Raw genomic sequence first — 55,129 nt, forward strand, 5'->3', positions numbered from 1 at the left:
CGGCAGCATTGAAGACCTCTGGGCCTTCAACGAAGAACCGGTCGCGCGCGCGGTGGCTGCATCGCAAATTCCCATCGTAGCGGGCGTCGGGCACGAGACGGATGTGACCATCGTCGACTTTGTTGCCGACGTGCGCGCGCCCACGCCCACCGCCGCGGCTGAACTGGTCAGCCCGGACCGTGCACGCATGCTGCGCGATGTGGGGCGTGACTGGGATGCGCTGTCTGCCCAGTTCCGCCGGCAGCTCGATCGCCGCGCGCAGACCGTCGATTGGCTCGCGCGCCGCCTGCGCAGCCCGCAGGCGCAGATGCGCGAACGCCGCACCCAACTCGCCCATCTGGAGGGCCGTCTGCGCTTTGCCCTGACCGGCCGCGTGCAGCGCGCGGAACATCTCCAGCGTCTGCTGACGATGCGCCTGTCCGCGGCGCGCCCCGACGCCACGCGAGAGCGCACGCGCCTTAAGCAAGCCGAAGCGACGCTGGCACGCGTCATGCGAGACACGCTGTCTCGCGCCCACGAACGCCTGGCGCGTCAGCACACCGGCCTGGAACTGCTGGCGCCGCAGCGCACCCTGGAGCGCGGTTATGCGGTGCTGCTTGATGCCAAGGGCCATGCCATCCGCGATCCGAACGCATTGCATGCCCGGGCGCGCATCGAGGCGCGGCTGGCGCAAGGCACGGCCGACATCGAAATCGCCCGCGTGCAACCGAAGCTCGAACTGTGACCAGCGCATGACCTTATAGCGGCAATGATCGCGATTCCGCACGCGTTTAGCGGGTATTCCGACTATTTAGCCTGCGGTTTGCGCCGGTTTTGCAAGTCTCCTACAATCGTCGCTCCCAACCTGTACAACCCACAGAAGGCAAGAACAATGGAACACACGCTCCCCCCGCTGCCGTACGCCCAAGACGCTCTGGCGCCGCACATCTCCAAGGAAACGCTGGAGTTCCACTACGGCAAGCACCACCAGACCTACGTCACGAACCTGAACAACCTGATCAAGGGCACCGAGTTCGAGAACCTGAGCCTGGAAGACATCGTCAAGAAGTCCTCGGGCGGTGTGTTCAACAACGCCGCACAGGTCTGGAACCACACGTTCTACTGGAACGGCCTGAAGCCGCAAGGCGGCGGCGCTCCGACCGGCGCGCTGGCTGACGCCATCAACGCCAAGTGGGGCAGCTTCGACAAGTTCAAGGAAGAGTTCACCAAGACGGCCATCGGCACGTTCGGTTCGGGCTGGGCCTGGCTGGTGAAGAAGGCCGACGGCTCGCTGGATCTGGTGTCGACCTCCAATGCCGCCACGCCGCTGACGACCGACGCCAAGCCGCTGCTGACCTGCGACGTGTGGGAACACGCTTACTACATCGACTACCGCAACGCCCGTCCGAAGTACGTCGAGGCGTTCTGGAACCTGGTCAACTGGGACTTCGTTGCCAAGAACTTCGCCTAAGGCGACTCGCTCCGGCGATTCAGAAAAAACCTCCGCACCAGCGGAGGTTTTTTTATGCCCGCACGCTGCCCAGCATGTCGTGCAGCTCGTGGCTCATCATCGCCAGAAAGACGACCAGGCCGATGTAATACACGGTGTAGGTCAGGCGAGATTCGTTCGAGATGCTGTAGTACGCGCGGTTTTCCGGCGCATGTGGGTCGTAGCGCCACGCCTTCATCAACTGCGGCACGGCCAGCACCGCAATCACGATCAGGATCGGACTCGGCCGCCAGACGAACAGCGCCACCAGCACCGGCACGCCCAGAAACCAGATGCGCGGCGACAGCACCGCCGTAATCCGTCCGCCGTCAAACGGTGAGAGCGGGATCAGGTTGAACAGGTTGAGGAAGCAGCCCGCGTACGCCAGCGCCAGCAGCAGCTGGCTGTCGGTGTAGCGCGCGAGCCCGTAGCAGAGCATCGCGCCGACCGTGCCGGCGACGGGGCCGGCCAGGCCGATATGGGCCTCGGTTTCCACATCCATCGGCTGCTCTTTCAGGTCGATCCACGCGCCCACGAAGGGGATGAAGGTGGGCGCTCCCACGGCAAGCCCGCGTTGGCGTGCCGCCATGAAATGGCCCATCTCGTGGATGAACAGCAGCACCACGAAACCTACCGCATAGCGCCAGCCGAACACGAAGGCATAGGCCGCCACCGACAGCAGCATCGTGCCGCCGGTGGTCAGCAGCTTGCCGAACTTCAGCCCTGAAAACAGCAGGATCAGCAGCTTGGCCACGGCTTATGCGCTCGGCTTGCGCTTGAAGAACTTGGCGATGGCGGCGCCAAAGCCTGCCACCGCCAGGATCGCCACCTTGGCGAACTTCGCCAGGAACGCGGCGACCACCGCGAACAGGCCCAGCTTTTTGGCGGCGATGCCACCGACCAGCGCGGCCAGGCCGTACTCGGCCACCTTGTCGGTCTTCGCGTTGAAATCGGTGTAGCGCTTGCCGTCTTTGAAATCGAGATCGGCGAGCAGCTTTTGCACGGCGGGTTTGTCGGCGTCGACGTGGTTGCGGCCGGTGATCAGGTTCAGGCTGATGTAGCCGTCGCGGCCCAGTGCATAGGTGTTGTAGTTGACCGCGCCGGGGTCATCAGCGGGCTGGCCCTTGGAGCGTGCAGCCATCGACCAGATCAGGCGGTGCGTGGCGGCGTCATAGTGCGGACGCTCGACCCAGCCCTGGATTTCCAGTGCGGGGATGCCGCGCTTCTCACGCTCTTCGTTGGCGGCAGCGGTGCCTTCCTTGAGCGATTTGTACAGGTCGTCGACGTTCCAGTCGCGGGCGTCGTCGTCCTTGATGTAGCCCGATGCCTCGTACTTGGCGACGACCATCCATTCGTCATCATCGCTGGTGGGCATGACGAGGCCGAGCATGTCGGGGTTGTTGCTGTTGCCCATGGCGTGCATGAGCTGCCCCGCGGCCGGCTGTGGAATGAAGACCTCGTCCTTGCCGATCTTGAGCGTGGCCTGGTCACGCAGTTCGATCGACGTGGGGCCGACCTTCGCAGCGGCCTTGGCGGCGGCCCAGGCTTGCTTCATTTCCTGTTGCCGATCGCTGGCCTGCTGTGCGTGGGCAGCCGTAGCGCCCGCCAAGCTGGTTGCGCCCAGCACCGCTGCGCAGGCGAGCGCGCCCGCGCAGGCGCGCAATGCGCCCTGAAACCCCTTTCCCATGGACTTCTCCCGAAGATGTTCTTGTGTGTTGATTGGCTCGATTCTTCTGACGCTTGGGCAGCCGCATCAGCGGTTCGCAAGCTGGGCCGAAGCATAGCGGGCGCAGGGAGCAGGGCTGTTAATGGGCGTTAATGAAGCCGTGTGGATTACGGTTGAAGGCCCATCTGCCGCAGCAGCGTCTGGTTGTCTTCCAGGTGCCAGTTTTCGGCGATCTTGCCGTCGGCGATGCGGTACAGGTCGAAAGCCTGGAAGTCGATCGGCTGGTTCTGCCCGTGCGTGCGGCCGAACTCGCCGGTGAAGTGTCCGCGAAAGCGCAGGTGAACCGAGACGCGGTCGCCGGCGACGACCATGTCTTCGATCTCCACGCGCATGTCCGGCACGGCCGTGCGGAACGCCTTGGACGCATCGAGTGGGCCTTGCGTGCCCTGCACGCGCCCGGCGGGCAGTGTGCGGTCGACAAACGCAGGCGACAGCGCTTCCGTGGCATAGCGCGCATCGCCGGTATGCCAGAAGGTGGCGTAGCGGCGCGCAGCGAGCACGGCAGCCGCGGCCTGCGGCGTGTCCGCTGCGGCGACGTGGTCCGGGCGGATGAGGTCTGCATCGGACGTTGGCGCAGCTGCAGCCGGGGCGATGGCGAGCGCCATCGGCAGCGCGAGCGCGGCGGCGGCAAGCAGGGCGGGGCGGATGAACATGGTGAAACTCCGTTGGGGTGGCAATGCGCTGCACTGTAGATTTCCAATCGCAGACGATAAAGGGCCTGTGAGTCGATCTGGTTTCAATCCGGATTTGATGATCGATCGCCACGCCGCTCCTCGCCGCGAACGCAATCCGGCGCACGTGATAGTCGGTATCGCGCGCCCAGCTGCGTTCAAATGGTCCGCGCCGCGCCAGGTTTTTCTAGACTGGCCTCTCATTGAACAGACACATAAAAACAAGGGAGGGGACGGTGGATCTGAGCCATATCCTGTCGCGCACGGAGCGCGGCACGCAGGAGCTGCAAACGCGCAGCGGGCACGTCACGCATCGGCAGCGGGCGATCCTGCTGCTGGTCAATGGCGAGCGCTGCGCGGCGGACATCCTGGCGCAGTTGAGCAGCGCCGGCCCCGATATCGAAGACCGCGCCGAAGACCTCGCGCGCCTGATTGCCGACGGCCATGTCGCAAGCCGCGCGCCCATCAAGACCGCGCCCCAGCCGCCCAAGCCGGTGCCGGCTGCGCCGCGCCACGTGCGGCAGGCCTCGATTGCGGACTGGCGCCTGAGCCAGGCCGGCGCCTTCTCGGCTTTGCAGCGCTATCTCGCCGAAGGTCCGGACGCGCCCATCGACTTTCTCAACGGCCTGGCCGCACCGCTGTACGCCGCGCTGACGACCTGCCGCAGCGAGGCATCGGCCCACGCCGTCGTCGCGTTTCTGGAAGCGCGATTGGACGAAGGCGCCGGAAATGTGACCGATGCGTCCTAGGTGTAAATACCGAATTCGCAATGTATTCCCGTCCAATGGGAATGTTGAATTGATGAATTGAGAAAATCGTCGCATTCTCCGTCGCAACATCACTCGACGGAGTTTCGCGATGACCGAGCCGGGCTTGGCCCCTTCGCCAGCACAATCCGCTGCCGCCACGAGCGGATCGGACCGCGTGCTGATGGTGCTCGCCACCATCGCGCGCCACGGTCGCCCGGTTGCCGCGCGCGAGCTGGTCGAACTGACCGGCCTGCCGCAGAGCACGTTGTACCGCCAGGTGGCGATGCTCAAGCGCTGGGGCTTTGTGCTGGAATCGGCCGGCACCTATGCCCCGGGCCCGATCAGCCTGCAGCTCGCACTCGGTTTCGACCACGCCTCGCACCTCGTGCAGGAAGCGCGCATCGGCATGGCCAAGCTGGTGGCCGAGTCGGGCGAATCCGTGGGATTGGTCGTGGCCGTCAAGGATCAGGCCGTCTGCCTGGAAATGGTCGAGAGCCAGCAGTCGCTGCGCTGCTCGTTCGAAAAAGGGCGTGGCGTGCCGCTGCTGGCCGGCGCCTCTGCCAAGTCGTTGCTCGCCTTCATGCCGCCCGCAGCGGCGCGCGCCATCCTCGCCGATCTGCTGGCTATCGATGCCGACACTCAGGCGCAACTGCAAGCTGAACTCTCCGACATTCGCGCCGCGGGCTACGCGCTGTCCGAAGGCGAGGTCGACCCCGGCGTCTGGGGCGTGAGCGTGCCGGTGTTCCGGCTGCCCGGCCACGCGCTCGGCTCCATTACGTTGATGGCGCCCGCAACGCGCGTGCGCGGCAAGGAGCACCGCCTGATTGATATGACCGTTGCAGCGGCTGCGTCCATTTCTGCGCGATTGCAGGACCTCTGAATTTTCGATTTTTCCGGTTCTTTTTTTCTCACCCCACATGCATCACACAAGGAGACCACTCATGGGGAATCGTCGTCACTTCATGCATTCGATGCTGGCTTGTGCCGTGGCGTTGTCCGCTGCGGCGTCTTTCGCAACCGCTGCGCACGCTGCTGGGGAGCCGCTGCGCGTCGCCACCGACGCGACGTTCGCGCCGATGGAGTTTGTCGAAAACGGCAAGCGCACCGGCTTTGATGTGGACCTGATCGACGCGCTGGCCCGCACCATGGGCCGTCCGGTCGAGTGGACCGACATCGACTTCAAGGGACTCGTGCCGGGTCTGATCTCGCGCCGCTTCGACGTGGCCATCTCGGGCATCTACATCACGGAAGAGCGCAAGAAGGTGGTCGACTTCACCGTGCCGTACTACCACGGCGGCCTGGTCGCGCTGGTCAAGCAAGGCAACACGGCCATCAAGACGCCGGCTGACCTGAATGGTAAGAAGGTGAGCGTGCAGGTGGGTACCAAGTCGGTCAACTACCTGCGCGAGAACTACCCGAAGGTCGAGCGCGTGGAAGTCGAGAAGAACAACGAGATGTTCAACCTCGTTGAGATCGGCCGCGCCGATGCCGCAGTTACGGGCCGCCCCGCTGCCGCGTACTACGTGAAGGCACGCCCTGGTCTGCGTCTGGTTGAGCCGGCGCTCACCACCGAGGAATACGGCATCGCCGTGCGCCGTGATCAGCCTGAACTGACCAAGGCGCTGAACGCCGCGCTGGAGAAGATCAAGGCCGACGGCACGTACGACCAGATCGTCAAGAAGTGGTTTGGCGCCGCCGCCAAGTAACGACAGACGGACACGCTGATGGAACTGGATTTTTCCCCCGTCTGGGCCGGCTGGCACGACATCCTGCGCGGTGCGCTCGTCACCGTTGAGGTGACGGCCGCGGCGCTGGTGCTCGGCTGCGTGCTGGGCCTCCTGATCGGCATCGGGCGGTTGAACCCGCGCCGCCGATTCATCTACGGCATCTGCACGGTGTACGTGACGTTCATCCGCGGCACGCCGCTGCTGGTGCAGCTCTTCCTGCTGTTCTTCGGGCTGCCGCAGTTCGACATTCTGCTGCCGGCGTTTGTGTGCGGCGTGCTGGGGCTGGGCGTGTATTCGGGCGCGTATGTGTCGGAAATCGTGCGCGGCGCGATCCAGTCGGTGGATCGCGGGCAGATGGAGGCGGCACGCTCGATCGGCATGTCGTCGGCGCAGTCGATGCGCGCAATCATCCTGCCGCAGGCCGTGGTGCGGATGATTCCGCCGCTGGGCAACGAGTTCATCGCACTGATCAAGAACTCGGCGCTGGTGTCGCTGCTGACGATCCATGACCTGATGCACGAAGGGCAGAAGATCATCAGCGTGTCGTATCGCTCGCTGGAGGTGTACCTGGCGATTGCGCTGGTGTATCTGGTGCTGACGAGTGCCGCCAGCTATCTGCTGCACCGTCTTGAGCGCAACATCCGTGCGGGAGGCATGGTGCAATGAACATGACGAATGCGAACCTGCAAACGCTCAAATCGGCGCTGGATGTTCCCATGATCCAGATCCGCGGGCTCACCAAATCGTATGGCGATCACACCGTGCTCAAGGGCATCGACTTTGATGTCGACGCCTCGCAGGTGGTGGTCGTCATCGGCCCCAGCGGCTCGGGCAAGAGCACGTTCCTGCGCTGCTGCAACGGGCTCGAAACAGCCGAAGGCGGCACCATCGACATCTGCGGCAATCGCCTGATCGACAACGGCAAGCTGCTGCCCGACGGCGAGTTGAATCAGCTGCGCCAGCAGGTCGGCATGGTGTTCCAGTCGTTCAACCTGTTCCCGCATCTTTCAGTGCTGCACAACGTCACCGTTGGCCCGCGCATGCTGAGCGGCAAGTCGAAGCACGAAGCAGAGACGGAAGCGCGCGAGCTGCTGCAGAAAGTGGGCCTGGCGCACAAGGCCGACGCGATGCCAGCAAGTCTGTCGGGCGGACAGAAGCAGCGCGTGGCCATTGCCCGTGCGCTGGCGATGCGGCCCAAGGTGATGCTGTTCGACGAGCCGACCTCCGCGCTTGATCCGGAACTCGTTGGCGAAGTACTGCAAGTGATGAAGCTGCTCGCCAAGGAAGGCATGACGATGCTGGTCGTCACGCACGAGATGGGTTTCGCGCGCGAAGTGGCCGATGTGGTCGTGGTGATGGACGGCGGCGGCATCGTCGAAGCCGGGCCGCCGTCGGTCATCTTCGGCGAGCCCAAGGAAGCGCGCACGCGTTCGTTCCTGCAAGCGGTGCTGACACGCGCATGACGATGACTGAAGCTGCAACGTTCGATGCTTCCATCTGGCAGGGGCGTGACGACACCGGTGAACGCGGTGACGTGACGCGCCTGTTCCAGGTCGTGCAATCGGCTGATGCGACGACATTGTCCGGCACGCCCGCGTTGCTGGGTTTTGCGTGCGATGCCGGCGTGGTGCGCAACCACGGCCGCGCCGGTGCTGCGCAGGGCCCGCGCGAAATCCGCCGTGCCTTGGCCAACGTGCCCGCGCATGGCCTCTCGGTGCTTGCCGACGCGGGTGATGTCACGTGTGACGATGGCGATCTGGAACGCGCGCAAGCTGCGCTTGGCAATAGCGTGTGCGCGCTGCTGGATGCCGGTGCGCGGCCGGTGGTGCTCGGCGGCGGCCACGAGGTGGCGTTCGGCACGTACCAGGGCCTGCGCCAGCATTGGCAGAAGCAAGGCTGGCGCGGGCGTCTTGCGGTCGTCAATTTCGATGCGCATTTCGACCTGCGCACGAGCCGGCCCGGCAACTCCGGCACGCCGTTCGACCAGATCGCCGAAGACTGTGCTGCGCACGGTATCGACCTGACGTATTGCTGCCTCGGTGTCAGCCGTCTGTCGAACACGCCCGCGCTGTTCGACCGCGCCGACGCACTGCACGCGCACTACGTTGAAGACACCGACGTGCAGGAGCGGCACCTCGATGCGCGCATGGCGGATCTCGATGCATGGCTGGCTGATGCCGATCACGTCTACCTGACCATCGACATGGATGTGCTGGCCGCCGCCGTGGCGCCCGGCGTGTCCGCGCCTGCGGCCTACGGCATCACGCTGCCGGTGCTCGAAGCCCTGGTGCAGCATGTTTGCGTCACCGGCAAGGTGCGCGTGGCCGACATCGCCGAAACCAACCCCGAATACGACCAGGATCGCCGCACCGTGCGTGTGGCGGCGCGTCTGGCGTATCACTTGTTGCGCCGTTCATGAAACTGATTCCTGCAGATGCAATGCGCCGCATGCCGTGGAAGAACGGCGGCGGTGTGACGACCGAAATCGCCATCGCGCCGGCTGGCGCCACGCTCGACAATTTCGACTGGCGCGTCAGCACGGCGCAGGTGGATGCGGCCGGGCCGTTCTCGCGTTTTGCCGGCATGGACCGTTCGCTGGCGGTGATTGCGGGCGGCCGGCTGACGATGCATCGCGCCGATGCCGAGGCGGTGACGCTGGCGCCCGGCGAAGCGCCCGCACGCTTTCCCGGTGAGGCCGATGTGCATGCCACGCTGGATGCGCCGCTGTCGGATTTCAACGTGATGACGCGGCGCGACGCCTGGGCGCATCACGCCGAGGCCATCGCGCTGGCGGCCGGTGAGCGTCGTTCACTGCCGCGCTTGCATGCGGGCATGCAATGGCTGGTGTATTGCGTGCACGGCGTGTTGTCGATCGGCGCTGAGGATATCCCGCAGGGCGCCGCGGCCTGGCTCGATGCAGAGGGCGATGCCGACACGGTTGTCGCGCGTGTCGGCTCGGTCGGTTACTTGGTGGCCCTGTGGCCGGTCGGCTGATGTTGCGCCAGATCAAACACGCCAAAAGAAAAGGGACCCCGTAGGGTCCCTTGCAAGTCTCCCGGCCAGGCACGCATGCCGGGCTCGGCAGAAGACTCTTACTTCTTCTTGTTCACGGCGTCCTTGAAACCCTTGCCAGCCGTGAACTTCACGGTCTTGGTTGCCGGGATCTTGATGGCTTCGCCGGTGCGCGGGTTGCGGCCGGTGCGTGCTGCACGCTTGCCCGACGAGAACGAACCGAAGCCAACCAGCGTGATGGTGCCGCCCTTGGCGACGGTCTTCTTGATGTTTTCCAGCGCGGAGTTCAGCGCGCGCTCGGCGGCGGCGTTGCTCAGTTCAGCGTCTTTCGCAATGGCGGCTACGAGTTCGGATTTGGTCGTCATGTCAGTTCCCCACTTCAGGTTTGTTGGACAGCGTTGTACTGCGACCCGTTTTATATCACCGTTGCGAAGGGTTGCACATCCCCTAACTGCAAGGGTTTGCGGGCCGTTGCTTGCAGCCGACACTTGCCCCGTATGGGTTTGCGGGCGGGCATCCGGGAAACACCTGATATCGACACGGTTTGTTTGCATTTCCGCCAGCGTTCTTCACGTGACGAACGCACCGAAAGCGCGCAGGCGGCACGGCAAAGAACCGGTTCGCCGGACGCCGTACACTGTGTTCCAGCGCCTGTGCCAACTTCATGGAGAACATCATGTCGAGTGCGCAAATGCCTGTCGGACAAGGCTTCGCGGCCAGCGGCGAAGCGCCGGAGCAACCGCGCGGGCCGTCCGTTCTGGTGGCCGGCGCCAACGGGCTGGTGGGCCGTGCGGTGGTGCGTCGGCTCGTCGCGCAGCCTTGGGCTGGCAGCGTGACGGCCCTTGTGCGCCGGCGCGGGGCCTTGACAGCAGGGCACGCGGCGCCCGGTCGATTGCGCGAATGCGTGGTCGACTTCGACCACCTCGATGCCCCAGAAACGCAGCCTGCGTTTGCCGCCGATATCGTCATCTGCGCGCTCGGCACGACCATCCGGCAGGCCGGTTCCCAGGCGGCATTCCGGCGCGTTGATGTCGAGTATCCGGTGGAATTGGCGCGGCGCGCGTTTGCCGCCGGCGCGCATCATTTTCTGCTGGTGAGCGCGCTGGGCGCCGATGCGCGCTCGCGCGTTTTCTACAACCGCTGCAAGGGCGAGGTGGAGGCAGAAATCCTGTCGATCGGCTTTCCGTCGGTGACGGTGGTGCGGCCTTCGCTGCTGCTCGGCACGCGCGCAGAATTCCGGCCCGGTGAACGCGTTGCGCAAGGCGTGTCGCGCGCAATCGGATGGATGGTGCCCCGGACGTGGCGGCCGGTGTCGGCGGAATCGGTAGCGGCTGCGCTCGTCACGGCAGCGCGGGTGGATGCGCCGGGTGTTCGGGTGCTGGAGAACGCGGCATTGCTGGCCGCAGAAGACGAACGGCCGGTGGGGTGATCCACCGGCCGTTGTTCGAGCGTATTTCGCCTGACTCTATTTCAGACGATTATTTTTCGATCGGCTTGCCCGTGCGGTCATGCATCAGCGACAGCGCAAACACGCTGATGATGGCAGCGGCCATCACGTAGTACGACGGTGCGAGCTTGCTGCCGGAACTCGCAATCAACCACGTGACGATCAGCGGGGCAAAACCACCGAAGATGGTGACCGCCAGGTTGTACGAGATCGACAGGCCGGTGGAGCGCACCGCCGTCGGAAACTGCTCGGCCAGCACGGCGGGAGCCGGGCCCGTGAACGCCGCCAGCAACACACCCAGGATCACCTGCACCTGCAGCAGCGTCTGCACCGTCGGGTGGACGTTGAGCCAGTGGAAGAGCGGATACGCTGCCGCCGCGATGATGAGCGCCACCGTGCCGAGCATGCGTTTGCGGCCGATGCGATCGGACAGCGTGCCCATGAGCGGGCACAGCACGAAGATGATCGCGCCGCACAGCGCCGTCGACTGGAACGTCGCGCCCAGCGGCAGACCGAGCTGTTGCTTCGCATACGTCGGCATGTAGAACACCAGCGTGTAGGTGCAGACCGTCCAGAGAATCGTCACGCCCAGGCCGCCGAGCACTTCGCGCGGATGATCGCGCAGCACTTGCGACAGCGGTGCCAGGCGCGATTCCTTCGCGGCCTTCGCCTTCTGCGCTTCAAAGGCGGGCGGTTCATGCAGGTGCGAGCGGATGTACATGCCGACCGGCCCGATCAGCAGACCGAACAGGAACGGAATGCGCCAGCCCCATGCATCGATCTGTTCCGGCGACAAACCGTTCGTGACGATCGCGCCCATGGCGGCACCGAGGATGAACGAGATGCCCTGGCTCGCTTGCTGCCAGCTGGCGAAATAGCCGCGCCGTTCGTCCGGTGAATACTCGATCAGGAACGCCGTGGCGCCCCCGACTTCACCGCCGGCCGAGAAGCCCTGGATGAGTCGTGCGATCACGATCAGGATGGGCGCGCCGATACCGATTTGCGCGTACGTCGGTGCAAGGCCGATGATGGCCGTGCCGATCGCCATCAGCATGATGGTGAGCGTGAGTGCAGCCTTGCGGCCGACGCGGTCGGCGTAGATGCCCAGCACGACGGCGCCAACCGGGCGCATGAAGAATCCCACGCCAAACGTGGCGACCGTCAACATGAACGAGGTGAAGTCATTGCCGGTGGGGAAGAACAGCTTGGCGATGATGACGGCGAAAAAGCTGTAGACCGTAAAGTCGAACCATTCGAGGCCGTTGCCGATCGTGGCGGCGATGATGGCCTTGCGTCGGGTGGCCGCAGAGATGGCCGGTGCCGGTGCCCGATCGCCTTGAGTAGGCGCTGCCGTGGCTTGCATGGATGTGTCCTCCAGTGTTTATGGGCATCGCCTGCCTCGATCTCTCCCCAGCGCGGGCGGCGAAGCGGTCATGGTAAGTGATCCGGCAGCGATTCGCTGCTGCGGTAGGCGAAGTCCTTGGAATTGAACCGGCCAAACACTGTCGAACGCATATCCACATGCATCCAACGGAGCACATCATGGACCGCGCATCGCAACCTGGCCGCCGTGCCGCCATCCTGCCGGGCGCGCTGGCCGCGTGCGCGGTCGTCCTGCTGGGCGGCTGCGTGGTCGCGCCGTATTACGACGCCTACGGCAATCCGATCGCCCCGACAGCCGTGGCGCCCGCGCCGGTGGCAGCCTATCCGTCCTATCCGTACGATCCTTATTACTACTACGGGCCGGCCTACTACCCAGCACCGGTTTACCCGGCGCCGGTGTTCGGCAGCGTGTGGATCGGCGGCGGCGGGTGCTGGGGCTGCCATCGCGGATGGGGCGGCCGCGGGTGGGGCGGGCGCGGCTGGGGACATGGCGGAGGATGGGGGCACCGTCATTGAATCGTCATCGTCGACGTGACGAAGACGCCCATCTGGAGCCGATGAACGCCAGTTCCGCCGGCAGTTCAATACGCGTGATTGCGTAACGGAATCTGTTGCATCGCGACATACAATCCTTCGCTCTTAAAAGAAAAGCATACGAGGAGATTGTCGATGTCCGTCATCATCGTGCTGGCTGCGCTGGCATTTCTGATGTTCGCCGCGTATCGCGGCTACAGCGTCATCCTGTTTGCACCACTGGCCGCCCTCGGCGCGGTGCTGCTGACCGATCCATCGGCCGTGGCGCCGGTGTTCTCCGGCATCTTCATGGAGAAGATGGTCGGCTTCGTCAAACTGTATTTCCCCGTGTTCCTGCTGGGCGCCGTGTTCGGCAAGGTGATCGAGCTGTCGGGCTTTTCGCGCTCGATCGTCGCGTCGGTCATCCGTGTGGTGGGGGCAAAGCGGGCGATGCTTTCCATCGTGCTGGTGTGTGCGCTGCTGACGTACGGCGGCGTGTCGCTGTTCGTGGTGGTGTTTGCCGTGTATCCGTTTGCGGCGGAGATGTTCCGCCAGGGCAACATCCCCAAGCGCCTCATCCCGGGCACCATCGCGCTGGGCGCGTTTTCGTTCACGATGGATTCGCTGCCGGGCACGCCGCAGATCCAGAACATCATCCCGACCACGTTCTTCCACACCACGTCTTGGGCGGCGCCGTGGCTGGGTACCATCGGCGCGCTGTTCATCATCGTGGTGGGCATGGCGTACCTGGAATGGCGCCGCCGCGTCGCGCTGCGCAATGGCCACGGTTATGACCACGGCCTCACCAAGCTGGTGAACGAGCCCGAGACGGCCGAGACCGGCGTGCTGGCGCATCCGCTCGTCGCGCTGTCGCCGCTGGTGCTCGTGGGCGTGATGAACCTGCTGTTCACGCGCTGGATTCCGACCTGGTACGGCAAGGTCGTGACCGTTGCATTGCCGGGCCTGCCCAAGCCGCTCACCGTTGAAGCCGACAAGCTGACCGCGATCTGGGCCGTGGAGGCCGCGCTGTTGATCGGCATCATCGTGGTGCTTGTGTTTGGTTTCCGCGCTGTGAAGGACCGTTTTGCCGAAGGCAGCAAGGCTGCAGTGTCTGGCGCGCTGCTGGCCGCGATGAACACCGCGTCGGAATACGGTTTCGGTGGCGTGATTGCCGCGTTGCCGGGTTTCCTGGTGCTGGCCGATGGCCTGCGCGCGATTCCGAATCCACTGGTCAATGAGGCGGTCACGGTGAGCACGCTTGCAGGCATCACCGGTTCCGCGTCGGGCGGCATGAGCATTGCACTGGCGGCAATGGCCGATCAGTTCGTGCAGGCAGCGCAGGCGACCGGCATTCCGATGGAGGTGCTGCACCGTGTGGCGGCGATGGCCTCGGGCGGCATGGACACGCTGCCGCACAATGGCGCCGTGATCACGCTGCTGGCCGTGACGGGCCTGACGCACCGCGAGGCGTATCGCGATGTGTTCTGCGTGACGATCATCAAGACGCTGGCCGTGTTCTTCGTGATCGCCGTGTTCTATGCCACCGGCATCGTCTGACGCAGGCATTGCCGCAATGAAAAAAGCCGACGCGCAAACGTCGGCTTTTTTCATGGGCAGGTTGCGGTTATTGGCCGCTGCCCGCGGCGTCGGAGCGACGCTCGCGGCAGACGCGCTGGGCTTCACCCACCAGCGAGTCGCACTGGTTGGCGCGACGCGACCAGAATGCGCGGTCCGACGACGACTCCGCCGTCGCCGTGCCTTTCCCCTTGCCGTGGCGGTGCGTGACGTGCTTGTCGACCCACTTGTCGGTCTTCACGTGCGCGCGGTGGACTTTCTGCTTGAGCGTGCCGGGCGTGGCTTCCGGCTGCGCGCCGGTCGCGTTGTTGTGATAGCCGGGGTTGGCAGCCGCATCGGCATTGCGCTGAACCTGGGTGCGCGGGCCTTCCATCTGGCTGTCGACACCCGTCACTGCGCTGTGATCCTTCTGCTGGGCCTGCGCGGGCGCCGCGCCGATCCACGCACAGGCGGCCACGGCGATCGCTGCGGCCAGACTCGACATCTTGCGTGCTTGCATGCTCGTTCTCCTTGTTGTGAAACAGGGTCGACTTCATGGCACGCATGCCGCGTGCCACGGGGTGCATCCCGAACGTCACAATAGGAAAGGGTCAACCCGGCAGACAGTAGGCGCAGACTGAACCGCCTGTCGGACAAACGCTGTCAAGCCGCCCTTGGATGCCGCATTCAGGCACGCATGAACAGCCACACCGTCAGGATGATCCCGACGATGACGACGAAGCCGCGCAGTACTTTTTCCGGCAGCCGGTGCAGCAGCCATGCGCCGGCAAATCCGCCCGCGATGCCGCCAATGCCCAGCGCCACCACGGCCGCCCAGTTCACCTGCGGCGAGAACGCAAACACCGCCACGGCCGATGCATTCATCGTCATGGCGAGCACGTTCTTGGTCGCGCCCGCCATGCGCACCTGCTGGCCGGCCACCGTCAGCGCGGCGAGCATCAGGAAGCCGATGCCGCCACCGAAGTAGCCGCCGTAAATCGCAATCGCAAATTGGATGGTCGCCAGCGTGGCGGTCGACATGCCCGATGCCGCATGCAGCGGTTTGCGGCGGAAGCTGCCCCACGCAAACACGCTCGTCGCAAACAGCACGAGATACGGCACCAGCTTGGCGAAGAACGACGGCGGTGTCGCCAGCAGTAGTAGCGCGCCCAGCACGCCGCCCACCAGGCTGATGACGATGAGCTGCTTGAGCGAGAGGTGATGCTCGCCGGCATCGACGCCGCCGGCCAGTTTGCGCCCGGCAATCGACGAGGTGATCTGGCTGGGGAACAGCGCGATCGTCGAGGTCATGTTGGCGCCCAGCGGGTTGAGCCCCGCCAGCAGCAAGGCCGGAAACGTGATGAACGATCCGCCGCCCGCGAGGGCATTCTGGGCGCCGGCATAAACGCCGGCCGCCGCGACGAGCAGGGCGGTGGAAAACGGGAGCGTGGTCATAGGCGAGGCGTGCTGCGCGGCTGGAATGACCGCGATGTTAATGGAACTGGAACGCCCGCGCGCGTGCTCGCTAGTGCTGTGCGTTGCTGCTGCCGTGTCGGCGCAGCCACCATTCGGCCACCTCGAACGCGGCCTGCACCAGCAGCGCCAGCACCGCTGCGGGGACGGCGCCTGCAAGCAGCGTTGCGCTGTCGTTGAGCGCGAGCCCCGTGGCGATGCGCTCTCCATAGCCGCCGGCGCCGATGAACGCGGCAATGGTCGCCGTACCGACGCTGATGACTGCAGCGGTTTTGACGCCGGCCAGGATGACCGGCAGCGCCAGCGGCAGATCGACCACCCGCGTGCGTTGCGACGGCGTGAACCCCAGCGCCAACGCCGCATCGCGCAGGCCGTCCGGCACCTGCTCCAGCCCGACGATCGTGTTGCGCACGATGGGCAGCAGCGCATAGACCGCCAGCGCAATCAGCGCCGGCACCACGCCAATCGACCCGACGATGGGGATAAGCATCGCCAGCAGCGCGAGGGACGGAATCGTCTGCAACACGCCCACCACCGCGAGAATCGGCTGCTTGACCCGGCGGCGCGCGGCCATCAGGCCCAGCGGTACGCCCAGCAGCACGGCAACGCCGGTGGAGATACCGACCAGCATGAGATGCCGCTGCGTAAGCCGTCCCAGGCCGTCCGTGAGCCGGCTGAAGAACGCGCGCGCCGGGGTGGATGCCGGCACATCGCCATACCCGGCGAGAAACTGCCGCGCTGCTTGCGAGAACGACTGGCCTTCGAGTTCGACCGCGGCATTCATCGCCACCATGTCGTCGCGCTGGATGCGTCCGGCGAGTGTGTTGATCGCCTGCCATTGCGCCGGATACCGCTGCGCAACGTCGGCGCGATACAGCAGCACGGCGTCGTAGCGCGGGAAGACGTGCGCCGGGTCGTCGAGCACCCGCAGGTGTTCGCGGCCGATCTTCGCGTCGGTGGAGTAGATGTCGATCACGTCGACCTGATTGGCGCGCAGGGCGTCGTAGGCAACGCCGTGGTCGAGGCCAGTGGGGCGCTGCGGCAGTTTGTAGTGCTGCGCAATCGCCGGCCAGCCATCGGCACGGCCGAGAAATTCGTGCGATAGGCCAAGCCGCAGCGTCGGATGCGTGGCAAGGTCGGCTAGCGTGCGGATGTGTTCGCGCTCGGCATCGGCGTCGCGCATGGCCAGCGCGTAGGTGTCTTCAAAGCCGAGCGGCACGCCGGCCGCCAGGCCCATCGGCGCAAGGCCGCGGTTGACGTCGACCAGCAGCGCGGCTTGATCGGGATTGGCCGCTTGCTCGGCGGGCAGGTGCAGGATTTCAGCGGCGATGGTGCCGAGGTAATCCGGGTAGACGTCGATGCTGCCGTTTTTGAGCGCGGCAAAGACGATGGCGGTGTTGCCCAGGCCCGGTACGTGTTCGGCCGGGCCGCGCGGGTTTGCGGTCTGGGTGAGGATTTCTCCCAGCACGTACGACTCGGTGAAGCGTTTGGAGCCGATCCGCAAGGGTTGTTCGGCGAAGGCCGATGCGCTGCACGCCAGCCAGCCCAGCGCAAGCCATGCCAGCAGGCGCCGCAGAAAGGGATGACGGATCAGTCGCCGTGTATCCAAAGTTCGTTGAGGTCGGTCAGGCCCCAGTCGCGGGGTTCTTCTCGCGAGACGATCTGGTCGCCGGTATGCGCCAGATCGATGAGTTCGGGCGCAATCCGCGTGCCCGACGATATCGAGAAGAATACCTTGACCGTGGGCGTGAGCAACGCGCCCGGCGCATGCTGCATGACCACCGCCAGCCTGCCCGAGCGCAGCCGCACCAGCGAGCCCACCGGATAGATGCCTACGCTCTTGACGAAGGCGTTGAACACCATCGGGTCGAAATGGTTGCCGCGCCATTCGACCATGCGCTGCACGGCGTAGGCGGCTTCCCACGCTTTCTTGTATGGACGGTCGGACGTGACCGCGTCGTATACGTCGCAGATGGCGCCCATGCGCGCAAACAGCGAGATGCCTTCGCCGGCGAGCTTGTGCGGATAGCCGGTGCCGTCCATGCGTTCGTGATGATGCAGGCAAACGTCGAGCGCGATGTCGCGCATGCCGCTGTCGCCGGCCAGGATGTCGTGCCCTGCCTGCGGGTGGACGATCACGTGGCGGAATTCCGCATCGGTCAGCGCGCCGGGCTTGTTCAACACCTCGGGCGGAATCGCGATCTTGCCGATGTCGTGCAGCAGCCCGGCAAGACCGGCGTCGCGCACTTCGTCATCGGACAGCCCCAGCTGACGGCCCAGCGACACCATCAGCGCGCATACCGCCACGGAATGCAGGAACGTATAGCGGTCTTTCGCTTTCAGGCGCACCAGGCTTGTCAGCGCGCTCGGGTGGCGGTCGACCGAGCCTGAAATGGCTTCCACCAAGGGCAATGCGTCGCGCGCTTCGATCGTGCGGCCCATGCGCGCATCGGCAAACATGGCCTGCACGGCCACCTCGGCTTTGCAGATGAGGCGGGCGGCATGGCGCATTTCTTCCGCATGCGTGATGGCACGGGGGGTAATGCTGGCGTCGGCCGAGCAGGCGGGCGGCGCCGGCATTTCCGGGGCCGGGGGTGCCGCGTTGGCGGCAGCCACGTCGGTGCCGCGCGTGGTGTCGATCCACACCTCGCGCACGCCGCTGGCACGCAGGCGTTGCAATTGGGCAGCATCTTCCACGCGAAAGCGGGCCCGCCAGAACGGGTGTTCCAGCCAGGAGCCGACGAATTCGTCGAGGTACATGCCCACCCGCAGGTGTTCGATAGCGATGCGCTTGCGCATGTTGATGTTCAGAGATCGGCCGTGGCGGGGCGCGTTATGGCGCAACGGGTCCAGGGGAAGGCTACCCGCCAACGAATGCATTCTCTTCTATCGGACGTGTGGCGGCGGCCTTGAGGGGGAAAAGTCCCGGCTCGCCATGTGAACGCTGCGGGTGTAGGCGAAAAAAAAGCGGCCACAAAGGCCGCTTCAGTAAGCCGGTACCGGCGCCAACGCGGGCTCCGGCATCGGGGAGGGAGAGTGATACAGGGTGATACGGACAGCCGATCGACGACTTATTGGCCGTCGCTGAACGGGTCAGCCTTGCCGACCAGGGCGCCATCGGTGTACGGATCAGCCTTACGCAGGGCGCCATCCGTGTACGGGTCAGCCTTGCGCACAGCGCCGTCGGTGTAGACGTCTGCCTTGCGGGCGCCATCGGTGTACGGATCAGCCTTGGTCACGGCTTGGCCGTTGGTGTACGGGTCTTTGTTTTGCACGCCGGCAGCGAAGGCGGGAACAGCGGCAACAGCGATCAGCGAGGCGAGAATCAGGTTCTTGGTCTTCATGATGGACTCCACAACAGGGGGGTGAGCATTGCCGCGGGGCAGTTTCGCTGCGGTGCGGTAACGCGATGGCATAAGCTTAGTCGTTGCTCGAACAGTAAAAAAGCAGTTCTATTAAACTCTTTGTTCAAAAAATAAGAACAATTGTGGCCCTTCGAGCACCGCAATCCGCACATAAGTCATTGAATTGACATGGAAATGTGAGATACGGGATAACCCTTAATGCGAAGGTCTGACGACGCACGAAGCAAAAAATTCCTGCCTTCTCGCGGAGAGATTGTTGCGACGCATTACAGCCATGGGGATTCCCCTCCCCTCAGGGGGGCCGTGCGACGGCTAAACATTCGGCGTGGATGGTCGTTGATGCAGGTACGGGCGGCGTTTTCCGCCCCTTGCAGCAGGAAGGTCACCATGTCCATCACCACCGCTTCCATCGCCCGTTTCGAAATTGACGGCGTCGCTTATCAGGCGAGGCTGTTTGCCATGCCGTTTCACGTGCCGGAAAACGGCCGCGTGCGCGCGCATGCGATTGGGCGTCCGGACATGCCGTTCAGCGGTGTGCACGTGCTGGCCGGGTGGCTGAAAGAGCGCGTGTTGCCCGAGGGCGTGGGCCTGGTGATGGCCGATCGCCTGTTCTCGCACGGCGCGGTGGAGCAGTGGTCGGGCGCCGACGGCGCGCGTGCGGCCAAGGTGCTCTCGCAGGTGGCACTTGGCAGCAAGAGCAGCCATCGCCTGTGGCGCAATACCGTGGCGGGTGGTTTCCGCGACGAGACCGCGTTCTTCCTCGGCGCCGCCTTTGTGCAGACCGACGCCGCCGTCGACGACATCCGCCTGCTGGGCGACCTGATTCCGGCGGCCGAATGGTCCAGCGTGGCCGATGCCGCCTCGACGATGATGGGGCTGCACCTGTATCGCCCCGACGAGCCCGAAACGCTGGTCAACTGCGCGCTGCTGGCGCCGTCCTGGACGGAAGCCGCCGTGGAGCGCGCCGACGGCTATCGGGCACTGACGCTGCTGCATTCCTTTACCGAAGACGACGAGGTCATCCACGTCGACATCGAACTGCTGCCGCCGGGCCAAGTGGTGCTGCAGGTGGAGTCGTGCTCGACGCGTTTTTCTGCGCGCTTCGACCCGGCGCTCCTGGGCCGCGACATGACCGACGCATTGCTGCGCGACGCGCTGGCCCTGCAACACGGCGATCGGAGCAGCCTCCACTAAGCTTGCCGGCGGCTTTCGCCGGAGCGCTGTACGACGCTACAAGCCGCTGCAAGGCGCGTACTTCCACGGCATCATCTCGTCTTTCGATTTTCGAAGCGCTGCTGCCCCGACGGGCGCGCGGCGCATTCGCATGCCTGCTTTTGCCGTCATCCTCTTTACGCTGACGCTCGATGCCATGGGCGTCGGGCTGATCCTGCCCATCCTGCCGAGCCTGCTGCGCGAGCTGGATCACACGGGCGACATCGCATTCGAATTCGGCCTGCTGATCGCGGCGTACGCGGCGATGCAGTTTGTCTTTGCGCCGATCCTGGGCGCGCTGGCGGACCGTTACGGGCGCCGGCCGGTGCTGCTGGTGTCCCTGGCGGGCGCGGCGGTCGACTACCTCGTCATGGCGCTGTCGCCGCACGCGTGGGTGCTGTACGTCGGCCGCGTGGTGGCAGGCATCACCGGTGCCAACTATGCGGTGGCGACGGCATACATCGCCGACATCACCGCGCCGGCCGATCGCGCGCGCCGTTACGGGCTGATGAACGCATGCTTCGGCCTCGGGTTCATCGCCGGGCCGGCCTTGGGCGGGCTGCTCGGCGACTGGTGGCTGCGTGCGCCGTTCCTGCTGGCCGCGGCGCTCAATGGCGTCAATTTTTTGGTGGCCTGCTTCGCGTTGCCGGAATCGCGCCGCGCTGAACGTGCCCCGTTTGCGTGGCGTGCGCTGCTGCCGGTGCAATCGCTGCGTCGCGTGGCGCGTGTACCGACGCTGTTGCCGTTGCTGGCCGTGCTGGCCATCATCGAAATCGTCGGGCAGATTCCGCAAACGCTGTGGGTCATTCACGGCGAAGCGCACTTCGGTTGGGACACCCGCGCCGCCGGCTTGTCACTGGCGGCTTACGGGCTGATGCATGCGCTGGCGCAGGCATTCCTGACCGGGCCGATTGCCCGTGCGCTGGGTGAGCGCCGCGCCGTCGTGGCGAGCGTGATGATGGATGTGGCCGGCTTTGCGGCGATGGCGTGGATCAGCGCCGGCTGGATGGTCTATCCGACCATGGTGCTGCTGTGCATGGCCGAGATCGGCATGCCTGCGCTGCAGGCGATGCTCTCGCGCCAGGTGGGCGAGCATGAGCAGGGCGAATTGCAGGGCGCGCTGGCCAGCCTCGCCAGCGTGGCCGCCATGATCGGGCCGCTGGCGGCCACAGCGTTTTATGCGCTGACGGCGCCGGTGTGGTCCGGCGCGGTCTGGTTGATGGGCGCGCTGCTGAACGGCGTATGCCTAATGTTGCTGATGGGCGGCGCAGCCAGGCGCGCCGCACGGACATAGCACCGCTTACTTGGCCGCAGCATTCCACGGATACGCCAGCCACGCATCGAAGCGCTTGGCGAACTCACCGCTCTCTGCGGTCTGCCGCAGCCACTGGTCGACGAAGTTCTTGAACACGACGTCGCGCGGCAGCAAGTAGGCCTTTTCGGAGAAATCGAACGGCGCTTCCGGGTGCACGGCGCACAGTTCCGGGTGCAGCTTCTGCTGCAGCTTCGTTTCCACCGCGTCGGTCATCATGAGGTCTGCGCGGCCGGCGACGATCTCATTGAAGATCGTCACGTTGTCCGGATACACACGAATCTGCGCTTGCTTCAGATGCTCGCGCGCGAATTTCTCGTTGGTGCCGCCCGGGTTGACCACGGCACGCACATTCGGCTGGTCGATCTGCGCCAGCGTCTGATATTTCGACTGGTTCTCGCAGCGCGTGATCGGCGTCTTGCCGTCGCGCTGATACGGGATCGAATAGAACGCCTTCTTCTGCCGCTCCAGCGTGACCGACACCCCGCTCATGGCGATGTCGTAGCGGTCGGCCGCAAAGTCCTGCATCAACGTCGACCACGTGGTCGGCACGATTTCCAGCTTCACGCCGAGTGCTTTCGCCAGGCGTTCGCCCATCTCGACGTCCAGGCCGATGAAGCGGCCATCGGAGGGGTTCTTGTAGGTAAAGGGCTTGTAGTCTCCGGTGGTGCCGACGCGCAGCGTGCCGCGCGCGATGATTTCGTCGAGACGGTTGGCGGCCTGGATGGTGGCCGGGTTGGTCGGCGCGGTTTGCGCCAGGGCGGGTGCCGCGGCGCACGCGCACAGCAGCAGGGCGCTGGCGCGGATGAAACGGTTGAACATGGAATCCCCTCCTGAAAAATCAAAAGCGCGGCCGCCCAGTCACCCGGGCCGGTCGCGCCCATCTCAACGCCGGCTTACTGGCCCGACGCCTTGTTCCATTGCAGCGCGTTGAGCACCGCCAGCGACATCGCCGTCACGCCCGTCTTGATGGACGGCTCCGGCACAGGCGCGAACAGCGGCGAATGATTGGTCGGCAGCGGCTTGGCGCCCGGCTTGAGCGAGGCGAAGAACGTCTGCGGATCGTTCACGCCGATGAAGAAGAACATCGACGGGATGCCCGCGTCAACAAACGCCGAGAAATCTTCGCTGGCCGTGATAGGCGGCACGCGCAGTACGCGGTCGTTGCCGAAGGCGGTCTTGAACATCGCCTCGGTGCGCGCGACCACGGCCGGGTCGTTGTTGACCGCCTTGCCGCCCTCGGTGATCTTGATCTCGGCGTCCGGCGCGCCCGACATTTCGGTAACGGCCTTGGCCGTGCGGCGGATACCGTCGAGCATCTTCTGGCGCACAGCCGGCTTGTACGAGCGGATCGTGCCACGCAGCAGCACGCTGTCAGGAATGATGTTTTCAGCGCTGCCGCCCTGGATGGCGCCGATGCTCACCACGCCGAATTCCTGCGGATCCTTCTCGCGGCTGATCACGCTTTGCAGGTCGACCACGAAGCGCGCCGCCATCATCACGGGGTCGATGGTCTTGTCAGGTGCGGAGCCGTGCCCGCCGCGGCCTTTGAACGTAATTTCCAACCCGTCGGAGTTGGAGGTGACGGGGCCGCTGTTGAAGACGATCGAACCGTACGGCCCCGGGCCCGTGTGCAGCGCAAACGCATAGTCGGGCTTGGGGAAGCGCTTGAAGAAGCCGTCGTCGATCATGCTCTGCGCGCCCGATACGGTTTCTTCGGCCGGCTGTGCGACGAACACCAGCGTCCCGTGCCAGCGGTCCTTGAGCGACACCAGCGTCTTCGCCGTGCCAACCCACGACGCCATGTGCAGGTCGTGCCCGCAGCTATGCGCGACGCCCACGTCTTCGCCGCGCCATTTCGTGTGGACGTGGCTGGCGTAGGGCAGGCCGGTTTTCTCCTCCATCGGCAGCGCATCGAGTTCGGTGCGCACGAGGATCGTCGGGCCGGCCCCGTTGCGATAGACCGCCACCACGCCGGTCTTGCCGACATGCTCCGTCACGTCAAAGCCGATCTTGCGCATCTGCTCCGCCAGCTTGGCCGCCGTGCGCGTTTCCTGAAACGCCAGTTCCGGGTGCGCGTGGATGTCTTTGTAGAGCAGGTCGAGCTGACCGTATTCGGCATTGACCGCAGCATCCACCGCCGGTTTGATCTGCGCCACGTCGATCCCGCCGGCCGTGGCGGCCGCCTGTGCGGGCGCAGAAGACGCGCCGCCCGTGCTGAATGGAATCTGTGCGAATGCCGGCAAGGCAGCACCGGCCAGCATCCAAGCCAGCGCAGTACGTTTCAAACGGATGGGTGGCGTGATCATGTTGTCTCCTGTCGTTGTGGTGGCGCCAACAAAGTCGTTGCTTCGTCAATCGAATCGATTATGCAACGTGATTCAGAGCATGTGCACCGGGGGCATCCCCAAGTCGATCTTCGTGGGCCCGGCGGCACACGGAAACGCGCGCTCAGGAATGAGCGTCACGCTTGGCACTCGATAGGCGCTTTCCTAGACTGGGTCAGGTGTGCTGTTCCAGTGAATCGAACATCGAAACGCGGATGAATCCGACGACGTCCTGTCTACAGCTAGCGTTTCGCGATGCCCCGCCCGGGGAGACGGCGATTCGTGCGGCGCTGGAAGCCGCGCAGCGGGTGCTTGAGCGCAGCGGGGTGTCCCCGCGCGAGGCGTTTGCGGCCTACCAGGCTTTCGCGAGCGGAGCGGGGAGCCCCGACACGCTTGCGCTGACGTTCGCCCGGGCGGAAGCCGAGGCCATGGACACATTGGCCGCGCACGGCTACGCCCGCTACGGCTCGGTCAGCCTGGCGGCGCTCTAAGCGCCCGCGGTGGCCGCGCGTTTCAGCTTCAGACTTCCGCTGTCTTGCCGCCCAGCCGCCGTGCCGTCTCGGACACGTGGCGATGGATACGCGCGAGGAAATCGATCTCCGCTGCGCGCGTCGGCGAATGCCCCAGCGCCTGCGAGAGATGTGTCGCCACGAATGACGACTGCGGCGCCAGCATGCTGATCAGCCGCAGCAACTCGCGGCGCGCCTGGCTGGCGTCGTAACCGAGGTGATCGGCCAGGGCGAGCAGCGCGTCTTGGTCGATGGCGTCGTAGCGCGCGTGCGCGTCCGGCGAGAGTTCATCGGCATTCCATTCGTTGGCGTAGACCGCCGCACAGAACAGGTGATCGTGCGCGGCGAGGCGGATGCCGTCCGCACCGATGTGGAAATGCAGTGTGCCGGCCGAGGCATTGCGTCCGCCGATCAACAGGCAGAACACCATCCAGCGGAACAGCGCGGCGGTTGCAGACGCCGGATCCGCGCACAGGCGTGCGCATTCTGCGACCTGCTCGACGGTGATCGGCAGGAAGCGGTGCTTGGGCGAGAGCCCCAGCAATTGCACCGCCGAGACGACATAGCGCGCCTGCACCAGCGCAGTGTCGTCGCTCTTGCAGCGCAGCGTGCGATCAAGGCGCTGCACTACGGCGGCAGTTTCCGGAAATTGGCGCAGCCCGATGAACGGCGTGTCCAACCCGATGCTGCGGCCCAGCAGCGTGGCCCAGCAGTGATTGATGGTGGCGTAAGGAAGTTGCGCGCCCTCGCCGAGATCCAGCCGGACGAAGTGGCTCGATTGCGCGGCATTGGCCGGCGCGGAAAACCGGCCCAGCCACATCGATACAGGCAAGCCATTCGAAGCCAGGAAGGGTAGGCTGATTTCTTCGGGTGCTTCAGCAGCATCGGCGCCATAGCGGGCGCGAGGTTCGGCCACGCGCAGCGGCGTGCTGCGGGGCGGGCGCCCGACGGTTTGCTGGAACTGCAGCACGAGATCGCGTTCGGACAGCCCGTCGGCGCGGCCGCTGCACGGCTTGAGGCCGCTGGGCACCAGCGTCAGCGGGCCGTCCAGATGCGGCGCCGCTTGTGCAAGATGCTCCAGCGCCGGGGCCGCCGCCTTGGGCGTGTTGCGCGCCGCTTCCGGCAGCAGGTATTCAAAGAAGTGGCGCACCGGCTGGGCTTTTGCCGTGTCGGCGATATTGCCGGCGGTACGTGGCAGGTGCGGGCTTAGATCAAAGCCCTGCGACGAAGCCTGCCAGCGGGAATCGTATTCGAACGCCCAACCGCTGCGGCCGCACGATAGCTGACCGATCAGATGCTTATTCAGGTAGACGTCCAGCATGCGCGTATCCAACGTATTTGATGGAGCGTGCGTAGTCGGCTGTGCAGCGGAGAACCCGCCGGCAATTGGGAATTTGGCTGTTTTGCAGTCAATACGCCATTCCCTTGCACGCCCCTCATCGACCGAGGGCGAGCATAACAAAGAAAATCCGCTCAACAAGCCGAGATATCCGATTTCGATGATGCAATTTTCTCAAATCGGATTATCGGATCGTTAAGATCGAGTGCGCGTTGGTCGATGTTTCAGGCGTCTACTTCAGCTTTGCAGATTTTTTAAATCGTGCCGCGGAGCCAATGCCGACGCCATTGAATAAATTGCACGAGGGTTGCGGCGGCATGGCATTCATTACAAATTCTGGATTTAACGCCGTCGCAATGTGGAGGCAGCGATGACATCGCCGCATTGGTGGGGAATTCAACCGCGGTTTTAAGCGTCGGCTTCAAGCGGATTTGCGCAAGCCACGGCGCCCCGAACCGCCGGGGCGATCACTCGGCAATTCAGCGGCCGGAACGCAAAAGCGAATCTTTTTCGCTTGCGGCTGGGGTCGCATTTGCATCGGCTTTTTTTCCTGGCGCGAATACGCCGGTCGACAGCGACGTCCCGAGCAGGATCACGGCGCAGCCGATCACCATGTTCAGCGTCAGCTGCTCGCCCAAGAACAGGATGCCCCACAGGACGCCAAACACCGGGATCAGGAAGGTGACCGACACCGCGCGCGTCGGCCCCACATGCGCGACCAGGCGGAAGAACAGGATGTAGGCCACGCCCGTGCAGGCGATGCCCAATGCGATGACGTGCAGCCACACGCTGCCGGTGGGCGTCTGCGCGGGCCACAGCCAGTAGGCCAGCGGTGCGAGCACGATGGTGGCAGCCACTTGGCTGCCGGTCGCCACGGCCAGCGGCGGTACGCCGGTCAGGAAACGCTTGGTGTAGCTGCTCGCCACGCCGTACAGCACGGTGGCCGACAGCGCTGCAGCCACCGCCACGCCGCCCTGCTTTGCATCGATGACAGACGACCCGCCCACCAGCACGATCACGCCGATGAAGCCGATCGCCAATCCCAGCACGCGCAGCGACGACATCCGCTCGCCCAGCCATGTAAAGGCAACGATGGCCGCAAACAACGGCGCGGCCGCATTGAGCACCGAGGTAAAGCCCGCCGTGAGCGTAAGTTCGGCATAGGCGAAGAGGCAGAACGGGATGGCCGAATTCAGCACGCCCACGGCCAGCAGATGCGGCCAGTGCGTGCGCAGCGCCCCCATGCCGCCGCGCACAGCAAGCGTCGGGACGAGGAAGCACGAGGCAATCGCCACGCGCAGCGCGATGAGTGCTACGGGCCCGAAGGGCGGTGCGGCCACGCGCATGAACAAAAAGGAGCCGCCCCAAAGGGCAGCCAGGGTGAGGAGTTCAAGCACATCGGAGCGGCGCATTGGGGGTCTCGTTATCGTTGTTGGATGATGTGCGCGCATTGTCCGCGCGATTTGGTTTTTATGCAGGCAGTAACGCCAGCAAGCCTTGGCGACCGTCGCCGGGCATGGGCAGGCGTTCGCCAACCTGCGCGGGGTGTCCTTCGATCCGCAGCAGCGCGGCCTTGCGTGGCAACCCCCCGGCGTAGCCCGTGAGCGCACCATCGGCGCCCACCACGCGGTGGCACGGGATGGCAATCGAGATCGGGTTGCGGCCCACGGCGGTGCCCACCGCGCGCGCATGTTCGCGCGTGAGCCCCAGGCGAGCCGTGATCTGGCCATAGGTGCTGCGACTGCCGAACGCGATGTCGCACAGCAGACGCCAGACGTCTTGCTGGAACGGCGTGCCGTCAGGTGCCATCGGCAGATCGAAGTCCTGCAACTTGCCGGCAAAGTACGCCGTGAACTGTGCCTGCGCCTCGCGGATGACTGCGACCTCCGCACCCGCCGCCATGCGCGCGGCGTTCACGGGAATCGTCTTCTGGCCGGGAAAGAACGCGCCGGTCAGGTGGGTGTCGGTGGCGGTCAGCAGCAGATCGCCGAGGGGGCAGGCAAAGGTGTGGCGGTACATGGCGGTCGAATCGTCAGTGCGACGCAGGTTGGGCGAGGGCATCCTCGCGATGCCAGAGATGCATGGCGGCATACGCGCGCCACGGCGCCCAAGGTTCTGCACGCTCGACCATGGCGCGGCGCGTGGGCAGCGTGCCGTCGCCGTCTGCAAGGCGTTTGCGCAAGACGTAGTCGCCCAGCGGAAATGCGTTCGGCCAGCCCAAGGCGCGCATGGCCACATATTGCGCTGTCCATTCGCCGATGCCGGGCAACGCCTGCAACGCGGCCAGCGTGGGAACGAGCGGCACCAGCGGTTCGAGCCGCAGGCTTCCGCTGTCGACGGCGCGGGCGAGTTCAACGACGGCGGCAGCGCGGCTGGCCTGCAAACCGGTCTGCGCCGACAGCGCCTGCGCATCGATGTTTGCCAGTGCTGCAGCGCTCGGAAATGCGGTGGACAACCCCTCGCGCGGTTGCTGCAACGGCACGCCATACACGGCAGTCATGCGCCCGAGAATGCGTCGCGCCTGCGCGAGCGAAATCACCTGCCCGGCGATGGCGCGCACCGCAATTTCGAAGCCGTCCACGGCGCCCGGCACGCGCAGGCCGGGCGTCTCGGCAGCAAGCGTGCCGAGGTGCGCATCGACCAGATCCGGCCGGCAATCGAGATCGAACAGCCGCCGCGCGCGGGCCAGCACCGGCGGCATGGCGTGCAGCAGGCTGGGCGACAGCGTCAGTGCCACCGCGTGGCGTTGCGGCACATTGCGCGCGTGCAGCCAGCCGATGTGCCCCGCGCCGCCGTAGTCGACGGTGATCGTGCGCGCGTAGCTGTCGGCGTCGACGACCTCCACGCCATCCACGGCACGGGCGCGCAGAAACTCGAGCAATGCCTGCCACGCAAACGGCGGCCGGTAGCCGAGCATGAGCGTGGGGCCGTCTTCGGTGCGGGGCGCTGTCGTGCGCGAACGCAGGCGCGTCGGTGCAAAGCCGTAATGCTCGTTAAAGCCGCTGTTCAGCCGTCGGACGCTTCCGAAGCCGGCCGCAAAGGCGACATCGCCGACTGGCATGGCGGTGTCGGTCAGCAGCTGCTTGGCGAGCAGCAGGCGCTGCGTTTGCGCGTATTCGATGGGCGAGACGTCGAACTCCGCGCGGAAGATGCGGCGCAGGTGACGGTCGGTCACGCCCACGGCTGCGGCCAGCGCGGCTAGGTCGTGCTCTTGCAGAAAGCCCTCGTCGATCATGCGGGCGGCGGCACGGGCAAGGTTGGACGACATCTCCGCCAGGCTGTGGCCCGGTGCCAGTTCCGGCCGGCAGCGCAGGCACGGCCGAAAGCCCGCGCGCTCGGCCGCGGCGGCGGTGGCGAAGAACCGGCAGTTCTTCTCGATCGGTGTGCGGACCGCGCAAACCGGGCGGCAATATACGCCGGTGGATGTCACACCGACGAAGAACCAGCCGTCGAAGCGACGATCGCGCGACTGCACGGCGTGGTAGCAGGCGTTGTGGTCGAGATGCATGGTGGTGATCGGGGAAGCTGGCAGCTAGTCTAGCCCTGTCGAGTCGGAGGAGTTCGCCGGATTCGGACACATCCCTCGATGCCAAAACATCGGTATCTCGGCACAATTGCGAACACAACAACACATCGGGAGACCGGCATGTCCAAGACCATCGTCATTACCGGCGGGAGCCGGGGTATCGGTCGCGCCACGGCGGTGCTGTGTGCGCAACGCGGCTGGTCTATCGCGCTGCAATATCGCGGCAACAGGCAGGCGGCGGAAGAGACGGTGGGCCTGATCGAGCAGGCCGGCGGCCATGCGCTGGCCGTGCAGGGCGATGTATCGAGCGACGAAGACGTGATTGCCCTGTTCGAAGCGGCGGCCGGACGCTTTGGCGCGCTGCACGGCGTGGTGAACAACGCCGGCATCGTGGCCGAGGCGCAGGACGTGGCCGACATGACCACGCACCGGCTGCGCACGATGTTCGAGACCAATGTCCTCGGCGCCTTTCTGGTGGCGCGCGAGGCGGCGCGGCGCCTGTCAACGTCGCGCGGCGGCGTGGGCGGTTCAGTGGTGAACGTGTCGTCGGCAGCGTCGCGGCTGGGGTCGCCGCATGAATACGTCGACTACGCTGCCTCCAAGGGTGCCGTCGATACGATGACGCTGGGATTGGCCCGTGAACTCGGGCGCGATGGCGTGCGCGTGAATGCCGTGCGCCCCGGCTTGATCGAGACCGATATTCACGCCTCGGGCGGCCAGCCCGACCGCGCTCAGCGCCTGGGCAGCGCCACGCCGATCGGCCGCCCCGGCACGCCGCAGGAAGTGGCCGAGACCATCGTCTGGCTGCTCTCCGACGCGGCGTCGTACGTAACCGGGGCGCTGCTGGACTGCGCGGGCGGGCGCTGACTGCGGATCAGGCGTCGGCCCCGGCGCGGAAGGTGTCGCACTGGCGAAGATCGCCGCCGTCGAAGCCCTGGCGGAACCAGTACATGCGCTGCTCCGACGTGCCGTGCGTGAAGGCATCGGGCGTGACGCTGCGGCCGGCGTTGCGCTGCAAGGTGTCGTCGCCGATGGCGTGTGCGGCGGTGAGCGCCTGTTCCAGGTCGCCGCGCTCCAGCAGGCCGCGCTGCTGCGCAAAGTGGCCCCACACGCCGGCCAGGCAATCGGCCTGCAGCTCCAGCTTGACCGACAGCGCATTCGCCCCGGCCTGCGATTTGCCGGCCTGCGCGCGGCTGACCTTTTCCGACACGCCCAGCAGATTCTGCACATGGTGGCCGACCTCGTGCGCGACGACGTACGCGGCGGCAAAGTCGCCGGGCGCGCCAAACTTGCGGCGCAGTTCGTCAAAGAAGCCGAGGTCGAGATAGACCTTCGTGTCAGCGGGGCAATAGAACGGGCCGACGGCCGAGGTGGCGTCGCCGCAACCTGAGCGGATGCCCTGGCGGAACAGCACGAGCTTGGGCGGCTGATACGCGCGGCCGGCTTGCTTGAACAGTTGGCTCCACGTGTCTTCGGTGTCGCCCAGCACGTGCGAAACCAATTGCTTGCTGCGGTCATTGTCGGTTTCCCCGGTCGGCCGGCTTGGGTTGTGCGGCGCAGATTGCGTCGGTGCATTCTGCGAGACCTGCATCACCATGCTGAGGATTTCCAGCGGGTTCTTGCCCATCAGCAAGCCGACCACGGCCACGATCGCGATGCCGCCGACGCCCAGCCGCATGCCGCCGCCGCCAAAGCCGCCGCCCGAGGATGCGCGCTCATCCTCCACGTTGTTGCTTTCGCGCATGTCATCCCAACGCACGATGTTCTCCTTAAGGCCGGTGAGGCGAGTAGGGCAAGGTAAGGCCGGATGTCACACCCGGTAAACTTTGCAAAGTCTACCTGCTGTGCGTACGTACGGACATGCCACCGCGCTGCCGAATCGTCTGCGCGCAGCGCCGATGCGAGGATTGGCAAGGGTTTGCGGGCGTTTGCGGCGCTGCACCAAAGCCGGCAAGAAACTTGCTAACCAAGGCTGCTCATCCTCCGTCCGGCTGTCACACACATGACATGCGGCGGTTCCCGAATAACGATCGGCAGAAGTTGACGCTGCCGCTCCATGATGTCGAGTTCTCACCATGCGTTTGCCCGCTTCGATCACCGCTCAACCTCCCGTTGCCACAGAGCCGTCGCATCTGGCTGCGACCCATGTTGATCCGACCGAGGTGTCGGACGTGGAGCAGACCGCTGCCGAGCGCAAGTCGTGGTGGGAACGCGTGTCGGGTGTCGTGTTAGGCGGCGCATTCAGCAGTGTGGCCGCTGCGTTGATTGCCGTGACGGGCGCGATCTACGTGGGGATGTACCACGCGCCCTGGGTGAAGAGTCTTGCCAGCCACACACCGACGGCCGAGCAGGCCGGCGACGCGATGAGCGTTGCCATGGCCGCCGGCCCGGCCAACGCTGCTGCCCCCGCGTCGACCGCTGCCCCTGCGCCGGCGGAAGCTGCCACGCAGCCCGCATCGCCCGACCGGGTTGCGGCCGCGCGCGACCGGATGGAGCAACGCGTCTATTCGCAAGTGCAGCAGCCCCGCGCCCGCACCGTGGCCGAACGCGAGACGATGCAGGACAACGACGATGCGCCGGCACCTGCCAGCCCGCGCCGTCATCATCGCGGCACGCGCTATATGCGCCATAGCGCGCCGTTCAACGCAGCCTGGTACAAGGGCGCCTGAGCTGTCCTCACAGCCTCTAGGCCAGTCGTAACGGGCAATCCGCTTCGACGTTTTCCAACGCGTGCATTGCTGCCACCAGGCGGCGGTGCAGCGATTCGGACACCGGCAGAATCGGCGCGCGCGTGTCTGCGCCAATGCGTCCCTCCGCTGACAACAACGCCTTGACTGGCGCCGGATTCGGCTCTGCAAACAGCAGCGCAGCCAACGGCGCCAACGCGTCGGCCAGGCGTCTGGCCTCGTCGATGCGGCCAGCGCGATGATGCGCGACCAGCGCCACGAACAACTCCGGCCGCAGATGCGCGCCAGCCAGGATGCCTCCCGCGCCGCCGTGTGCGAGGCAATCGAACAGGGCGCTGTCGTCGCCGCTCAGCACGTCGAGCGGCCCGCCTCGCAACGCGCTGAAATGCTCGGCCACACATTCCTTGATGGCGATGATGTTGGGCTGATCGGCCAGCGCCAACGCGGTATGCGGGGCGATCGAGACGCCTGTGCGTTTGGGCACGTTGTAGAGCACCACCGGGCGGGCCGTGCTGGCGGCCACCTGCGCGTAATGCCAACGCAATCCCGCTTGCGACGGGCAGACGTAATAAGGCGGCGGCACGAGGTAGCCCGCGCTGTTCCAGCGCTCGTAATGACGGATCTGCGCGCACACTTCGCGCGTGTCCGCCGCGCCTACGCCGATCAGAAAAGGGGTGTGGTTGCCGCAAGCGTCCGCAATGGCCTCCAGCACGGTGTAGCGCTCGATCTGAGAGAGCAGCGCGGCTTCACCGGTCGTGCCCAGCGCAACGAAGCCCGACACGCCCGCGCCCTGATAATGGCGCACCAGTCGCCGGAGGGCAGCGGTGTCGACCTGGCCATGGTGGAACGGCGTGACCAGCGGAATCCAGATTCCCGAAAACATGGCGCGCCTCAGTGCAGCAGCGCATGCGCGCATTTGCGGGACGTGCTCAGCGGCGTGATGCGGCCCAGCGTGGCGCGGGGCAGGCCACGCAGCAACGCGCCCACCACCGCATCGACATCCGCATGCGGCAGTTCGAGGTCAACTGTGACTGCCTTGCGGCGAGCGTCATGCCGGACGATGTACAGCCCCAGCGTGTCGCCAAGCAGCGCATGCAGCTGCCGCCGAACCGCATGCGGTGCATCGCCGGGCACCGTCACGCGCAGGCACACATATTGGCGTGCCGGCAGCGCTACCGGGCGAGGCACCGTCGCCGGCGAGGGCGGCAGCAATTGCGGAATCAGCGAAGACAGGAGCATCGATCGCGCCATGATGAGTTGGCGACGGCCCGCGTCGCCATGTCGTTGAACATGACGACACCGTATCGATTCGCTCGTAAAAAGCGTGAAAAAGGGGCGTGACGCTGCGTAAAGAAAGCGTAAATGCTCAGGCAGCGCGCACAGCCTTGCGACGACGCAGCGCGATGATCGTCAGCGAGATGCCGCTCACCGCGGCGGCCGTCAGCACGTAGTAGCTCGGTGCCAGCGTATCGCCCGTCGTGTGGATCAGCCACGTGACGATGAACGGTGCGAACCCGCCAAACAGCGTCACGCCGAGGCTGTAGCCGAGCGACAGCCCGGTCGAGCGCACGCGCGTGGGGAAGATCTCCGACATCAGCGCCGGCATCGGGCCCGAATACGCTGCCTTGAAGATGCCCGACACGGCTTGCAGCGCCAGCAGCGCACCGATGGTCGGATACGCGCGCAACAGCGCAAACATCGGGTAGATCAGCAGGATCATCAGCACCGACGTGGTAAGCATGATGCGGATGCGGCCGATGCGATCCGACAGTGCGCCCATCACGGGCGAGAGCAGAAACTGCAGCCCGCCATTGAGCACCACCACCGCGAACGACTGTGCGGCCGGCAGATGCAGTTGCTTGACGGCATACGTCGGCATGTAGAGCTGGAGCACGTACACCGACACGGTGGACTGCGCCACCACGCCCACCGCCAGCAGCAGGTTCGTCCACTGCGCTTTGAACGACGCTTGCGGATCGACGGTCGTCTTCTTCTGCTCGGCGACGAACTCGGGCGTCTCATCCAGATGTCGGCGGATGTAGAAACCCACCGGGCCGACCAGCAAGCCGAAGACGAACGGCAACCGCCAGCCCCAGCCTTCCAGATCGGTCGGCGTGAGTGAAGCGGTGAGCAGCGCCCCGAGCCCGGCCGCCAGAATGGTGGCAATACCTTGGCTGGCGAATTGCCAGCTGGCGTAGTAGCCGCGCCCGCGCGTGCTGTGCTCGACCATGAAGGCGGTCGCGCTGCCGAATTCACCGCCCACCGCAAAGCCCTGCACCAAACGTGCGAGCAGGATCGTGATGGGCGCGACGATACCGATCTGCTGATAGCTCGGCATCACGGCAATCGCCAGCGTGCCGACGATCATCAGCAGGATCGACAGCGTCAGCGCCGCCTTGCGCCCCTTCCTGTCGGCATACATGCCCAGCACGATCGCGCCCACCGGCCGCGTGATGAACGACACGCCAAAGCTGCCCACCGCAAACAGCAGCGACACCCATTCGTCATCGGCCGGAAAGAACAGCTTGCCAATCACGGATGCAAAGAAGCCGTAGACGAGAAAGTCGTACCACTCCAGCGCATTGCCGATCGACGACGAAATGACGATGCGGCGTGCATGCGCTGCACTCGTTGTTGCGGGCCGAGCAGGCGCAGCAGTGCCTGCCGCAGAGGGGGCGGTCATGATGAGGGTTCCTTTGGTGCCGGCCGGGATCGTTTTTATGGGAACTACAGCGCGTTGCCCGCCCGGTCCGACGGGTCAGCGCGCTGGTGCGGCGGGGGCTTTCTTAGAAGCCCACCGCGTGGCCGTCGCGGCGGCTGTCGCTCGCGGCCACATAGCCGTGATCGGCGTCGTCCGACAGGCGCCAGATGAACTGGCCGGAGCCGAAATCCATGTACGGATCGGCCACCGATTCGAGCTTGTGCCCGCGTGCTTCCAGCGCAGCGACGGTCTTGGCGTTCATCGTGCCTTCCACGTCGAGCGTGAAATCGCGGTTGACCTTCCAGCGCGGCGCGTCGCACGCGGCCTGCGGCTGCTGCTTGTAATCGAGCATGCGCACGAGCGTCTGCAGGTGGCCTTGCGGCTGCATGTCGCCGCCCATCACGCCAAAGCTCATTTGCGGCTGGCCGTCCTTGGTCAGGAACGCGGGGATGATCGTGTGGAACGGCCGCTTGCCACCTTCCACCACGTTGGCCGAGCGCGCATCCATCGAGAATCCGAAGCCACGGTTCTGCAGGCTGATGCCGGTGCCGGGCACCACCACGCCGGAACCGAAGCCCATGTAGTTCGACTGGATGAACGAGACCATCATGCCGTTCTCGTCAGCGGCCGTCAGGTACACCGTGCCGCCGGCGCGCGGCATGCCGAAGGTCGGCATCTGCGCGCGGCCCATGTCGATGAGCTTGGCGCGTGCATCGAGGTACGCGTCGTCGAGCATCTGCTCTGGCGTGACTTCCATCGAGCGCGGGTCGGCCACGTATTTGTAGAGATCGGCAAACGCCAGCTTCATCGCTTCAATCTGCAGATGCTGCGAATCGGCGGAGTCGACCGGCAGGGCGCCAAGATCGAAGCGATCGAGAATGCCCAGCGCGATCAGCGCGGCGATGCCCTGGCCATTCGGCGGGATCTCGTGCAGGTCGTAGCCGCGGTAGCGCTTGGTGATCGGTTTGACCCAGTCGGGGCGATAGTCGCGCAGGTCTTGTGCGGTCATGCCGCCGCCGCATTCGCGCGAATAGGCGGCGATGCGCTCGGCGAGTTCACCTTCGTAGAAATCGCGGCCGTTGGTCTGGCCGAGGCGGCGCAGCGTGGCGGCTGCGTCGGGCAATTTGAATTTTTCGCCCACTTCCGGCGCGCGGCCGTGCGGCATGAAGGCCTGTGCGTAGCCGGGCTGGTTGTGCAGCTCGGGAATGGCCGCCGCCCATTTGTGCGCGACGATCGGCGCGATGGTGTGGCCACGCTCGGCAATCTCGGCGGCGGGTTCCAGCACATCGGCAAACGGCAGCTTGCCGAAACGTTCGTGCAACGCAGCCCATGCGGAGATGGCGCCGGGCACGGTCACAGCGTCCCAGCCGCGCGTGGGGCGCTTGGGGTTGCCGTTGGCGTCTTCGCCGTATTTCTTGCGGAAGTAATCGAGGTTCCAGGCCTGCGGCGCGGTGCCGGAAGCGTTCAGGCCGTGCAGTTCCTTGCCGTCCCAGAGGATTGCGAATGCATCGCTGCCGAGGCCGCACGAGACGGGTTCGACCACGGTCAGCATGGCTGCTGCGGCGATGGCCGCATCCACGGCGGTGCCGCCCGCGAGCAGCATGCGCAGCCCAGCCTGCGCGGCCAGCGGATGCGACGTGGACACAACGTTGCGCGCAAACAGCGGAATGCGCACGGTCGGATAGGGGTTTTGCCAGTCGAAGCGATGGGACATGGGGCTCAAGCGGTGATCAGCGGGAAGGGTTGACGAACGATTATTTGCGGTGCGCTGGATTTAATAAAGTTAAAATTCATTGGATATTGCTTAAGAAAAACTTGAGAGTCCGCTGCGCATTGCCGTGAGTACCGTCCGCTTTCTCCGCACCTTTGTCGCCGTGGCCCGTCACGGCTCGTTTGCCGCCGCCGCGGAGCGCGTGGCGCTGACGCAGGCCGCGGTGAGCCTGCAGATGCGCGCGCTGGAAAACGAACTGCGCCGGGACCTGTTCGACCGGTCCGGCCGCACTGTCACGCTGAATGCGCACGGCCGCGCGCTGTTGCCGCAAGCCGAGCACCTGCTGGGCCTGTACGACGCCATGCGCATCGGCGATGAACCGCAGACGGAACTGTCCGGCGCGGTCGCGATCGGCGCGGTGGTGTCGGTGATGGGGTCGCTCGCGCATGCGGTGGCGGGGCTCAAGCAGGTGCACAAGGGGTTGGACGTCAAGCTCATCACCGGCAAATCGGGCGAGCTGGCGGAGCAAGTCGAGGCGGGCGAGCTGGATGGGGCGCTGGTGGTCGAGCACCTTGAGCGCCTGCCCGCCAACCTCGCGTGGCACCCGCTCTATACCGAGCCGCTGGTGGTGGTGGCGGGCCGGCATACGCGCGGCCGTGCGGAAGAAGTGTTGCGCACCCATCCGTTTCTGCGCTTCGACCGCGCAGTGCGCACCGGCGCGCTCATCGACCGGGCCCTGCGCAAGACGCACATGGCGGTCAACGAGTTCATCGAAGTCAATTCAATCGAGGCGATTGTCGAGCTGGTGCGTCAGCAGGTCGGGGTCACGCTGGTGCCGCGCCTGCGCCGTGCAAGCTGGGAGAGCGATCCAGCCCTGCGCGTGCTGCCCATGCCGCCGCACACGCCGGTACGCACGGTCGGCATGATCGAGCGAAAAGAGCATGTGCGGCACGGTGTGATTCAGGCGGTACTCGATGCGCTCGAAACCACACTTGGCAATTCCAGCGCCTAGACTGATTGCACCAAGGCTCGCTCTGGAGGCCGCGATGGACGCTTTCATTCAACGCTGGCGGGACGAACTGATCCTGCTTGCCCGGATTCTGATGATGGTGTTGTTTGTGATGTCGGGCTGGGGCAAGCTGACGGGCTTTCAGGGCACGGTCGGCTACATGACCAGTACAGGTGCGCCCATGCCGATGGTGGCCGCGGCGGTTGCCGTTGTCATGGAGTTTGGTGTGGGCATCGCCTTGCTGATCGGCCTGTGGACGCGGCCGCTGGCGCTGCTGATGGCGCTGTTCGTGCTCGGCACGTCGTTCATCGCCCATTCCTACTGGGATATGGAAGGCGCCATGGAGGCCGCCAACAAGATCCAGTTCTACAAGAACCTGAGCATCATGGGCGGGCTGTTCCTGCTGGCGGCTGCGGGGCCGGGCAGATACGCGGTACAGAAGTCATAACGCGCCGGTTCAGCGCAACGACCGCTGCACCAGTACCAGCACGGCAAACAGGCCGCACGCCACGGCAAACCAGCTGAAGAGCTGCGTGCCGGCCAGCAGCGTGGCTTGGCGATCGATTTCCGCGGACAGGCTCGCCAGGCGCTCGGGCGTCATCGGGTTCATGGTCTGCAGGTCAGAGGTGAACCGCGTGACATGCGCCACGATCAGCGAGCGCGATTCCGCCTGTTGCGTTTGCAGCGACACGGCGGCCAGCCCTGTGCCCACCGCCGTCGCAAACTGGCGCGCGATGTTCTTCATCTGGTAGCCGTGCGCAAAATCTTCCCGGTCCAGATCGAGGTACGTCATCATCGCCACCTGGATCATCACCGCGCCCGGCGTGATGCCTTCCAGCATCGACACGGGGAAGAACGCGTAGTCCGGTGCGCCCGGCATCAAGCTTGTTCCCAGCACCAAGGCCGCGGCCGCATACACGGCAAAGCCCATGGCGATGAAGCGGCGCTTGCGGAAGAAGAACGGCAGCCAAATCGTCATGACCACGGCCACCACGGTCGAGACCGCCCCGCTGATCATCAGGAACAGCGTGGTCGTGCGGAATGTAAAACCCAGGCCGCCTTGTGACACCGCCGGAAACAGGTACGACCAGTACCCGCTCATCAGGTAATAGACGCCGTAAAAGCCGATGCCCCACAGATAGCGGCGACCGTTCAGGCGGGACAGATCGAGCCAAGGGTCGGGGTGCGTGCGCAGGCGGTGGATGGCCAGCAGCAGCGAAGCCGTACCGCCCAGCAGCAACAGCGGAATCACCGGCGAGGCGGTCAGCCGGCTGTAGCGCAGCTCCGACAGGCCCATCAGGAACGACAGCGCTCCGATGGCCATGGCGCCCACGCCAATCCAATCCCATCGGCTTTGTTGCGGCGGTGCTTCATCGGGGCGGCGTGCGGCGCGTGTGCGCGGCTGATGATGCTCGGGCGGCAGGAAGAACACCGCCATCCAGGCCACGCCGGCCAGCACCAGTTCAATCCAGAAGATCACGCGCCATTCGCTGTATTCGAGCACTTCAGCGCAGATCCACGGTGCTATCGTGGTCAGCCCGAACAAGCCGACGCTGAACATCAGCATCGGCGGAATGCGTTCGTCGGGCTCCGCCGTGAGCTGCACCAGGATGCGCGACGCCGAGAACAGCCCGCCGGCCCCCAGGCCCTGAATGGTCCGTCCGATGACGAGTTCGCCGATGTTGTTGGATTGCGCGCACACCACGCAGCCAATAGCGAACAGCACGATGCCCACCAGCGAATACATCCGGTAGCCCACGTGCGCCGCAATGCGGCCGATGGCGAGGTTGGCGACGACGGCCGCCACGGCATACGCTGTGACAGCGTACAGATAGGCATCGGGGCTCGCATGCACACCGCCCTGGATGTGCTGGCCCGCCACGGCGAACATCTGCGACGAGACGAAATCAAGACCCGTTGAGAGCCCCATCGCCAGCCCAAAAGCATGGACGCGCGCCGAAGAAAAGTGGGGAAATGCCCGCAGCGACGCGGGTTTGAGGATTTGCAGCGACATGTGCCCGAGCATAAACTTGCCCGCCAGCCGGATAAACGGCCAACTCTAGGAACACTGTCCAGTCATGCGAACAATGGAGTGGAACGACTGGGAAACCTTCTGCCGCGTGGTGGAGGCCGGCAGCTTCACTGCCGCCGCCGAGGCGCTGGGCATCCCCAAATCGACCGCCAGCGCCGCCGTATCACGGCTGGAAGCCGCGCTGGGCGTGCGGCTCATGACACGCACCACGCGCCAGTTGCGGTTGACCGAAGCGGGCTCGCACTTCTACGACGACATCGCGCCCTTGTTCGAGCGTCTGCGCGAAGTGCACGCCGACACCACCGCAGCCAGCGAAACCGTGGCCGGCACGCTGCGCATCGCCGCGCCGTACGAAGTCGGTGCGCAGCACCTGACCGAACCTGTGTGCCGCACGCTCGAGAAATACCCGCATCTGCAAATTCAGGTGCACATCTCGTGGGAGCAGCCCGACTTGCTCGCCAGCGGTTATGACATCGTCTTCGTGATGGTCGATCAGGTGCTGCCGGATTCCTCGCTGGTGGCGCGCCGTGTGGTGCTGATCCCGCGCGGTTTGTATGCGTCGCCGACCTTGCTGGCGGAACGCCCGCCGCTCAAGACGCCAGCAGACCTCGCCGGCTGGCCCTGTCTTTCGGGCCCCGACGACGCGAGCTGGGCCTTCCGCCCCATCGGCGAGCCGACCGCCGAGCCGATCGAAGTCCCGATCCAGCCGCGCCTGCAGACCCTGAACGCCGAAATGCGCGCCCGCGCCGCCGTGCGCGGCCTGGGCGTGGCACGCATGGCGCGCTCCGTAGGCGATACGGAAGTCGCGGCCGGCAGGCTCGTGCGCGTACTGCCCGATTTCGAGCTGACCGCGCTGCGCGTCTACGCGCTGATGCCGGCTCGCAAGCTGGTGCCGCGCAAGGTGCGCGTGTTTCTGGATGCGCTGGAAGCGGAGGGCGCTTCCGCCACACCGGCACCCGCCTAGCCGAAGACCGGCGCTGGATGTCACAATCGGCGCTTCCCTATTCGGATTGTGAGGACCGGCGGCCATGCGTCTGCGCCAGATTGAAGTCTTCCGCGCCGTGATGCTGGTCGGGACGGTCAGCGAGGCGGCGCGCATGCTGAACGTGTCGCAACCCGTGGTGACGCGCGTGCTGCAACACACCGAGCTGCAACTCGGTTTCCGCCTGTTCGACCGCACCAAGGGCCGCCTGCAGCCCACCGCCGAGGCGTTCGAACTGTTCAGCGAAGTCGAGCGGCTGTACCAGGAGGTCGAGCGCGTGCGGCGCGTGTCGGCCAATCTGCGTCACAAGGGCGCCGGGCGCTTGCGCGTGGCGGCAACGCCCAGCCTGGCCCCAAGCATCCTCGCACCGGCCGTGCGGCGTTTCTCGCAGCGCCATCCCGATACGCTGGTGCGCGTGTTCACGCATCACACGGCCGAGATCGTGCAGGGGTTGCTCTCGCAGGACATCGACGTCGGCTTCGCCTTTGCGCCGCCCGTGCATCCGGCCATCAGCACCACGCCGGTCGCGCAGGGCCGCATCCTCCTGGCCGCGCCGCGCGCCTGGGTGGGCGGCAAGACCGACGGCCGCGCGTTGCACAAGCTCGTTGCCGAGAAGCCGTTTATCGGGCTGGAAGACCAGATTTCGCTCGGCTCGCTGGTCGGGCAGACGCTGGCGCGCGGCGGGCTGGCGCCGCAGTCGACGCTGGAAGTGCAGACGTATTCGCTGGCGCGTTCGCTGGTGGAGGAATCGCTCGGCGTGACGATGCTCGATCAGTTCACGGCCGCCACCGGCAGCATGGAGCGCATCGCGCTGTTCGCGCTGGAGCCGGCGCAGACATTCGATGTGCGTGCCATGCGTGCCGAGCATCATGCGCCGTCATCGTTGGCCGATAGCCTGGTGCAGTGCTTTGCGGAGGCCGCGCGTGCGCTGTCCGACGAACTTCCGCAGCGCGTCGAGCCGACCGCATTCGTGCTCAAGCCCACCGAACCTGACAGCGACGCGGCGGACTAACCGACTTGCGCTGACCATTTTCAGGAGACGGATCCATGCGTCGTTTCGCAACTGCAGTGATGTTCGGGCTGGCGCTGGGCGCCGGCATCTTCAGCGGCGTCGCCACCGCCCAGCAATCGCCGGTGCCCGGTATGTCGTCCGACGATCTGAACACCGCGCTCGACTTCGCCAAGGCGGGGCTCAACAAGGCGATCGATCAGGCGCGCGCGTATTCCGCGTTGCCGATCAAAGACCCGCACGACGTGCGCTACACGTGCGAGGGCGGCAAGACGCTCCTCGTGAAATACATGACGGTGGGCGACACACCGCTGGCAGCCATGACACTCAACGGCAAGACGCTGGTGTTCGCCAACGTGATGGCCGCTTCGGGCGCGCGCTATGCGTCGGGGCAGTATGTGTGGTGGACGAAGGGCGCCACCGGCTTCCTTGCCGACGAGACCCAGCCCGGCAGCCGCAATCAGCTCTACCGCGATTGCAGCGAGGCCACCAGCGGCCGGCCTTAGATTTCCTGCAGATCGTGCCCGACGATGATCTCGCCCTTGAAATGCGGGCGCACGGCATCGAGCCAGACTGAATCTTCCAGATACGGATAGCCGCCGGGCACGAAGTGCGACAGCACCAGCGTCTTCACCTTGGCCTCGGTGGCAATGCGGCCGACCTCTTCGGTGGAGGTGTGGCTCGCCAGCAGATGCTCGCGCAGCGTCTTGGCGTTCGGCTCGGTGGACAGCAGCTTGTCGAGCGACGGCAGGTGCATCACCTCATGAACGAGCACATCGGCGCCGTATGCCAGGCGCACGAGGTTTTCGCTCGGTGCCGTATCGCCGGAAATGACGATCGAGCGGTCTGCCGAATCGAAGCGAAACGCAAATGCCGGCGACACCGGCGGATGCTTGACCAGCGCGCTCGTCACCTTCACGTTGGCATCCTGCATGACAAGGCCGCCTTCGGTCAGCTCGTGCGGATGCAGCATCGGTGCCAGCGGCGGGCGGCCTTCGTCGGCAATGCGGGTGCGAATGTCGTAGTCGTACAGCTCGAGGAACTTGGTCGTCATCGCGGCCAGCGGGGGCGGGCCCCAGGCGTCGACGGGGCCGGTCAGGTCGGTGGCCCACGCCAGCAGCATCAGCGTGCCGTAGTCGGCGTTGTGATCGGAGTGCTGATGCGTGAGGAAGACGTGGCGGATGTCCTTGAACTTGAGGCCCGCCGTCACATACTCGCGTGCGACACCGTTGCCGCAGTCGACCACGTACGACACGCCGTTGATGACGATCACCTGTGCCGGCGCCGAGCGGTTCTTCTTGGGTGTCGGCCCGCCTGCCGTGCCGAGCAGGATCAACCGCGTGCCCTTCTTGGGCGCATCGGCGGCTAAGGCACCCAGCGGCAAACCTGCCGACGCCGCGCCCGCACCCACGGCCAGCGCGCCGGCCTGCCGCATCCAGCGGCGACGGTTGTTGTCGAAAGCGTGCATGCGGCGGTCTCCTCTCTGTTGTTGTATGTGCGTGGGCCTTAGCGCGGCAGCCCGCCCACCTTCATGCCGGGCTTGACGCCCTTGCGTGCAAACCAGCCCTTGTTCATTTCCAGCGCATAGCTGCCGGCCTTGGTGGGGCAGTGGTTGTCTTCGGTCTGCGGTTTCATCTCGGCAATGTCGGAGATGGTGCCGTCGTCGGTGATGAAGGCGATGGACAGCGGCAGGTCGGTGTTCTTCATCCAGAAGCAGTGGCCGGCGGATTCATCGAACACGAAGAGCATGCCTGCGGTATCGGGCATGGTCTTGCGGAACATCAGGCCGGTCTCGCGCGTTTGCGGGGTGGCCGCCACCTCAGCCTTGACCTTGTACATGCCGATGGTCAGGTCGACCACGGGCAGGCCGGTATTGGGCGCGGTGGGTGTCTGGGCGAGCGCTCCGGTGGCGGCAACGGCCAGCGACAGAGCGGCAAAGAGGCGGGACAGGGTGGTCATGGCGCGAACGGGTCGGAAACGAAACGCTCCATGATCGGCACTCGGCCAGCCGCCGTCAATCAGACAGCCGCTGGCCAGGGCGACGAAGTTGTTACCGCGTATTGGTGGCTTGCCGGCCGACGGCGATCGTCTGCGGGGCCGCCTTGGGCGCATGCGCAGCGCGCGCCTTGTCCGCCGCCGGATCGGGCATCAGCGCCACGTAACGCGCATCGGTGAGCGTGCGCAGGAACGCAACGATGTCGTCGATCTCGTCTTCCGTCAGCGCGGGCGTGGTGCCGGGGCGGCGGTTCATCGGCACGGCATTCACGTTGATATTGCACTGGTATTTGGCGGGCACGTCGTTGAAACGCTTGCCGCCGGGGTACCACTGCGCGGGGTCGGTGGAGCGCGTAGCATAAAACGCCACCGTGTCGCGCAGCGTGCGGAACACGCCGTTGTGCATGAACGTCTGGCGCACCGCCACGTTGCGCAAGCCCAACGTGCGGAAGTAGCCGCACCACTGATCGGGTTCGGGCCATTTGAGCGTGCGGGCGGTCTGGCACAGGCCGACGTCGAAGTGGCGTGCGTCCTTGTTGGCGGGCAGCAGCGGGTTGCGCGGTACGGCGATGGCGTCGTAGCCGAAATCCGTGAACAGCGAGCGCTCCGGCCGTGACGACGATTCCACCATCAGATGGCACGACGCGCAGTTGCCTTTGTCCGGGTTGCGGAACAGCGCGAGGCCGCGCATCTCTGCGGGCGAAAGGGGCGTGCGCTTGCGCAGGAAATCGTCAAAGCGTGAGGTGAACGGCGCCAATTCGTCGCTCTGGAAATACGCCTCCAGCGCCTTGCCCAACGCGCCGACGAGGCGTTCGGGCTCACGCACTGCATCGGCGCCGAACTGTTTCGTCAAGGCCTGGCCGAGGTCCGTGCCGGCCACCTTGCGCTGCAGCTCGCGCGCCGAACGGTTGCCCATCTCGTCGGGATTGAACAGCGGGCCGCGAATCTGCTCGGGGATGGAATCGGCACGGCCATCGGCAAAGAAGCCGCCAAACGGCGACGGGAAGCTCGCGTCGTCGTCCTGGAAGAAATAGCGATGCGGGATGTAACGCAGATACAGCAGCGACGGCGCGTTGCGTGCCGCCACATGCCCGGGGCGGCTGCCCGCCGGCACGCCGATGCGCAGCGCCTCGCCCTTCAGCGTGGGCGCGAACGCGCGGCCGGGGTCATGGCACGCCGCGCACGACGTGCCTTGCGGCTCCGACAGGCGCGGGTCGAAAAACACCCGCCTACCGAGCGCGACGAGGTTCGGGTCCGGCTTGAACGCGGTCGACTCGGCAGGCGGCGGCACGGCGTCCAGCCTGGGCGTCATGCCGATCGATTCGGCCGCCGCCACGCCCGGGATGAGCGCAGCGGCGACCCACAGCGCAATGCTCAGGCGCTTCAAGGTGCGACGAAGCCGGTCTTGTCGCACACCAGGGTCGTGCCGTTCTGCGTGCACGTCGTCAGCAGCTTGCCGGCCACGGTGTAGGCCTTGAACAGCCAGCCCTTGGCGGGCGCGGGCTGGCGGTCCATCACCATGAAGCCGAACGAGTTGTTGTGGGAGATGCTGCCCACCGTTACGCCCGAAGCCGGACTGATGGCCGGGAACGGATCGGGCAGCGCCACGTCGAGCGAATCGCCGGCGTTGCCTGCAACGATGGTCGCCGGATGGTTGCTCGTGAAGTTGATGGCCTGGAAGTCATGCACGTGGCCGTGCAGCGCGACCTGCACGCCCGGCGGGTAATACGCCGTGGCGTTCAGGCTGTTCATGACCGACAACAGCGCCGCATTGCCGCCCAGCGGCGTGCTGCCCGCGATCGGCACGAAGCCCAGGATCGGGTGGTGATTGGTAAAGATCGACATCACGCCCGGCTTGGCGGCCAGCGTGCCCACCGTGCTGAACTGCTTCTGGTAGGTCTGGAACCACGGGTCGGTCGTCGCCAACGCCGTCGTGCCGGCCTTGGCCGAATCGAACACGATGACCTGCGTATCGCTGCCGATGGCGACGGCGTACGGGTCCGACGCGTTGGCTGTCGTGTCGTTGGCCGGGTTGTCGCACGAGCGGTCGGCCGAATACGGACGCGGATCCAGGAAGCGGTACCACCCCTGGCCGGCGCGCGCGCATTCCTCGTGGTTGCCGCGCACCAGCACCCACGGAGCCGCAGCCATCAGCGGGGCGGCGGGCTGGAACAGGTCGGCCTGCCACGTATCCCAGCCGTATCCCCAGGGGCTGCCCTGGCAGCCGGCCACGTCGGGCGGGCAGGCGTTTTCGCGGTAGTGGTAGTCGCCCACGTGCAGGACGAGGTCCGGGTTCATCTTGGCGGCCGTGGCGGCAGCGCTCGCAAACGGCCACGACAGCGGGTCGTTACACGACTGGAACGTGTTGCTCGACTTCTTCATGCGGCAGCCGGTGTCCGCCAGGATCACCACGCGCTGCGGGTTGGCCTTGGGCAGCGGCAGCACGCGCGAGCCGATCGACGCGGCCTTGGCCGTGGAGGCCACGGTGGCTTCGCAGGCATTCACAGGGAACGACGAGGCTTTCGAATCGCTGGCGGCGCTGGCCGTGGTCCGCTGCGCCGGCGTGCCGGCCGCCACACGCAGCGTCATGCGCGTGGAGGTGCCGTCCACCGTCAGCAGCGGGCAGACCGAGCTGTCGACGGGCGAGGCGCTGTTCGTATAGCTCGTGACGGCGCGTACGACAGCCTGGTTGCTGTCGCCGATCTCCACCCACGCGGCCTGGATGTTGGCGTCAGCCGTGGCCGCATCCGACGGCGTGGCCGTCGACACCGGCGTCGAATCGGACGACGAGCCACCGCAGCCTGCAATCACAGCGGCAGCGGCCAGCGCGGCAAGAGAGAGCATCGTGAACACGGTGCGTTTTCGTCGCACCGGAGCGAACATCGATCGGAATTCCATTGCGCCATCCCTGTTTCTTGTTGTGAGGAATGGGCAAGGTACTCAAGCTTGATGGCGCTATTTTGACAGCCCTGCATGCGCGTCCGGGTTTCCGCTCAGCACGTGAGGGCGAAAAAAAAAAGCAGATGCATAAGCACCTGCTTTTTCTGTATCGGCCGAGCCACGCGGGCCCGGCAGAAACACAAGCTTATTGCTTGGCGGCGTCAGCAGCCGGAGCCGAAGCGTCAGCAGCCTTCTTGGCAGCCTTCTTGTGGTGGTGCTTCTTAGCCTTCTTGGCCTTCGGGGCAGCCTTTTCAGCAGCCGGAGCAGCAGCTGCGTCAGCAGCCGGAGCGGAGGCTTGGGCGAACACACCGGTGGCGAACAGGCCGGCGATCAGGGCAGCGATCAGCTTCTTCATGGTGAATCCTTTTATAGATCAGTGAGTTAACCAACGACCCGCTAAATGAGTCATCTGCAATAACGCTGGCCGTTACAGGCGCGTTGACATGTTCCGTCGAATTTTTTGTGGGCCCCGGCGAAAGCCGCTGCGCCGCCGGATCCGCCATGTGGCGCATGTTGCGCTGCGCAAGAAAGGTGCCCGCCGGACGATGCGTCGTGACTGCGTTTCGGACCCATCTGATTGGATGCGGGCGCCTGCGCCTCGAAAATGCGAGCCGATTTTGTTCAAGGCCCGCCGTGTCTCTGCCGTCGTCATCTCCCCGCCCCACCAAGCCCGCCCAGCCCAGCAAGCCTGCCCATTTCCGGCGCCGCGATTTTGTTCTGGGCTGCGGCGCCTTGCTTGTGCTGGGCGCCGCGCCGGGTTTTCGTCCGCCTTCGCATGACGCTTCCAGCCTCGACGATTTCATGCTGGTGTCGCAGACGATCTCCGGTGCGCCGCTGGACCGTCACGTGGGGCTGTCCTGTTTCAGCCATTTGCACCGGACTGACGATCGCTTCATCGAACACATCCAGACGCTTGCGTGGCTGGTCCGGCGCAATCCGGGCCTGGACGGCGTCGGCCTGGTCCGCTTGGTCGATGCCGACAACGCGTGCGACCTGCGCGCCGCGTTGGCCCGCCTGGTGGATGCCTGGAGCGCCCGGCTGGATGCGGATCCCGCATGGGGGGACATCCGCCCGCTCATCGTCAGGGCTTCTGAGGCCAGCCTGTCTGGCAGTTGACAGCCGTCCCGCCTCGTGCGGCAGTGTGGCGGATGGTGAAATTTTCCGGCATAATGCGGAATTCACTCTTGTGTCTTATATAAGAGTTGCGGCTTGCGCGGGATGCGAAATTTGTGCGGTGCATCGTGAGCGCGTCATCGTAGGCCGTTAGAATCGCCAGTTCATTGCAGCGCGCCACGCCGGCCAACCCGAGAGCGGCGCGCTGTGCTGTCAACCCCCACCGTCCACCCGCTACCTGCGGTCTGCACTGGAGTCGTCCATGTATCAACACATCAAGGTCCCGGCCGGCGAGAAGATCACCGTCAACCAAGACTTCTCCCTCAATGTTCCGAACAACCCGATCATTCCGTACATCGAAGGTGACGGCACCGGCTTCGACATCACCCCGGTGATGATCAAGGTGGTGGACGCGGCGGTTGAGAAGGCTTACAAGGGCGAGCGCAAGATTTCCTGGATGGAAATCTACGCCGGCGAGAAGTCGACCAAGGTGTACGGCCCGGACGTGTGGCTGCCGGAAGAAACCCTGCAAGTCCTGAAGGACTACGTGGTGTCCATCAAGGGCCCGCTGACGACGCCGGTGGGCGGCGGCATCCGTTCGCTGAACGTGGCGCTGCGCCAGGAGCTGGACCTGTACGTCTGCCTGCGCCCGGTGCGCTACTTCAAGGGCGTGCCCTCGCCGGTCAAAGAGCCGGAGAAGACCGACATGGTCATCTTCCGCGAGAACTCGGAAGACATCTACGCCGGTATCGAATTCGAAGCCCAGAGCGACAAGGCCAAGAAGCTGATCAAGATTCTGCAGGACGAGTTCGGCGTCAAGAAGATCCGCTTCCCGGAAACCTCCGGTATCGGCGTGAAGCCGGTTTCGCGCGAAGGCACGGAGCGTCTGGTGCGCAAGGCCATCCAGTACGCGATCGACAACGACAAGCCGTCGGTCACGATCGTGCACAAGGGCAACATCATGAAGTTCACGGAAGGTGGTTTCCGTGACTGGGCGTACGCGCTGGCACAGAAGGAATTCGGCGCCGAGCTGATCGACGGCGGCCCGTGGTGCAAGTTCAAGAACCCGAAGACGGGCAAGGAAATCATCGTCAAGGACGCGATTGCCGATGCCTTCCTGCAGCAGATCCTGCTGCGTCCGGCCGAGTACTCGGTTGTGGCCACGCTGAACCTGAACGGTGATTACATCTCCGACGCACTGGCTGCACAAGTCGGCGGTATCGGTATCGCCCCGGGTGCCAACCTGTCGGATTCGGTGGCGATGTTCGAAGCCACCCACGGCACCGCGCCGAAGTACGCTGGCAAGGACTACGTGAACCCGGGTTCGGAAATCCTGTCGGCTGAAATGATGCTGCGCCACATGGGCTGGACGGAAGCCGCTGACCTGATCATCTCGTCGATCGAGAAGTCGATCCTGTCGAAGAAGGTCACGTATGACTTCGCCCGCCTGCTGGAAGGCGCGACCCAAGTGTCGTGCTCGGGCTTTGGTCAAGTGATGATCGACAATATGTAAGCACGCGCTTCGCGGCTTCGGCCGTGATGCAAAGGAAAACCCCGGCAGCTTCGGCTGGCCGGGGTTTTTTATTTCGCACCGCCAACGGCCACTTGCAGACGCTTGCAGTTCTGGCCGCGCTTGTACGCAAAAAGGGCGGGCGAGCCCCAACAAGCCCGAACGCCGATGCTGCAACAACGGCGCTGCAGGCCCATGCGCCGGGCCTCGCCCATTGATCAGCAGGAGTGTTCGGGACGTCCCGGCGAGTCGGCCGTGCTCGTTGCGGAATGCTTGGGGGCTGCGGCGCGCGCGGACATTGCACGCAAAAACTCACGCGCAGCGCCAACACCTTTTTGATATTCGGTGAGCGAATCGCCGGCCGGGGAATTGGCGGATTTGGAGATCGAACGGGTCACGGCATTCCTCTTCATCTGATGAACGGAACCGCGCCCAACCCTGGCAGGAGGGGTGGGCGAGCACAGGCAAGGTGGAAAACCGAGGTATAGCGATCGGCACGGCCGAAGCCGTTCAAGCCTGGCTCGCCCCAGGAAGGAGACGAAGCCAAGCCATAGCGGTTGAGGACAAGCACCTATGCTCGGCGCTTGCCCGCTATACCCGAGGTTTCCACACCTCGATCACTTTCTCTATGGCACTGAAAGCGATGGCGGGAGTGTACCGATGGCTGCTTCGTCTGAGCAGGGGCGAAACTATAAATCAGAATTTGCTTAGGGGATGCGCATGCGCGGCGCGGATGCTGTTTCTTGCCGCTGCGCGTTCGGATGGTGCCTCAGTGCGGCAACCGCGTTGTGCCGGGCGATTGTGGCCCAGGCGAGCGCCCGCGCAGCGCATCGCGCAGCCGCCGCACGCCGCGCCACAGCTTGGGCAGCAGCCACACCGATACCAACAGCAGCAGCGCCAGCACCACCAGAAACGCAATCGGCAGGAAGAACGCCATCAACAAACCGCCGCTGGCCGCCACGTCTTCACTGAATGACGCCACCCAGTTCGAGAACGGTTCCGGCGACGTGTTGATCAGTGCGCGCGTGCCTGCCTTGGTGGCATGCGCCGTGCCGGCCAGCGTCCCGCCGATCAGTCCCGCGGCCACCATCCATTGCGGATCGAGCTGTCCGAACGCAGCCGCAGCCAGGATCGCACCCGCAGGCACGCGGATGAAGGTCTGGATGCCATCCCACACCGAATCGAAACCGGGAATCTTGTCGGCCAGGAATTCCGCCACCGCCAGCACGCCGGCCAGGCCGATGACCCACCACGATTCCAGCATCTGCAGGCCGGGCGGCAAATGCAGCCAACCCGTGCGGCCCAGCACGCCCGCAGCAAATACGGCCAGGTAGAGACGGAATCCGCTGGTCCAGGAGAGTCCGGCAGCCAGCGCGGCGGTTTCCAGCATGAGGTTCCTCAGGAGCGAAGAAGGGGCGGGCGAACGGCGAATCAATATTGCAGTGTAGTGCGCGCTCGCCTGCGCAGCGGCTTAAAGCAGCGATTTGCCCTGCGCCAATATCTTGTCGCAAGCCTGCCGGGTGATTTGCGACTTGAGGGCGCTCAAGTCGAATGTGTTGCCATCCGCGCTGGTCAGGATGCCCTTTGTGCCGTCGGTGTAACCCGGGTTGGAGGCCGGCGCACCGCCCAGCTTGCCGAGCAGCTTGTCTTTGACCGAGGCCGCGTCGGTGGCGCCGCCCAAGTAGTTGTTTTTCATGCAGAACTCCAACACGCCCGCCACATTGCTGGTGCTGCCCGACGTCAATGCGCCGAGCGAAGGCATACCGGCCAGGCTACCGATGCTGCCGAGGCTACCCGTGGCGCCCTGGCCGTTGCCCTGCGTGGCCCCCTTGAGGAGTTCTCCCAACTGGGCGTGGGCGGCGGCGGGAAGCAGCGCGGCAATCAGCAGCGTTGCCGTGGCGGCGGTGCGGGTCAGATGGCGTTTCATGTGGGGGGCTCCTGGAAATGACACGGGGATTACCACACCGTAGTGCGCGACCCGCCGAAATGACGTGTTGCGCGCGGTGCATCCCCGGCATTGTCCTGCGCCCGGGCAACAAAAAACCCGGCATGTCGCCGGGTTTTTTGCATTTGGACACCGCCGCCGTCAGGCGGGGTGCCGTGCAACGCCAATCAGGCAGCCTGGATGTTGGTAGCCTGCTTGCCCTTCGGGCCTTGCGTCACTTCGAACGAGACGCGCTGATTTTCCTTGAGCGTCTTGAAGCCAGCCATTTGGATGGCCGAGAAATGCGCGAACAGCTCTTCGCCGCCTTCGTCAGGCGAGATGAAACCGAAACCCTTGGCGTCGTTAAACCATTTGACCGTACCGAGTGCCATGAAAACCCCTCCGTTAAAACACAAGTCAGAGCCGGGAGGGTATGCCTGTCGGGGCAGTGCAGAGCGGTACCGCGCAGTCATCGCCCGGCCGCCGGCCTGCGAGGCACGACGAATGGCGCGGGTGGAACCGCGCCGCAAGCGATCGGTCTTCTTGTGGCAAACACCACAGCCTGAAGCGGTTGTCGATCTGTTGTCGACTGGTGTGAGGCCTCCCGGGCTCACCATTCATGCGGCTCGCTGCCAACGGTTTGCGGGGCAGTAGGGCGCACATGTTGAATTCGATTGTTCGAGGAATGCAACAGACTGTCAAGGCCACAATAGGTGGGTCTGTGGCGAAAAACGGTCAGTTTCTGAAGAGGATTTGCTCGAAATCGGCTCGAACGTCCCAAAGTACGGAAAACGATTGGCGTTTCAGGCCCGGACCTTGCGCCCGTTCCCACCAGCGTGCAGGCGGTAAAACCCTTTGCACCCGAGGGCTGATGGACGCACGCGGCGCTGGCCAAACCGTTTGTAGACCTTGAAGTCGGCGTTATTTCCCCAAATTGCGAACTCGAAAGGAGTGGTTAGAATAAGACCATGGCAATCCGGCAAGCGACCACTCCACAACACGATGCAGGCACCGTCCTGGAGCGGAAAGAGCAAGCGCTCAAACCGCCCGCGATGTACAAGGTGCTGCTGCTCAACGACGACTACACCCCGATGGAATTCGTCGTGATGATTCTTCAGCAATACTTCAGCAAAGACCGGGAGACTGCCACACAGATCATGCTGACTGTGCATCGGGAAGGTAAGGGCGTGTGCGGTATCTACACTCGGGATATCGCCGCGACGAAAGTGGAATTGGTATCAACCCATGCACGGCAAGCGGGTCATCCGCTGCAGTGCGTGATGGAGGAAGCATGATCGCGCAAGAACTGGAAGTCAGCCTGCACATGGCGTTTGTCGAAGCCCGCCAGGCTCGCCACGAATTCATTACGGTGGAGCACCTGCTGCTTGCGCTGCTGGACAATCCGACGGCCGCGGAGGTGCTGCGCGCCTGCGCCGCCAACATCGAAGATCTCCGCACGCACCTGAAGAACTTCATCGCTGACAACACGCCTGTCGTGCCCGGCACCGACGAGGTGGACACGCAGCCGACGCTCGGCTTTCAGCGCGTGATCCAGCGCGCCATCATGCACGTGCAGTCGACCTCCAACGGCAAGAAGGAAGTCACGGGCGCGAATGTGCTGGTGGCCATCTTCGGCGAGAAGGATTCACACGCGGTGTACTACCTGCAGCAACAGGGCGTGACCCGGCTGGATGTCGTCAACTTCATCAGCCACGGCATCCGCAAGGACCAGGCTGAACCTGCCAAGCAGGGTGAAGGCAACCCCGAAGGCGAAGGCGGCGACGGCAAGGAAAGCCCGCTCGAGCAGTTCACCCAGAACCTGAACGCGCTGGCCAAGGCCGGCAAGATCGATCCGCTGATCGGCCGCGAGCAGGAAGTCGAGCGTGTGGTGCAGGTGCTGTGCCGCCGCCGCAAGAACAATCCGCTGCTGGTGGGCGAGGCCGGTGTCGGCAAGACGGCCATCGCCGAAGGTCTGGCCTGGCGCATCACGAAGGGCGAAGTGCCGGACATCCTCGCGAAGTCCGTCGTCTACTCGCTCGACATGGGCGCGCTGCTGGCCGGCACCAAATACCGCGGCGACTTTGAGCAACGCCTGAAGGGCGTGTTGAAGTCGCTCAAGGACAACCCGAACGCCATCCTGTTCATCGACGAGATCCACACGCTGATCGGCGCGGGCGCTGCATCGGGCGGCACGCTGGACGCGAGCAACCTGCTCAAGCCGGCGCTGTCGTCGGGCGCGCTCAAGTGCATCGGTGCGACGACGTTCACGGAATACCGTGGCATCTTCGAGAAGGACGCAGCGCTGTCCCGCCGCTTCCAGAAGATCGACGTGGTGGAGCCGACCGTCGATCAGACCGTGCAGATTCTGCGCGGCCTGAAGTCGCGTTTCGAAGAGCACCATGGCGTGAAGTACGCGTCGTCGGCGTTGACTGCGGCGGCTGAGCTGTCGGCGCGCTTCATCACCGACCGTCATTTGCCGGACAAGGCGATCGACGTGATCGACGAAGCCGGTGCGGCCCAACGCATCCTGCCGAAGTCGAAGCAGAAGAAGACGATTGGCAAGGGCGAGATCGAAGACATCGTTTCGCGCATCGCTCGCGTCCCGCCGCAAAGCGTGTCGCAGGACGATCGCAGCAAGCTGCAGACGCTGGAGCGCGACCTGAAGTCGGTCGTGTTCGGGCAGGATCCGGCGATCGACGCGCTGGCTTCGGCGATCAAGATGTCGCGTGCCGGCCTGGGCAAGACGGATAAGCCGATCGGCTCGTTCCTGTTCAGCGGCCCGACGGGCGTGGGCAAGACGGAAGTCGCCAAGCAGCTCGCGTTCATCCTCGGCATCGAGCTGATCCGCTTCGACATGTCGGAGTACATGGAGCGCCATGCGGTGAGCCGGCTGATCGGCGCGCCTCCGGGCTACGTGGGCTTTGACCAAGGCGGTCTGCTGACGGAAGCCGTGACCAAGAAGCCGCACTGCGTGCTGCTGCTGGACGAGATCGAGAAGGCGCACCCAGACATCTTCAACATCCTGCTGCAGGTGATGGACCACGGCGCGCTGACGGACAACAACGGCCGCAAGGCGGACTTCCGCAACGTGATCATCATCATGACGACCAATGCGGGCGCCGAGACGATGAACAAGGCAACGATCGGTTTCACTACGGCGCGCGAACAGGGCGACGAGATGGCCGACATCAAGCGCATGTTCACGCCGGAGTTCCGCAACCGTCTGGACGCAACCATCAGCTTCCGCTCGCTCGATGAGGAAATCATCATGCGTGTGGTCGACAAGTTCCTCATGCAGCTGGAAGAGCAACTGCACGAGAAGAAGGTGGATGCCATCTTCACCGAGAAGCTGCGTCGCTTCCTGGCGAAGAAGGGCTTCGACCCGCTGATGGGCGCGCGCCCGATGCAGCGTCTGATTCAGGACCTGATCCGCAAGGCGCTGGCCGACGAGCTGCTGTTCGGCAAGCTGGTCAACGGCGGAAAGGTGGTCGTGGATCTGGACGATGCGGATGCGGTGAAGCTGGAATTCTCCGAAAACGAAGCGCCGCCGGCACCTGCCCAGGAAGAAGCGGAAGCTTGACCTGTCAGACGCCCCAAAGAAAACGGCCCGGAAAAACTCCGGGCCGTTTTTTTATTTGCGGACGATGCGCTCAGTGGCGTCCAGTGCTGCCGAAACCACCGGCACCGCGCTCGCTCTCGGCAAAGTCGTCGACGATGTTCAGCTCGGCTTGCACGACCGGCACGATCACGAGTTGCGCAAGGCGCTCCATCGGGTTGAGCACGAACGCCGTGCTGCCACGGTTCCAGGTGCTGACCATCAGCTGGCCCTGGTAATCCGAATCGATCAGGCCCACCAGGTTGCCCAGCACGATGCCATGTTTGTGGCCCATGCCCGAGCGCGGCAGGATCAGCGCGGCATAACCGGGGTCGGCCAGGTGGATGGCCATGCCGGTCGGGATCAGATGCGTGGTGCCAGGCTCGATGGTGAGCGGGGCGTCGATGCAGGCGCGCAGGTCCAGCCCGGCGCTGCCGGTGGTGGCGTACTGCGGGAGTTGTTCGTGCAGGCGGGCGTCGAGGATCTTGACGTCGAGTTTCATGCGGGGCAGGCCGACGAGGTTGCAGAAGGCGGAGATGGTAGCGCAAACGCCTCGGCCAGCAGCTCGTACGAGCGCAGGCGGGCCTTGTAGCTCGGCGCGACGGTCA

Annotated in this window: 58 protein-coding genes (2 of these 58 only partly in view); 26 read left to right on the forward strand and 32 right to left on the reverse strand. The window is 65.1% G+C overall.

Annotated features, from left to right (window positions below; all coding sequences use genetic code 11):
• Together xseA and sodB are read left to right on the forward strand one after the other, a co-directional pair.
• A protein-coding gene (gene xseA / locus N511_RS0118715; RefSeq protein WP_027680674.1) for an exodeoxyribonuclease VII large subunit crosses the window boundary here: on the forward strand, positions 1-724 show its 3' portion. The gene continues 686 nt to the left of window position 1, outside the view; 724 of the gene's 1,410 nt are visible here — the last part of the coding sequence; its start codon lies beyond the left edge, outside the window; the stop codon is at positions 722-724.
• Between the two features lie 147 nt (positions 725-871).
• Complete coding sequence (sodB, locus tag N511_RS0118720) at positions 872-1,450, forward strand: superoxide dismutase [Fe] (protein ID WP_009241368.1); 579 nt, start codon at positions 872-874, stop codon at positions 1,448-1,450.
• A 52-nt stretch (positions 1,451-1,502) separates the two neighbouring features.
• On the opposite strand, the gene N511_RS0118725 is transcribed toward sodB, so the two are convergent.
• From N511_RS0118725 to N511_RS0118735, 3 genes are all read right to left on the reverse strand, one after another.
• The gene (locus N511_RS0118725) at positions 1,503-2,222 is read right to left on the reverse strand and encodes a site-2 protease family protein (protein ID WP_027680675.1); all 720 of its coding nucleotides are present in this window, start codon (positions 2,220-2,222) and stop codon (positions 1,503-1,505) included.
• Between the two features lie 3 nt (positions 2,223-2,225).
• Complete coding sequence (locus N511_RS0118730; RefSeq protein ID WP_027680676.1) at positions 2,226-3,155, reverse strand: DUF2167 domain-containing protein; 930 nt, start codon at positions 3,153-3,155, stop codon at positions 2,226-2,228.
• Positions 3,156-3,301: 146 nt separating this feature from the next.
• Positions 3,302-3,847 carry an ester cyclase gene (locus tag N511_RS0118735; protein ID WP_027680677.1) on the reverse strand — a complete coding sequence of 182 codons (546 nt, stop codon included), beginning with the start codon at positions 3,845-3,847 and terminating at the stop codon, positions 3,302-3,304.
• Between the two features lie 254 nt (positions 3,848-4,101).
• Here N511_RS0118735 and N511_RS0118740 point away from each other — a divergent pair, with 254 nt between their 5' ends.
• The 7 genes from N511_RS0118740 (at position 4,102) to N511_RS0118770 (ending at position 9,335) form a co-directional block, all read left to right on the forward strand.
• Positions 4,102-4,614: a hypothetical protein gene (locus N511_RS0118740; RefSeq protein ID WP_027680678.1), complete on the forward strand. Its 513-nt coding sequence runs from the start codon at positions 4,102-4,104 to the stop codon at positions 4,612-4,614.
• Positions 4,615-4,723: 109 nt separating this feature from the next.
• Positions 4,724-5,494 carry an IclR family transcriptional regulator gene (locus N511_RS0118745; protein WP_027680679.1) on the forward strand — a complete coding sequence of 257 codons (771 nt, stop codon included), beginning with the start codon at positions 4,724-4,726 and terminating at the stop codon, positions 5,492-5,494.
• Between the two features lie 61 nt (positions 5,495-5,555).
• Complete coding sequence (locus tag N511_RS0118750; RefSeq protein WP_027680680.1) at positions 5,556-6,320, forward strand: glutamine ABC transporter substrate-binding protein; 765 nt, start codon at positions 5,556-5,558, stop codon at positions 6,318-6,320.
• 18 nt (positions 6,321-6,338) lie between these two features.
• Positions 6,339-7,007 carry an amino acid ABC transporter permease gene (locus N511_RS0118755; protein WP_012762742.1) on the forward strand — a complete coding sequence of 223 codons (669 nt, stop codon included), beginning with the start codon at positions 6,339-6,341 and terminating at the stop codon, positions 7,005-7,007.
• The gene (locus N511_RS0118760) at positions 7,004-7,804 is read left to right on the forward strand and encodes an amino acid ABC transporter ATP-binding protein (RefSeq protein WP_037027147.1); all 801 of its coding nucleotides are present in this window, start codon (positions 7,004-7,006) and stop codon (positions 7,802-7,804) included. Before N511_RS0118755 ends, N511_RS0118760 begins: the two co-directional genes overlap by 4 nt.
• On the forward strand, positions 7,801-8,760 hold the full coding sequence (gene hutG, locus N511_RS0118765) for a formimidoylglutamase (protein ID WP_027680682.1): 960 nt from the start codon (positions 7,801-7,803) through the stop codon (positions 8,758-8,760). Before N511_RS0118760 ends, hutG begins: the two co-directional genes overlap by 4 nt.
• Positions 8,757-9,335 (forward strand): HutD/Ves family protein, encoded by a 579-nt coding sequence (locus tag N511_RS0118770; RefSeq protein WP_027680683.1) that lies wholly within the window; start codon positions 8,757-8,759, stop codon positions 9,333-9,335. Before hutG ends, N511_RS0118770 begins: the two co-directional genes overlap by 4 nt.
• 98 nt (positions 9,336-9,433) lie before the next feature.
• Here N511_RS0118770 and N511_RS0118775 read toward each other — a convergent pair whose 3' ends face one another.
• Positions 9,434-9,718 carry an HU family DNA-binding protein gene (locus tag N511_RS0118775; protein ID WP_003272088.1) on the reverse strand — a complete coding sequence of 95 codons (285 nt, stop codon included), beginning with the start codon at positions 9,716-9,718 and terminating at the stop codon, positions 9,434-9,436.
• Positions 9,719-10,029: 311 nt separating this feature from the next.
• Here N511_RS0118775 and N511_RS24365 point away from each other — a divergent pair, with 311 nt between their 5' ends.
• A complete protein-coding gene (locus tag N511_RS24365; RefSeq protein ID WP_037027225.1) occupies positions 10,030-10,782 on the forward strand; it encodes an oxidoreductase in 753 nt (250 codons plus the stop codon).
• 49 nt (positions 10,783-10,831) lie between these two features.
• Here N511_RS24365 and N511_RS0118785 read toward each other — a convergent pair whose 3' ends face one another.
• A complete protein-coding gene (locus tag N511_RS0118785) occupies positions 10,832-12,163 on the reverse strand; it encodes an MFS transporter (RefSeq protein WP_027680684.1) in 1,332 nt (443 codons plus the stop codon).
• A 179-nt stretch (positions 12,164-12,342) separates the two neighbouring features.
• On the opposite strand from N511_RS0118785, the gene N511_RS0118790 reads away from it, so the two are divergent.
• Both N511_RS0118790 and N511_RS0118795 read left to right on the forward strand, forming a co-directional pair.
• The gene (locus N511_RS0118790) at positions 12,343-12,699 is read left to right on the forward strand and encodes a hypothetical protein (protein WP_027680685.1); all 357 of its coding nucleotides are present in this window, start codon (positions 12,343-12,345) and stop codon (positions 12,697-12,699) included.
• A gap of 153 nt (positions 12,700-12,852) precedes the next feature.
• Complete coding sequence (locus N511_RS0118795; protein ID WP_027680686.1) at positions 12,853-14,253, forward strand: GntP family permease; 1,401 nt, start codon at positions 12,853-12,855, stop codon at positions 14,251-14,253.
• 67 nt (positions 14,254-14,320) lie between these two features.
• Here N511_RS0118795 and N511_RS0118800 read toward each other — a convergent pair whose 3' ends face one another.
• The 5 genes from N511_RS0118800 to N511_RS0118820 form a co-directional block, all read right to left on the reverse strand.
• On the reverse strand, positions 14,321-14,770 hold the full coding sequence (locus N511_RS0118800) for a hypothetical protein (RefSeq protein ID WP_027680687.1): 450 nt from the start codon (positions 14,768-14,770) through the stop codon (positions 14,321-14,323).
• 167 nt (positions 14,771-14,937) lie between these two features.
• Positions 14,938-15,705, reverse strand: coding sequence for a sulfite exporter TauE/SafE family protein (locus tag N511_RS0118805; protein ID WP_027680688.1), 768 nt, complete (start codon positions 15,703-15,705; stop codon positions 14,938-14,940).
• A 70-nt stretch (positions 15,706-15,775) separates the two neighbouring features.
• The gene (locus N511_RS0118810) at positions 15,776-17,332 is read right to left on the reverse strand and encodes an ABC transporter permease/substrate-binding protein (RefSeq protein ID WP_027680689.1); all 1,557 of its coding nucleotides are present in this window, start codon (positions 17,330-17,332) and stop codon (positions 15,776-15,778) included.
• The gene (locus tag N511_RS0118815; protein ID WP_027680690.1) at positions 17,314-18,522 is read right to left on the reverse strand and encodes an HD-GYP domain-containing protein; all 1,209 of its coding nucleotides are present in this window, start codon (positions 18,520-18,522) and stop codon (positions 17,314-17,316) included. Before N511_RS0118815 ends, N511_RS0118810 begins: the two co-directional genes overlap by 19 nt.
• A gap of 272 nt (positions 18,523-18,794) precedes the next feature.
• Positions 18,795-19,067 (reverse strand): hypothetical protein, encoded by a 273-nt coding sequence (locus N511_RS0118820; RefSeq protein WP_004631860.1) that lies wholly within the window; start codon positions 19,065-19,067, stop codon positions 18,795-18,797.
• A gap of 408 nt (positions 19,068-19,475) precedes the next feature.
• On the opposite strand from N511_RS0118820, the gene N511_RS0118825 reads away from it, so the two are divergent.
• Together N511_RS0118825 and tet are read left to right on the forward strand one after the other, a co-directional pair.
• Positions 19,476-20,282 carry a hypothetical protein gene (locus N511_RS0118825; RefSeq protein WP_027680691.1) on the forward strand — a complete coding sequence of 269 codons (807 nt, stop codon included), beginning with the start codon at positions 19,476-19,478 and terminating at the stop codon, positions 20,280-20,282.
• Positions 20,283-20,412: 130 nt separating this feature from the next.
• Positions 20,413-21,594, forward strand: coding sequence for a Tet(A)/Tet(B)/Tet(C) family tetracycline efflux MFS transporter (tet, locus tag N511_RS0118830; RefSeq protein ID WP_037027148.1), 1,182 nt, complete (start codon positions 20,413-20,415; stop codon positions 21,592-21,594).
• A 6-nt stretch (positions 21,595-21,600) separates the two neighbouring features.
• Here tet and N511_RS0118835 read toward each other — a convergent pair whose 3' ends face one another.
• A complete protein-coding gene (locus N511_RS0118835; protein WP_037027149.1) occupies positions 21,601-22,434 on the reverse strand; it encodes a transporter substrate-binding domain-containing protein in 834 nt (277 codons plus the stop codon).
• Positions 22,435-22,508: 74 nt separating this feature from the next.
• Positions 22,509-23,921, reverse strand: a complete 1,413-nt coding sequence (locus N511_RS0118840; RefSeq protein ID WP_027680694.1) for a M20 family metallopeptidase — start codon at positions 23,919-23,921, stop codon at positions 22,509-22,511.
• A 233-nt stretch (positions 23,922-24,154) separates the two neighbouring features.
• Between N511_RS0118840 and N511_RS0118845 the strand changes: the two genes are divergently transcribed.
• A complete protein-coding gene (locus N511_RS0118845; protein WP_027680695.1) occupies positions 24,155-24,430 on the forward strand; it encodes a hypothetical protein in 276 nt (91 codons plus the stop codon).
• Positions 24,431-24,458: 28 nt separating this feature from the next.
• On the opposite strand, the gene N511_RS0118850 is transcribed toward N511_RS0118845, so the two are convergent.
• From N511_RS0118850 to N511_RS0118865, 4 genes are all read right to left on the reverse strand, one after another.
• A complete protein-coding gene (locus tag N511_RS0118850) occupies positions 24,459-25,769 on the reverse strand; it encodes a HipA N-terminal domain-containing protein (protein WP_027680696.1) in 1,311 nt (436 codons plus the stop codon).
• Between the two features lie 497 nt (positions 25,770-26,266).
• Positions 26,267-27,199 (reverse strand): DMT family transporter, encoded by a 933-nt coding sequence (locus N511_RS0118855; protein ID WP_027680697.1) that lies wholly within the window; start codon positions 27,197-27,199, stop codon positions 26,267-26,269.
• A gap of 58 nt (positions 27,200-27,257) precedes the next feature.
• Positions 27,258-27,806, reverse strand: coding sequence for a methylated-DNA--[protein]-cysteine S-methyltransferase (locus tag N511_RS0118860; protein WP_027680698.1), 549 nt, complete (start codon positions 27,804-27,806; stop codon positions 27,258-27,260).
• A 13-nt stretch (positions 27,807-27,819) separates the two neighbouring features.
• The gene (locus tag N511_RS0118865; RefSeq protein ID WP_027680699.1) at positions 27,820-29,295 is read right to left on the reverse strand and encodes a DNA-3-methyladenine glycosylase 2; all 1,476 of its coding nucleotides are present in this window, start codon (positions 29,293-29,295) and stop codon (positions 27,820-27,822) included.
• Positions 29,296-29,433: 138 nt separating this feature from the next.
• Between N511_RS0118865 and N511_RS0118870 the strand changes: the two genes are divergently transcribed.
• Entirely contained in the window at positions 29,434-30,180 is a 747-nt protein-coding gene (locus N511_RS0118870; RefSeq protein WP_027680700.1) for an SDR family oxidoreductase, read from the forward strand.
• 7 nt (positions 30,181-30,187) lie between these two features.
• Here N511_RS0118870 and ypfJ read toward each other — a convergent pair whose 3' ends face one another.
• The gene (gene ypfJ, locus N511_RS0118875; protein WP_027680701.1) at positions 30,188-31,072 is read right to left on the reverse strand and encodes a KPN_02809 family neutral zinc metallopeptidase; all 885 of its coding nucleotides are present in this window, start codon (positions 31,070-31,072) and stop codon (positions 30,188-30,190) included.
• 316 nt (positions 31,073-31,388) lie between these two features.
• Between ypfJ and N511_RS0118880 the strand changes: the two genes are divergently transcribed.
• Positions 31,389-31,982, forward strand: coding sequence for a hypothetical protein (locus tag N511_RS0118880; RefSeq protein WP_027680702.1), 594 nt, complete (start codon positions 31,389-31,391; stop codon positions 31,980-31,982).
• 16 nt (positions 31,983-31,998) lie between these two features.
• Here the strand turns inward: N511_RS0118880 and dapA are convergent, their stop codons facing one another.
• The 4 genes from dapA to N511_RS0118900 form a co-directional block, all read right to left on the reverse strand.
• Positions 31,999-32,883 carry a 4-hydroxy-tetrahydrodipicolinate synthase gene (gene dapA, locus N511_RS0118885; protein WP_027680703.1) on the reverse strand — a complete coding sequence of 295 codons (885 nt, stop codon included), beginning with the start codon at positions 32,881-32,883 and terminating at the stop codon, positions 31,999-32,001.
• An 8-nt stretch (positions 32,884-32,891) separates the two neighbouring features.
• A complete protein-coding gene (locus tag N511_RS0118890) occupies positions 32,892-33,239 on the reverse strand; it encodes a hypothetical protein (RefSeq protein ID WP_027680704.1) in 348 nt (115 codons plus the stop codon).
• 127 nt (positions 33,240-33,366) lie between these two features.
• Positions 33,367-34,683, reverse strand: a complete 1,317-nt coding sequence (locus tag N511_RS0118895) for an MFS transporter (RefSeq protein WP_027680705.1) — start codon at positions 34,681-34,683, stop codon at positions 33,367-33,369.
• A 103-nt stretch (positions 34,684-34,786) separates the two neighbouring features.
• Positions 34,787-36,415: a gamma-glutamyltransferase family protein gene (locus N511_RS0118900; RefSeq protein ID WP_027680706.1), complete on the reverse strand. Its 1,629-nt coding sequence runs from the start codon at positions 36,413-36,415 to the stop codon at positions 34,787-34,789.
• A gap of 124 nt (positions 36,416-36,539) precedes the next feature.
• On the opposite strand from N511_RS0118900, the gene N511_RS0118905 reads away from it, so the two are divergent.
• Together N511_RS0118905 and N511_RS0118910 are read left to right on the forward strand one after the other, a co-directional pair.
• Positions 36,540-37,424, forward strand: a complete 885-nt coding sequence (locus N511_RS0118905) for a LysR family transcriptional regulator (RefSeq protein ID WP_027680707.1) — start codon at positions 36,540-36,542, stop codon at positions 37,422-37,424.
• A 34-nt stretch (positions 37,425-37,458) separates the two neighbouring features.
• A complete protein-coding gene (locus N511_RS0118910; protein ID WP_027680708.1) occupies positions 37,459-37,869 on the forward strand; it encodes a DoxX family protein in 411 nt (136 codons plus the stop codon).
• Between the two features lie 9 nt (positions 37,870-37,878).
• Here the strand turns inward: N511_RS0118910 and N511_RS0118915 are convergent, their stop codons facing one another.
• A complete protein-coding gene (locus tag N511_RS0118915; protein WP_027680709.1) occupies positions 37,879-39,435 on the reverse strand; it encodes an MFS transporter in 1,557 nt (518 codons plus the stop codon).
• Between the two features lie 73 nt (positions 39,436-39,508).
• Between N511_RS0118915 and N511_RS0118920 the strand changes: the two genes are divergently transcribed.
• The 3 genes from N511_RS0118920 to N511_RS0118930 all read left to right on the forward strand — a co-directional run bounded on the left by N511_RS0118920 (position 39,509) and on the right by N511_RS0118930 (position 41,950).
• Positions 39,509-40,417, forward strand: coding sequence for a LysR family transcriptional regulator (locus N511_RS0118920; protein WP_027680710.1), 909 nt, complete (start codon positions 39,509-39,511; stop codon positions 40,415-40,417).
• A 64-nt stretch (positions 40,418-40,481) separates the two neighbouring features.
• Positions 40,482-41,447 carry a LysR family transcriptional regulator gene (locus N511_RS0118925; protein WP_012762713.1) on the forward strand — a complete coding sequence of 322 codons (966 nt, stop codon included), beginning with the start codon at positions 40,482-40,484 and terminating at the stop codon, positions 41,445-41,447.
• A gap of 35 nt (positions 41,448-41,482) precedes the next feature.
• The gene (locus N511_RS0118930; protein ID WP_027680711.1) at positions 41,483-41,950 is read left to right on the forward strand and encodes an MliC family protein; all 468 of its coding nucleotides are present in this window, start codon (positions 41,483-41,485) and stop codon (positions 41,948-41,950) included.
• On the opposite strand, the gene N511_RS0118935 is transcribed toward N511_RS0118930, so the two are convergent.
• The 5 genes from N511_RS0118935 to N511_RS0118955 all read right to left on the reverse strand — a co-directional run bounded on the left by N511_RS0118935 (position 41,947) and on the right by N511_RS0118955 (position 46,734).
• Entirely contained in the window at positions 41,947-42,912 is a 966-nt protein-coding gene (locus tag N511_RS0118935; RefSeq protein ID WP_027680712.1) for an MBL fold metallo-hydrolase, read from the reverse strand. The two genes, N511_RS0118930 and N511_RS0118935, sit on opposite strands and share 4 nt — an antisense overlap.
• 38 nt (positions 42,913-42,950) lie before the next feature.
• Positions 42,951-43,403 carry a DUF192 domain-containing protein gene (locus tag N511_RS0118940; protein WP_027680713.1) on the reverse strand — a complete coding sequence of 151 codons (453 nt, stop codon included), beginning with the start codon at positions 43,401-43,403 and terminating at the stop codon, positions 42,951-42,953.
• 91 nt (positions 43,404-43,494) lie between these two features.
• A complete protein-coding gene (locus tag N511_RS0118945) occupies positions 43,495-44,826 on the reverse strand; it encodes a cytochrome-c peroxidase (RefSeq protein WP_027680714.1) in 1,332 nt (443 codons plus the stop codon).
• On the reverse strand, positions 44,823-46,337 hold the full coding sequence (locus N511_RS0118950) for a metallophosphoesterase (RefSeq protein WP_027680715.1): 1,515 nt from the start codon (positions 46,335-46,337) through the stop codon (positions 44,823-44,825). The genes N511_RS0118945 and N511_RS0118950 overlap by 4 nt, the downstream gene beginning before the upstream one ends.
• Before the next feature lie 187 nt (positions 46,338-46,524).
• Entirely contained in the window at positions 46,525-46,734 is a 210-nt protein-coding gene (locus N511_RS0118955) for a hypothetical protein (RefSeq protein WP_009241324.1), read from the reverse strand.
• Positions 46,735-47,012: 278 nt separating this feature from the next.
• Here N511_RS0118955 and N511_RS0118960 point away from each other — a divergent pair, with 278 nt between their 5' ends.
• Together N511_RS0118960 and icd are read left to right on the forward strand one after the other, a co-directional pair.
• A complete protein-coding gene (locus tag N511_RS0118960) occupies positions 47,013-47,495 on the forward strand; it encodes a sorbitol dehydrogenase family protein (RefSeq protein WP_231479646.1) in 483 nt (160 codons plus the stop codon).
• A gap of 259 nt (positions 47,496-47,754) precedes the next feature.
• Positions 47,755-49,005 carry an NADP-dependent isocitrate dehydrogenase gene (icd, locus tag N511_RS0118965; RefSeq protein ID WP_004631917.1) on the forward strand — a complete coding sequence of 417 codons (1,251 nt, stop codon included), beginning with the start codon at positions 47,755-47,757 and terminating at the stop codon, positions 49,003-49,005.
• Between the two features lie 766 nt (positions 49,006-49,771).
• On the opposite strand, the gene N511_RS0118970 is transcribed toward icd, so the two are convergent.
• The 3 genes from N511_RS0118970 to N511_RS0118980 form a co-directional block, all read right to left on the reverse strand.
• On the reverse strand, positions 49,772-50,392 hold the full coding sequence (locus N511_RS0118970) for a DUF4126 domain-containing protein (RefSeq protein WP_027680717.1): 621 nt from the start codon (positions 50,390-50,392) through the stop codon (positions 49,772-49,774).
• Positions 50,393-50,473: 81 nt separating this feature from the next.
• Entirely contained in the window at positions 50,474-50,929 is a 456-nt protein-coding gene (locus tag N511_RS0118975) for a DUF2501 domain-containing protein (protein ID WP_027680718.1), read from the reverse strand.
• Between the two features lie 185 nt (positions 50,930-51,114).
• Entirely contained in the window at positions 51,115-51,318 is a 204-nt protein-coding gene (locus N511_RS0118980; protein ID WP_004631953.1) for a cold-shock protein, read from the reverse strand.
• A gap of 576 nt (positions 51,319-51,894) precedes the next feature.
• On the opposite strand from N511_RS0118980, the gene clpS reads away from it, so the two are divergent.
• Positions 51,895-52,221, forward strand: coding sequence for an ATP-dependent Clp protease adapter ClpS (gene clpS / locus N511_RS0118985; protein WP_003261876.1), 327 nt, complete (start codon positions 51,895-51,897; stop codon positions 52,219-52,221).
• Positions 52,218-54,506 (forward strand): ATP-dependent Clp protease ATP-binding subunit ClpA, encoded by a 2,289-nt coding sequence (gene clpA, locus N511_RS0118990; protein WP_012762704.1) that lies wholly within the window; start codon positions 52,218-52,220, stop codon positions 54,504-54,506. The genes clpS and clpA overlap by 4 nt, the downstream gene beginning before the upstream one ends.
• Before the next feature lie 70 nt (positions 54,507-54,576).
• On the opposite strand, the gene dut is transcribed toward clpA, so the two are convergent.
• Together dut and N511_RS0119000 are read right to left on the reverse strand one after the other, a co-directional pair.
• A complete protein-coding gene (dut, locus tag N511_RS0118995; RefSeq protein WP_027680720.1) occupies positions 54,577-55,023 on the reverse strand; it encodes a dUTP diphosphatase in 447 nt (148 codons plus the stop codon).
• A protein-coding gene (locus N511_RS0119000; protein ID WP_027680721.1) for an LLM class flavin-dependent oxidoreductase crosses the window boundary here: on the reverse strand, positions 55,020-55,129 show its final stretch. Its footprint extends 937 nt past the window's final position; the window shows 110 of its 1,047 coding nt (coding positions 938-1,047); its start codon lies off the right edge, out of view; the stop codon is at positions 55,020-55,022. The genes dut and N511_RS0119000 overlap by 4 nt, the downstream gene beginning before the upstream one ends.

It is taken from the genome of Ralstonia sp. UNC404CL21Col (assembly GCF_000620465.1).
GTDB classification, from domain to species: Bacteria; Pseudomonadota; Gammaproteobacteria; order Burkholderiales; family Burkholderiaceae; genus Ralstonia; species Ralstonia flatus.

Coding starts and splice junctions, on each gene's coding strand:
- N511_RS0118840 (WP_027680694.1), bottom strand. CDS start 23,921: ATGATCACGCCACCCATCCGTTTGAAACGTACTGCGCTGGCTTGGATG.
- N511_RS0118890 (WP_027680704.1), bottom strand. CDS start 33,239: ATGCTCCTGTCTTCGCTGATTCCGCAATTGCTGCCGCCCTCGCCGGCG.
- N511_RS0118930 (WP_027680711.1), top strand. CDS start 41,483: ATGCGTCGTTTCGCAACTGCAGTGATGTTCGGGCTGGCGCTGGGCGCC.
- N511_RS0118750 (WP_027680680.1), top strand. CDS start 5,556: ATGGGGAATCGTCGTCACTTCATGCATTCGATGCTGGCTTGTGCCGTG.
- N511_RS0118880 (WP_027680702.1), top strand. CDS start 31,389: ATGCGTTTGCCCGCTTCGATCACCGCTCAACCTCCCGTTGCCACAGAG.
- N511_RS0118785 (WP_027680684.1), bottom strand. CDS start 12,163: ATGCAAGCCACGGCAGCGCCTACTCAAGGCGATCGGGCACCGGCACCG.
- N511_RS0118925 (WP_012762713.1), top strand. CDS start 40,482: ATGCGTCTGCGCCAGATTGAAGTCTTCCGCGCCGTGATGCTGGTCGGG.
- N511_RS0118835 (WP_037027149.1), bottom strand. CDS start 22,434: ATGTTCAACCGTTTCATCCGCGCCAGCGCCCTGCTGCTGTGCGCGTGC.
- N511_RS0118735 (WP_027680677.1), bottom strand. CDS start 3,847: ATGTTCATCCGCCCCGCCCTGCTTGCCGCCGCCGCGCTCGCGCTGCCG.
- hutG (WP_027680682.1), top strand. CDS start 7,801: ATGACGATGACTGAAGCTGCAACGTTCGATGCTTCCATCTGGCAGGGG.
- N511_RS0118910 (WP_027680708.1), top strand. CDS start 37,459: ATGGACGCTTTCATTCAACGCTGGCGGGACGAACTGATCCTGCTTGCC.
- N511_RS0118970 (WP_027680717.1), bottom strand. CDS start 50,392: ATGCTGGAAACCGCCGCGCTGGCTGCCGGACTCTCCTGGACCAGCGGA.
- icd (WP_004631917.1), top strand. CDS start 47,755: ATGTATCAACACATCAAGGTCCCGGCCGGCGAGAAGATCACCGTCAAC.
- N511_RS0118825 (WP_027680691.1), top strand. CDS start 19,476: ATGTCCATCACCACCGCTTCCATCGCCCGTTTCGAAATTGACGGCGTC.
- N511_RS0118980 (WP_004631953.1), bottom strand. CDS start 51,318: ATGGCACTCGGTACGGTCAAATGGTTTAACGACGCCAAGGGTTTCGGT.
- N511_RS0118850 (WP_027680696.1), bottom strand. CDS start 25,769: ATGCTGGACGTCTACCTGAATAAGCATCTGATCGGTCAGCTATCGTGC.
- N511_RS0118800 (WP_027680687.1), bottom strand. CDS start 14,770: ATGCAAGCACGCAAGATGTCGAGTCTGGCCGCAGCGATCGCCGTGGCC.
- N511_RS0118915 (WP_027680709.1), bottom strand. CDS start 39,435: ATGTCGCTGCAAATCCTCAAACCCGCGTCGCTGCGGGCATTTCCCCAC.
- N511_RS0118940 (WP_027680713.1), bottom strand. CDS start 43,403: ATGACCACCCTGTCCCGCCTCTTTGCCGCTCTGTCGCTGGCCGTTGCC.
- N511_RS0118755 (WP_012762742.1), top strand. CDS start 6,339: ATGGAACTGGATTTTTCCCCCGTCTGGGCCGGCTGGCACGACATCCTG.
- tet (WP_037027148.1), top strand. CDS start 20,413: ATGCCTGCTTTTGCCGTCATCCTCTTTACGCTGACGCTCGATGCCATG.
- N511_RS0118855 (WP_027680697.1), bottom strand. CDS start 27,199: ATGCGCCGCTCCGATGTGCTTGAACTCCTCACCCTGGCTGCCCTTTGG.
- clpS (WP_003261876.1), top strand. CDS start 51,895: ATGGCAATCCGGCAAGCGACCACTCCACAACACGATGCAGGCACCGTC.
- N511_RS0118770 (WP_027680683.1), top strand. CDS start 8,757: ATGAAACTGATTCCTGCAGATGCAATGCGCCGCATGCCGTGGAAGAAC.
- N511_RS24365 (WP_037027225.1), top strand. CDS start 10,030: ATGTCGAGTGCGCAAATGCCTGTCGGACAAGGCTTCGCGGCCAGCGGC.
- N511_RS0118895 (WP_027680705.1), bottom strand. CDS start 34,683: ATGACCGCCCCCTCTGCGGCAGGCACTGCTGCGCCTGCTCGGCCCGCA.
- N511_RS0118845 (WP_027680695.1), top strand. CDS start 24,155: ATGAATCCGACGACGTCCTGTCTACAGCTAGCGTTTCGCGATGCCCCG.
- N511_RS0118730 (WP_027680676.1), bottom strand. CDS start 3,155: ATGGGAAAGGGGTTTCAGGGCGCATTGCGCGCCTGCGCGGGCGCGCTC.
- N511_RS0118815 (WP_027680690.1), bottom strand. CDS start 18,522: ATGCGCAAGCGCATCGCTATCGAACACCTGCGGGTGGGCATGTACCTC.
- N511_RS0118795 (WP_027680686.1), top strand. CDS start 12,853: ATGTCCGTCATCATCGTGCTGGCTGCGCTGGCATTTCTGATGTTCGCC.
- clpA (WP_012762704.1), top strand. CDS start 52,218: ATGATCGCGCAAGAACTGGAAGTCAGCCTGCACATGGCGTTTGTCGAA.
- N511_RS0118935 (WP_027680712.1), bottom strand. CDS start 42,912: ATGCACGCTTTCGACAACAACCGTCGCCGCTGGATGCGGCAGGCCGGC.
- N511_RS0118920 (WP_027680710.1), top strand. CDS start 39,509: ATGGAGTGGAACGACTGGGAAACCTTCTGCCGCGTGGTGGAGGCCGGC.
- N511_RS0118760 (WP_037027147.1), top strand. CDS start 7,004: ATGAACATGACGAATGCGAACCTGCAAACGCTCAAATCGGCGCTGGAT.
- sodB (WP_009241368.1), top strand. CDS start 872: ATGGAACACACGCTCCCCCCGCTGCCGTACGCCCAAGACGCTCTGGCG.
- N511_RS0118860 (WP_027680698.1), bottom strand. CDS start 27,806: ATGTACCGCCACACCTTTGCCTGCCCCCTCGGCGATCTGCTGCTGACC.
- N511_RS0118955 (WP_009241324.1), bottom strand. CDS start 46,734: ATGAAGAAGCTGATCGCTGCCCTGATCGCCGGCCTGTTCGCCACCGGT.
- N511_RS0118775 (WP_003272088.1), bottom strand. CDS start 9,718: ATGACGACCAAATCCGAACTCGTAGCCGCCATTGCGAAAGACGCTGAA.
- N511_RS0118975 (WP_027680718.1), bottom strand. CDS start 50,929: ATGAAACGCCATCTGACCCGCACCGCCGCCACGGCAACGCTGCTGATT.
- dapA (WP_027680703.1), bottom strand. CDS start 32,883: ATGTTTTCGGGAATCTGGATTCCGCTGGTCACGCCGTTCCACCATGGC.
- N511_RS0118950 (WP_027680715.1), bottom strand. CDS start 46,337: ATGGAATTCCGATCGATGTTCGCTCCGGTGCGACGAAAACGCACCGTG.
- N511_RS0118805 (WP_027680688.1), bottom strand. CDS start 15,705: ATGACCACGCTCCCGTTTTCCACCGCCCTGCTCGTCGCGGCGGCCGGC.
- N511_RS0118820 (WP_004631860.1), bottom strand. CDS start 19,067: ATGAAGACCAAGAACCTGATTCTCGCCTCGCTGATCGCTGTTGCCGCT.
- dut (WP_027680720.1), bottom strand. CDS start 55,023: ATGAAACTCGACGTCAAGATCCTCGACGCCCGCCTGCACGAACAACTC.
- N511_RS0118745 (WP_027680679.1), top strand. CDS start 4,724: ATGACCGAGCCGGGCTTGGCCCCTTCGCCAGCACAATCCGCTGCCGCC.
- N511_RS0118870 (WP_027680700.1), top strand. CDS start 29,434: ATGTCCAAGACCATCGTCATTACCGGCGGGAGCCGGGGTATCGGTCGC.
- N511_RS0118900 (WP_027680706.1), bottom strand. CDS start 36,415: ATGTCCCATCGCTTCGACTGGCAAAACCCCTATCCGACCGTGCGCATT.
- N511_RS0118865 (WP_027680699.1), bottom strand. CDS start 29,295: ATGCATCTCGACCACAACGCCTGCTACCACGCCGTGCAGTCGCGCGAT.
- N511_RS0118790 (WP_027680685.1), top strand. CDS start 12,343: ATGGACCGCGCATCGCAACCTGGCCGCCGTGCCGCCATCCTGCCGGGC.